This is a genomic window from Corynebacterium endometrii (assembly GCF_004795735.1).
Taxonomy (GTDB): domain Bacteria; phylum Actinomycetota; class Actinomycetes; order Mycobacteriales; family Mycobacteriaceae; genus Corynebacterium; species Corynebacterium endometrii.
Map to the genome: position 1 here is coordinate 57,672 of NZ_CP039247.1, position 57,671 is coordinate 115,342.

A 57,671-nucleotide genomic window follows, 5' to 3' on the forward strand; every position below is an offset into this window, starting at 1 on the left:
ATGGTGAATGCTCATGATGTTGAACTGTTTCTGGACGATCAAAAGAACTAACTGGGCGGTGTTCGGGGCTCTGAAAAACGTGCGGCACGAACAAAAGATTCGAGCGAAGTCTAAGGGGAGATGGCGTTGGCGATTCTCATTGGTCAATTAGTTGCGATAGTCGTGCTTGTGCTTGTCGCTTGGGGAATTACGGTAAGAAGTACCCCCGTGCATCTGAAGGCGATGGCTACCAGATGAACGTCTTGGCGGCGAATGATGCAACGTCCTGCGATGTGGCTTCTGATGTCTTTAACCAGGTCACAGACGGCATGCATCCCGGCGATGATTCCGTGTGGGACAAGTCGGGCAGCTCTGTCAGCGTGCCTGGCCGGGGCACAGGCCAGCCGATGCGCTTCGACTGTGAAGAAGAAGGCAACATTCTTGCCTGCCGAAGCAACGATGGCGGTGCGGTTTTCATGTACCAGCAAGGCCGTTAAATCGGCGCCTCATCGCCTGGAAAAGCTACTCGAAAATTTTTCAAGTAGCTTTCGAGTAGCCCCAAACTCGCAGTTCAACACCCGTGATTCGCGTTTCGAGTATTTTCGAGTACTTTTCGAGTACCCACATATCGCCGTCCAGCACTCACCGCCCTCTACATTACAGCCTGTCGGGAACCGACCACGTAGCCCGTGGATCGCGGGGCGAATTGCCATTCCACAAGATGATCTTTGCATCACGCAGGGCCTGCAACGCTTTTCGTGCCGACGGCACGCTGACGTCAATGCTGTCAGCGACTTGACGGGTGCTCATTGGGATAGCAGATTTTTGCAGTGCTTCCAGCACGGCCTCGGAATGAGCAGGAAGCTCTGAAAGCTGTTCGTTGGACAGTCGTCGGACAGCCTGAAGGGTCAACACAACCGAACCATGAGTCTGTTGGTAGACAGGATCCAGGAAGCCAACCGATCGCATTTCCCGGAAGATACGGCGGATGCCTTCGCCTAGCTCCTGGCCAATGCGTAACTCACAGGCGACGCGGGCAATGTGAGGGTTACGTGCAAAACGCGCAATGGATTCCGGGTTGCGGGGATCCGCCAAACCCGGGAAACGACCGGGGCTACTAATGACAATCTTGTCGGGGAAAATTTCGAACCGGATGTGGTCGCCAGAAATGCTATATGAACGGTGAATTACGGCATTGACTAGGCCCTCCAGCCAGGCGTCGGGAGGAATCATTGTTTCTTCAATGAACTTGCCGTTGTCGCCCAAACGGGTAACCCGGGGAAGCATTGACAGAATCGCAGTTCGGGCAGATTCCAGCTGTTCAGGAAGTGTTCCTTCAAACCTTTTATCGTCGAGCAGCTGCTGGTAGCGGCCTGGTAAGCGGTCAGGTTCAGCAAATTTCAACACACGAATATGGGCATTGGGGAATCGTTGTGGCACTTCCGTGCCAAAGAGTAGGTGGCTGGCGACGGTCGGTGTGCCATTGTGGCTCATGAGTCCGCGGGCCCTTAAAGCGTCGATGCCGGAAGTTGAGCCGATCATATACGCATAACTGTCGACATCCGTGGAATTGAGATCGGCTAAAGAGGTTCCGGCCACTGGCTGTGCGTCAAAGAGCTGTTCGCCCTTTGAATAACGCAATTCTAGGATTTCGTCTGGGCCTAATGAATGCGATTGGTCTCCAACCCGCAGGAAACATTCACCGTCGACGCGGTAGTGCACGCGTTCCGACGCTTGGATGTGGAAGCAATAAAGCTGGGCAGGATTGCCGTTTGCGTGGGTGGTTTCGATGACTGAAACATCGCACCGCACAGTAGGGTCTGTAAATTCGATCGGTGTTTGGCGAAGCTTATTGTCAAGCGTGGCTGATGCCTGACCTTCGACTTTTCGGTCTTTGATGCCGACGACGATCATTCCGCCTTCTGCATTTGCGAACGCGATGATTGCCTTTGCCAGGTCCTTTTGTTGGATGCCAAAGGCTTTTCGCTCAAACCACTGGTCTTCTGGCCGGTTGAGCATTTCTTCCACGCTGAAATCCATGGCGTTATTCTACTCGAAAATTTTTCAAGTAGCTTTCGAGTGCTTTCGAGTAGCCCCAAACCCGCAGTTCAACACGCGTGATTCGCGTTTCGAGTATTTTCGAGTAGCTTTCGAGTACCCGCCAAGCACCCACCAAGCGCCCACCGAACCCCCTCTGCCGCCCCAAGCCCCCGCGCGAAAACCCCGTGATAAGCGATATGACCCCGCGTTGCATTACCCTTGGGACTTATGAGTGAAATGCGCGTGTTCGCTGGCCGCCTGGCCGGCATGGTTGTCCTAGGCCCGGACGGTGAGTTCGTGGGCCGCGTCCGCGACCTTGTCCTTACTATCTATGATGACAAAGCCACGGCGCTGGGTTTGGTCCTCGAACTGGCCACCAAGCGCAAGATTTTCCTGCCGATGGGCCGCATCGCCACCATCAACCCCGGCGAGCTGACCACCACCAGTTCCTCGGTGAACATGCGCCCGTTTAAGGCCCGTTCCGGCGAGCTGTCCCTGATGGATGACCTCATCGGCGCCAAGGTGCACACGGATGACCCGGAGCATGAGGATCTGCACGGCAAGGTCGTGGAGATTGTGGACGTGGAGTTGGAGCGCGGCCGCACCCGCGATTGGCGCGTGCGCCGCGTGGCGGTGGCCCAGCGTGGCCGCCTGGGGCGCAAGACCAAACTGGAGATCATCCACCTCAACCACATCCAGGGCCTGCACGCGTCCGGCACCGGCCAGGTCAATCAGGATGCGGAGCTGCTGGCATCCTTCAAAGAGATGCGCAACGCGGACGTGGCATCCACCTTGCAGGATCTCTCCGACGACCGCCGAAACAAGATCGCCTCGGAGTTGGATGATGAGCGCCTCGCGGACGTCCTGGCGGAGCTGCCGGAGGATGACCAGGCGGACATCTTGAGCCACCTCGATATCGAGCGCGCCGCGGACGTGCTGGAGGAAATGGACCCGGATGACGCGGCGGACGTCCTGGCGGAGCTGCCCGATGATACCTCTGACGTGCTCTTGGATCTGATGGATCCGGAAGAATCCGAGCCGGTTCGCCGTCTGATGAACTTCTCCCCGGATACCGTGGGCGCGCTGATGACCCCGGAGCCAATCATCCTGACCCCGCAGTCCACCGTGGCCGAGGCCCTGGCGCACGCCCGCAACCCGGAGCTGCCCACGTCCCTGGCCTCCATGATCTTCGTGGTCCGCCCGCCACAGGCCACCCCAACGGGTACTTACCTTGGTTGCGTTCACCTGCAGAAACTCCTGCGTGAACCGCCGTCAACCCTGGTGGGCGGCATCCTGGACCTTGAGTTGCCGGCGCTTTACGCCGAGGATTCCCAGGAAACCGCCGCGCGCTACTTCGCCACCTACAATCTGGTCTGCGGGCCGGTGCTGGATGGTGAAAAGCACCTGCTGGGCGCGGTGGCCGTGGATGATCTTTTGGATCACCTGCTGCCGGAGGATTGGCGCCAGCAGGATTGGCGCGTCGACCAGCCGGCCTCGGCTTCGGCCCAGACCCCAGCCCCAGCAGCACGAAAGGAGGCCTAAGCCGTGGCATCGAATTACAAGAAGTCTGAGCTGGATACCCCGGTACAGTCCGTCAAGCGCAAGCGCTTCAACCTGGATGGAGACGCGGTGGGCCGCTACGCGGAGCGCATCGCGCGCTTCCTGGGCACCGGCAAGTACTTGGCGTATCAGACCGTGTTCGTGGTGGTCTGGGTCCTGTTGAACCTGCTCATGGTCAAAAACGCGTGGGATCCGTACCCATTCATCCTGCTGAACCTGGCCTTTTCCACGCAGGCGGCCTATGCGGCACCGCTCATCCTTTTGGCCCAGAACCGCCAGGATGACCGTGACCGCTTGTCCTTGGACTTGGACCGCCAGCGCGCGGCGGAGACCAAGGCGGATACGGAATTCCTGGCGCGCGAACTGGCCGGCGTGCGCATGTCCGTGGGTGAGACCGTGACCCGTGACTACCTGCGCCGCGAGCTTGGTGAACTCACTGAGCTGATTCAGCGCATTGAGGACAAGCTTGAGGACCGCGTATACGATCAGCGCACCCAAGATCTTTCCCAGGAGCCCACCGCGGATAGCGATCCGTCGAAGCCGGCGGGTTAAGGCGGCTTAGTCACCCGCCCACCGGCCTTGAGTTTTTAACCTTCCAACACACGCCGTTGACAGAGCGTGCCGAGACCCTGTGCATCGAAACATTCGCAAAGATGCGCGTGGATTGCGGCGCTTGTCAGCGGCGTTTCTTGCGCCCGCATGTCCATGCCGCCACCTTCCCGCCGTTGCTTATTCCGCATGCGCGGCGGGCCGGGGCGTTCGTGAGCGCTAAGGCCGCGGGGGTAGATGCTTATTGATTAACTATTTCATTAACGCTGGCTGCGAGCCCCTCCGTAACGGGGCGGGGGTGGGCGCTTATTGCTAATGAAAACCATTAGCTATTGTTGTGGCGTCCCGTCCCGCAAGGGAGCCTTCCTGTGGAAACTACATAGCCAATCGCTTACGCCGCGGTGCCCCATGAGCGCCCCTTTAGCGGGACGAGTCCCCACACGCCGTAAGTGAAAGGACCCACACCCGTGAAGCGTTCCGCCATCCGCCCAGCTTCCCCCATCCAGCGCCCACAGGACCCACAGAGCCGCACCCGCATACGCGGTCTCGCCCTGCTGACCACCGCGGCCCTGACCGCGTCCGTCCTGACCCCAGCCGTGGCCCACGCCGGCCCGGACGATGGAAAGGTAGTTGGCACCCAAAAGCACATCGATGCCCCCAAGGCCTACTGGACCGGGGATAATTTCACGCTCAACGCGCTCGCCGATACGCCGCTCGATGACGCCGTGCTGTGGGTAGGCAAGGGCTACAACGGCGGTACGGGGGCCCAGCAGTACCAGTACACGCTGCCAGACAATGATGCGTTCAGCGATGTAGGAACCCCCGGCCAGACCTACTACGCCGCGCCCCGCAACCCGGGCGGGAACCAGGATCCAATCTGGTGGGGCTACGGCGCCGATGCCGGCATTCCCACCGATGACTTCAATCAGGAAGCCGCGTCCATGGACCTGATTGCGGTCGAGGGTCCAGGCGAGGTTGAAATGTTCGCCGACAACGGCGATGTTTCAAGCCTGAAACGCCTGTTGGGCACGGGGGAGAGCTCCCCGAAATCAATCAAGCTCAGCCCAGGGCTGCATACCCATAACACCACCCTGTTTACCAAGCCGGGCCGCTACGTGCTGACCTACCGCTCCACCGCCCGCGGCGAGGACGGCAACTTGATCGCCTCCGAACCGCAGCGCCTCGCGGTGCAGGTCGGCGGCCAGAAGCCGCTCGATGCCCCAACCCAGTCCCTGCAGGAGCGCTATGACGCCGCACCATCCGGGGACGCGGCCGCCGCCGGCTACTCCCTGAGCATCCAGCCAAAGCAGTCCCAGGACAACAGCGGCGATGAACACCTGTCCACCATCGCCTTCAAGGCAGATAAGCCGGTATCCGGCACCCTCACCCTGCTCATTGACGGCTACTTCCTGACCGATCTGCCGGTCGTAGACGGCGAGGCCACCTGGCATGAGTTCTTAGGCCCGCTGGATAGTGACATCCAGGCCGTCTTTACCCCAGAGGCCACCGCCAAGGCCGCCCCGCGCTGGATCTCTGAACCCGTGCATTACCGCGCCGGCGAATCCGTCGGCACCGATTCCACCACGCAGGCCGATTCCTGGGTGGACAACACCGGCACCGAGCGCGCGCTGCAGTCCACCGAAGAGGCGCCGCTCGGCGCGCCGGGAATCACGACCAAGCTGGAGCGCGTCGATGATGAGACGCTTAAGTTTACCGTCGATGCCGAGGACCTGAACTTCAATGGTTTCATCGAGGGCGGTTTCTATGACGCCCCGGAGGTCACGCACGCGACTAAGCCGATTGAGGTCAACGTCCGCAACGGGCACGGCGAGGCGCTGCTGTCTTACAACTCGTGGCTAGAGGGATACACCGTCCGTTACTCCGTCATCCCGCACCCTACATACCGGGCCACCGGGTCCACGGTAACGCTCACGGAATCCTTCGATCCTTTATCGCCGGTGGAAAACACGTCCCAGCTGGCAGCCCTGGGAACCGCCGCCGCGGAGCCACAGCCTGAGGAAACGGCGCCCGATAAGTGCCACGACGCGCTGGTCCTTGACCGCGGGCACATCGATATCAAGGCGACCCTGGACGGGGATCGCTTCCTCACCAGCGTGAAGGATGAGACCGGCATCCATGATTCCGCCAACGTGGATCGCGCCCTGTCCGATGTCCTCATCGCCGTCCGCGACAACGCCCTCAACGAGCGCACCGCCGCAATGTCTGACCCTGAGTTAGACTTCTTGGGCCCGGTGGGGGAGCGCTTCTACCTGCTGCCGCAGGTCCAGAACCGCGACATCATCTGGCCGGGCTACAACACCCAGGGCCTTGACTACAGCAAGTTCAAGGACGAACAGGTAAACCTCAACCTAAAGCCGGTTTCCGTTCCGGACGGCGCTACCTGGGGCATGTTCTTGGACAAAGGCTTGGGCGAATACCAGCAGCTGCTCAACTCCGTGGCAGATGATCACACGGTAGAGACTTCCTTTCCGGCCCACGCCCACGCCAACTGGGCCTTTAGCACGCCGGGTACCTACACCTTTGAGGTCACCTACTCGGCCACCACTACCGAAGGCGAAACCGTCACGTCCGAACCGGAGAACCTGACCTTTGCCGTGGGCAACCTGGCCGTTGGTGACTGCGCCGCGCCCACCGAGCAGCCGGATTCAAACCCGCAGCAGCCCCAGCCCGAGACGCAGCCCGAGACTCAGCCCCAACCGGAGTCCGGCTCCGCGAAGTCCCCGTTCGCCTGGCTGGGCCCGATTCTGGGCGTGGCCGTCATCGGCGCCATCGTGGCCTTCATCAACGCGTCCCAGGGCCCTAACTTCAACCCGGTCGAGGAGCTGCGCCGCCTATTCAACATCCGCTAACCCCGCCCACCGTTTAACCCTCGATTCATAGAAAGCACTCCTCATGGTCTCCCTCGCCCGGTCAAGGTCCCCACGCGCGGCGATCTTGGCAGTCATCGCAACAATCTGTGCGGCTGTAACCCTGACCCTGACCCAGACGCTTGCGCTGAGCCCGGCGCAGGCACAGCAAGTCTTCGATCAGGGGCACGTGGATGCCTTCTATGTCACGGCGGATGACGGGCAGCTGCACCTTAAGCTGAAAGAAGACGTCACGGGCTCCGGCGTCATCCACGCCGGGGGTGACGTGGTGCTCCGCGTCAATCAGTCCGCATGGACGGATACCACGGAAGGCGTGGCCGGCATCGGCGCACCAACCTACTTTTTGCCCCAGACCCAGCGCGCGGACGTGGTGTGGCCGGGCTGGGACACCCAAAACGCCGGCGCCGCGGGCTTTGAGTCCGTGGACTTCCACTTCGAGTCCGTCGACGGGCCGGGCGAGGTCTACATCTTTGAAACCGCCGGCTTTGGGGACATCTACCCCGTGACCAATTCCGGCGCCTTGAGCCTTGGAGCCGGGGAAGTCATCAACCAACCCTATCCGGCCCACCGCCACGTCAACTGGGCCTTTTCCCAGCCCGGCACCTACACCATGACCGTGAGCGCGCATTCTAACGGCCAGGCCTCAGAATCGGTCACCTACACCTGGAGCGTCGGCGACGCCGATGCCCCGGCACCGCAACCGCAAGCCGAAGGCGAAGAGGGCGCGGGCGAGGATAGCCCGGGCCAGGCCGTTTCGCCGCAGGCCCGCGACCGGGGCTCGGCAACCCCATCCGGCTCGGGCCCCACGCCACAGTCCGCGAAGGCGGATAAGTCCGGCCAGCCGCGCGGCGGCAACCAGACCACCAAGGCCCAGGCGCCCAACCAATCGCAGGCGCGGGATGAAGCGCACAGCCCGCAGCAACAACAGGTGGCCGCTACCGGCCACCCCATGCTGACGGTAGGCATCGCGATACTCGGCGTGGGGCTACTAGTCCTGGGCCTGGGCATCGCCCGCTTGGTCGCCTCCCTCACTGAGCGTCGTTGATGCGTACCCACGACCATAGGAAAGCCGCGGGCATCCGGGCGCTCGGCGCGGGACTCGCGGGTATTATCGCCGCGGCCACGCTGAGCGCTTGTGGGAGCGCGGAGCCCGTCAACGAGGAAGAACGCCTGCGCGTGGTGGCCACAACGGGGCTTCTGGCTGACATCGTTGGCAACGTCGCGGGGGAAGACGCGCTTGTCACGGCGCTGATTCCGAACGGCCGGGATCCGCACTCCTTCGAGTCAAGCCTGCGCACCACCCGGGACGTTGCCCATGCCGAGGTCCAATTCGCCAACGGGTTGCTCCTTGAGCCGCACAACCTGCTCGATACCATGCGCGAGGTGGGCCAGAGCCCCGTTATCGAGGTGGCCGATCGGGCCTCCACCGTCGGCGCCGAGCTAATTCCGCTGGTCGAAAACGCGGCCTTAGATGCCGTGTGGTTGGGGCTGCGCGTGACCAACGCGACTAACAGCGAGCCCGTTGACTTCGCGCTTAACCGGGTCGAGGGGCCGGGCGAGGTCAGCGCGTACGTCATGAGCACCTTCGGCGTTCCAACCCCGCTGTTCAACAGCGCGGACGGGGTGGACGCCCAAGACGCCACGTCCCTGCCCGCCAACGCCCACACCCATGTCTCATGGGGCTTTAGCGCGCCGGGCATCTACTCGCTGTACTTCCAGAACCAGGACACGCCGGTCACCATCGCGGTGGGGGTTGCCCCGCCGCCGGGCCGGCAGGTCATTGACTCCGGCCACATCGATATAGCCTCGGACCAGGCCACCGGCGCGGTCCGGCTCGAGGACGGGGAGACGGTGATAGACCCCGCCGAGGCCGTCATCGCCGTGCCATCGACTACCTACCAGCCCATCCCGGCGGACCCGGCGTATCGCTTCCTGGGCGTGCCCGGGCATGAGACTTACCTGCTGCCGCAGGCCGTCCTGGGCAAGCACATCCACGGCGAGGTAGACCCGCACCTGTGGCACAACGTTGCCAATGTCATCGCCTACGTTGACGTCATCGCGGAGGAGCTAGTCAAAGCGGATCCCACCAACGGTGACCGCTACCGGGAGCGGGCGCGCGCCTATCAACAGCGGCTTCGCGAGCTGGACGAGCGCGTGAGAAGGACCATCGAAGGCATCCCGCCCGAGCGCCGGCAGCTGGTCACCACCCACCACGGTTATGCGTACCTGGAGCAGGGCTACGGCATGAAAAGCGCGGGCTTTGTCACGCCCAACCCGGCGGTGGAGCCCAGCCCGCGCGATGTGGTCACGCTCCAACGCACGCTGGAAAACCTGCGGGTCCCCGCGGTGTTTCTAGAGCCCCAGGCCGTGCCCAGCGCCAGCACGCTCACGCAGACCGCCGCCCAACTGGGCGTTGAGGTGTGCACCATCTACGGCGACACGCTCGATGAGCGCGCGCCCACCTACGTCCGGTTCATGGAACACAACGCACGTGAACTAGCCCGGTGCTTAAACCCCACGACCCGATCCCATCCATAATCCGCCACGAGCATAGGAACTAGCAATGAATACACTCACCAAAACTCTTACCGCCGCCTCGACCGCCGCGCTGCTTGCCCTTGCCCCGGCCGCAACGCTTCCCGCACAGGCGGGCGATCTATCGCAGGTGGTCAAGGACGATGAGCGCGTCGCCCCGGAGGGGGAGCGCACCGTCATTGACCAGGGCCACGTTGATTTGGGCTTCGTGCTGACCGAGGACGGACCGCAGCTCCTAGCGCGCGACGATTCCCAGGTACAGCCTGTGTGGCGCAGGCTCGATGACGTGGTCTTCCAGGTCGGCGACTCGGCGCTGCAGGCGCTGCCCGAGAATGACGAATTCGAATTCGTGGGCGCGGGCGCGGGTGACAGCGTCTGGGTAGTCCCGCAGGTGGAGGCGCCGGGCGTGCCGTGGCTGGGATGGAATACCCAATCGCCCACCCTGCAGGATCAGGTGGACCGCGGGGTCACCATGGAAGTCACCGGGCATAGCGGCGACGGTGAGGCCGCCCTGTTCCTCCAGAACGGCGGCCTGGAACCCCCAACCATTCTGTGGTCCACGACCGGCGCCGGCGAGGGCGACTTTTGGGTTGACCTCAACACCCACACCCACGCGAATTGGACCTTCAGCCAGCCGGGCACCCACCTGGTGGAGCTCACCGTGAGCGCCGAACTCGTAGGCGGCGAGACCGTCACCGCCAGCCAGGCGGTCCGTTTCGCCGTGGGGGACTCCGCCTCCACCGATGACGCGTTTGGCGCCTCGCTACCCGCGGACGCCGGGGCGGACTCGGCCGAGCCCGCGTCCGGTGCCCGCCCCGCGCTGTACATCGGCATCGGCGTGGCCGGCCTGGCGCTCCTCGCCCTTGTGCTGTTTCTCACCTTCCGGAGGTCCGGCCGTGACTAGAGCAGTCATCGACGTAGCAAACCTGGGCGTCGCCCTGGCCGGGCGCCGCGTCATAAGCGGCGCGAACCTGACCGTTAACCCCGGGGAGTTCGTGGGGCTTTTAGGTCCCAATGGCGCGGGCAAGACCACGCTCATGCGCGCTGTCCTGGGCCTGGTCCCGTCCACCGGAAACGTGGAGACCCACGGTTACATCGGTTATGTGCCCCAGCGCCATGAGGTTGAGTGGGGCTTTCCCATCAGCGTCCGCGACGCCGTGCTCAATGGGCGCGTGGGGCTTATCGGTTGGCTGCGCCGGCCCAACCGCGGCGATCACGAGGCGGTCGGCCGGGCACTAACCTACGTTGGGCTTTCCGAGCTGGGCAACCGCCCCATCGGCGAACTATCGGGCGGCCAACGCCAGCGCGTGCTCATCGCCCGGGCCCTGGCGACGGAACCTGCCGCATTGCTGCTCGACGAACCATTTACCGGCCTCGACGCCCCGAACGCGGACATCCTGCTGAGGCTTTTCGCCGACCTGGCCGCCGCGGGCACGGCGGTCATCATGTCCACCCACAACCTTTCCGAGGCGGTCCACTCCTGCCCGCGACTCGTTCTAGTCAACGGCGCGCGTGAGGGCGCCATAGTCGCGGACGGCCCCTCCGCGGACCTGCTGGCCGATCCCCAGCCCTGGGTCACGGCGTTTGGGGTTGGCACCGATTCGCCGCTGCTGCGCGCCATAGGCATCCACGAGGGGGCGGCATGCTAGAGGTTTCCTTCCTTCAATTCCTCATGGACCTGGCCAACCCCCAGCTGGTCTTCCTCCTGCGCGCGCTGATTGCCTCCGTCCTGGCGGCCATCGTGTGCGGCGCCGTGGGCTCCTACGTGGTCCTGCGCGGCATGGCCTTTATCGGCGATGCCGTCTCCCACGCGGTCTTTCCCGGCCTGGCCATTGCGTTCGCGCTGCAGGCCTCCGTGCTGCTGGGCGGCGCGGTGGCCGGCGCGGTAGTGGCGGTGCTCATCGCCCTGTTCTCCCAGAAGCGCCACGTGCGCGAGGACTCCATCATCGGCATCTTCTTCGCCGCCGCCTTCGCCCTAGGAATGGTGATGATCTCCCGCGTCGAGGGCTACACCGCGTCCCTGACCAGCTTCCTCTTCGGTTCGCTTACGGGCGTATCGTGGGCCGACCTTGCAACCTCGGTGAGCGTGAGCATCGTAACGCTCATCGCCCTGGCCACGCTGCGCCCGCAGCTTACCGCCGTGTGCCTGGACCGTGAGACCGCCCGCGCCATGGGCCTGCCCATCCTGGCGCTGGACCTTGTCTTATACCTGTGCGTGACCGCCGCCGTTGTCATGTCCGTGGCCACCATTGGAAACGTATTGGTCCTGGCGCTGCTTATCACCCCGGCGGCAACCGCCCGCCTGTTTACCCGCGACCTGCGCACGCTCATGCTGGCCGCGGCGATCCTCGGCGCGGTGGGCAGCTTCCTTGGCATCTACCTTGCCTGGGCCATCGACCTGCCCGCCGGGGCCACCATTGTCCTCACCCTGACGACATTCTTCCTCATCGCGTGGGTCGCCGCGCCCCGCCTCCAACGCCAAAGGATATCCGCATGAAACTCCGTACCATCTCCGCACTGACCGTGGCGCTTGCCTTTGCCCCAATCGCCCCTATGGCTATGGCCCCCGTCGCCGGGGCAACCTGTAGCGCCGTGATCCCCATCTCCGCGGGCCATCAGGACCTAGCCGTCATGGGTGACGCGGCCAGCGTGCGCACCGGCGTCATTGACGATTCAACCGGTTCCAAGCGCACGCTCGATTCCGGCGATGCCGTATTCAGGGTCGCCGATTCCCTGCAGCGGTCCATAACCGCCAGCGGCGATCTGCCCACCAGCGGCTGGGTGCTGCCCCAAATCCAGGACTACTCCGTGCCCTGGGTTGGCTTTTCCACCACCGAGCTAGATCCCAGCCTTCTCTCCGGCCGGCTCGCCAGCCTGACCATGGAGTCCTCAGGCCCGGGCAGGGTAGTGGCCTGGCAGCCCGGCGGCCTTGGCCAGGGGATGACAACCATCTTTGACAGCGACAATCCCTCGCTGACCTGGGAATTGCCCGCCCGTAAACACGCCCACACCGGCTTTATCTTCACCGAACCCGGCGCCTACTGGTTGACGTTTACCTACAGCATTCCGGGCCACGGCTCCCACGATCTCCGCGCGGGGTTCCTGGTCGGCGACGAGACCACGACGGATGAACTGTGCGCCACCGAGTCCGGTTCGCCCGGCGAGTCCACCGGCATTGCGGGAATCGCCACCGAAATTGGGAAATTGGACAAGGCCATCGCCGAGTTGGACAAGGTCGTTGGCGGAACGGCCGTAACCCCAACCAAGCCGTCCGCCGCGCCCGCTAGCCCCCAACCATCCGCGAAGGACGCCAAGGACAACAAAGACACCAAGGACCAGGCGTCCACCCGGGCCCCTAAGCCGTCCAACCCCGGCGGCGAGCCGAAATCCCCAGCCACCGCCCAGCCGGCCCAGGCGCAAGCCCAGGCCCCGGCCGAATCCCGCGGCGCGCTTTCGCAAGCGGCCGGCAATCTATCCTCCGGCGCCCCCGCCTCCACCCCGGGCGCGGCGCCCTCCACCGCCGCCGCGGCAATGCCCCGGCCGGGGCAGGCCGGCGGCATTCGGCCAAGCGATGAGGGCGCGGAATCCGTAGACGTGGAGGCCACCGCGGCCTCGAGTTCCATGGTGAACTTCTGGGGCGGCGTGCTCGCCGGTATCGGCGGCCTGGCCCTGGCGGTGGGCGGCGTCCTGCTAGCCTTCGTCAAGCTCTCCCGGCCCAGCCGTCCGGAGGCAGAGGCCGAGGTCTAGGGCCTCAAGTACGCTGCCCGAGCTAGCCCGGCGCCCGCGCCGCGGCACCAACGCGCCATAACTCCCCCGAATTGGGGTAAATATCGCCGGGTGTCCATCCTTAATCTCTTTCCGGCGGGCCCGCGCACCGGCTTTCAATAACGGGGGCCGGCGGCGCCTTATAGGACGATAAGCTGCGGAAACGCGCTATTCCCATTTCCATTTGTGGGAAGCCCGGACAAATCACCGACGGTTTATAGCCTAGTCAGCGCCGGGATCATAAAAATGATGGCCCCTAGCCCTTGTCGAGGCTTGGAGGGCCTTGCTACATTAGGACGCGTGGAACCCCCACTGCCCACGAACTCAACCCCCCCGAGGTTCGGCGGAGTCCCTCTAGTTCCCCCGAGCTAGAGAGTGACGAGCGGCGGTGGGGTTCCCGTCTTTCTGCCTCAGGCTCGGCCTAGTAATGCCATCAAAGCCCCATTAGTCTCCCGCAGAAACGTGGCGGTACTACGGAGAGGCAACCCAGCTCCAGCGGCCATTCATCTGCATTTTCCCGCGTAGCATGCGGCCGCCCGCGGCCTCCCGGCTTTGATTTACCCGGGGCGGGGCAGCGGGGTTAGACTTGGTGAAATATCCGCGCACGAGCATGTAGGGGAGCGGCATGAGCCAGCCCGATTGGATCCATCCTGACCGTGAAAACTTGACGTGGGAAACCTTTGGCGAGGCCTCCCGCTACCTATCCCAAGCCGTGGTGGACTCCGGCTGGTTCCCGGACCTCATCGTGGGCGTGGCGCGCGGCGGCCTCATCCCGGCCGGTGCCATTGGTTACGCCATCGGGGTTAAGGAAATGGGCGCCATCAATGTGGAGTTCTACACGGACATTGGCGCGACGCTCCCCGAACCGATCATCTTGAACCCGCAGCTGGACGTGGCCTCCCTGGAGGGCAAGAAGGTCCTGGTGGTCGATGACGTGGCTGATTCCGGCAAGACCCTGGATTTGGTGGTCAACCTGTTAAAGGAGACCGCGGCAGAGGTTAAGTCCGCCGTGATTTACACCAAGCCATCCACCATCTTTGAGCCGGACTTTTCCTGGAAGAAGACGGACCAGTGGATTAACTTCGCCTGGTCCGTGCTGCCGGTCATCACCGCCGATGGCTCCTTCAAGGAAGGCGCGTAAAGCCCCTAGAAGAAGCCCACCACGGTGGTGCCCAAAACGACAAGCCCGAAGGCAATGACAATGGCGTTTGTCCACTGGCGCAGCGGCGCCAGGCGCGCGACGGCGTAGATGGTGACCATCGGCAGGATGAACTGGAACAGGGTGATCAGTAATCCGCCGGCCACGGAGATCATGTCAATAATCGCCGGCTCCCAGATGGCCACGGGCCAGGCGATGAGGAAGATGACCAGGTAGGCCACGGCGTGCTTGAGCACCGGCGTGGCGCCGCCGGTGGAGTTTTCGGCGCGGCCCGCGGCGAGGGCGAACATGTGCTGAAGGCCCTCACGGGCGCCGAGGGCCACGCCAATGTAGCTGGAGAAAATCGCGCAGATGGCGATGATTGGGCTGGCGATGGCAAGCAGCGGCGTATCGGTGATGTTGGCGAAGTAGGACAGGATGGGCAGGTTGGCCTCGGCCGCGGCCCGCATCCCGTCCGCGCCCAGGGCCAGCGCGCAGGACCACACGAACAACATGGTGAAGATGGTCAGCAGCGCGGTGGTCAGCATGATGATGGAGCGCTGCTTGCCCTCCGCCTCGGTGGACCCGCGTCCGTAATTGGCCTGCATGGACGCGGCGAACTGGCTGGCGGAACCGATGAAGGTAAAGGAAAAGACCAAAACCGGAAGGATCAGAATCAGGGAGCCCACGAAACCGGATTCCGGTTTGACCTCCATGAACGCGGAGAAATCCCACTGCGGAATGAGGTAGAGGGAAAACGCCGCAAGCGTGATGAGCAGCGGAACCACCGTGACCTGCGCGGCCGCGAGCATGGCCTTCTCACCCAGCGCCAAGGCCAGGGTGGGCAGTCCGATGCACAGGGCGGCCAGCGCCCAGCGCGGGAGTTCAGGCCCGCCCAACTGATTGACGATAAAGCTGCCCACGGTATTGGTGATGGACACCGCGTAGACAAGCAGCACCGGAAAGAGCATCACCAGGTACGCCACGGCGAGGAACGCGCCGGTGCCCCGGCCAAAGTAGCTAGACAGCGCGGCCAGCAGGTCTGAGGACCTCGATGGCGCATGTGTGATGACCCGCACGTACGCCAGGTGGGACAGGTAAGTAATGGGGCCGATGAGCAGAGTAGAAATCAGCAGCGGCCAAAAGCCAAACGCCCCGGCCTGCAGCGGGAGGAACAAAATGCCCGCGCCCACCGCGGTGCCAAACAGTGTGGCGGCCCAGGCAAAGTTGCCGCCGCCCGTCCTTCCCTTGCCGGGCTGGGCTGCGTTGCCTACGGGCTGGTTGGCGGGTGCGGCGTTGGCGGGGGTGCTCATGGTGCGGGCCTCCTAAGCTGTGCGTGGCTCCTATGGCTTGGGATAACTTTCCCACACCGCGGCTTTTCCGCGGGAGTATAACGGGAGTTTTATTCAACAAGCCACAGGCGGTTTCCGCACCCAGCAATGCCGGGGCGGGGGAGCGGACCCGGCGCAAGCCGCACGCGCCTGCCGCCGCGCGGCTACCTATAGACGATTATCTCTAGCCCGTATTTTCGCTTTTGCCCAGCGCGTGTCTGGTTCGCAGTGCATACTGGGCGCATGAAAAAGAAATTCCTTTCCCTATCCGCGGCCTGCATGCTTGCCGCCTCCACGGTAACTTCCCCCGCGATGGCCCAGACCCCTGCGCCCGCGGGCACGACCGTCACCGAAGAAACCCAAGACCCCGCCGGTTCTTCCGACGCTGAGATCGCCGGCCTTGTCATCGGCTCCGTTGCTCTGACCCTGGCCGCCGCTGGCGGTGCCGCCTACTTCGCCATCCAGCAGGGGCTCATCCAGAATCCGTTGCCGGGTATTATCCCGGGCCCGGCTAAGCCAAAGCCGGCGCCGCGCCCGGCACCGCGCTATGGGGCGGCGTGTACCGCAGCGCAGGCCCTGTTGCCCGCCCGCGGTGCCGACGGCAAGTGGCTGACCTGCGTCAACATGGGCCAGGGTGAGTTGCGTTGGGTCTATGGCCCAACGCCGCAGGGGGTGGGCACCGCAACCCCGGGCGGGTACTGCAGCCCGGGTGAGCAGGGTGGCCAGGACTCCCGCGGCCGCCTTATGATGTGCATCAATGAGGCGTGGGTCTACGGGCCATAAAAGTCCTCCATTTCCACGTGGGGGATACTCCCCATAGTCACCGTCCGTGACCTGCGGCAGCGGGATAATTGAGGCAACCCCGTACAACTCCGGATCCCCTAAGGAGCCCCAATGTCCCGCATTCGCCGCGCGCTTATCGCCACAATGACCGCCGCCACCGCTATGACGCTGACCGTGGCGCCGGCCACCGCGCAGAATTCCAACCCGCAGCAGGCTATCACCCGCAACGTCAACGCGGCCGCTGCGGATATTAACCGCCAGGTACAGCAGGTTGCGGCGCTTTCATCGCTGCTAATTCTGGCAGCCGCCAATTCGAACACCGGTGCCCAGCAAAGCACCGCCTCCGACCAGACGGCGGTGCTCAACCGGATCAATGAGTACCGACGCTCCAAGGGGCTTAAGCCATGCACCCCTAGCGCCAAGCTGAACGCCGATTCCACCCGGTGGGCCCAGACCATGAACCGCACCCAACGCTTTGAGCATTCCGGATACCCGGGCGTGGGCGAAAACATCGCCTTTGGCGCATCACCAAGCCGCGCGTTTGATCAGTGGCGCAATTCCCCGGGCCACAACCGCAACATGCTCGATTCCCGCATGCGAACCTGCGGCGTGGGCTTTGCCAAGGGCACCTACCAGGGACACAGTGGCACCTACTCCGTATTCCAGTTCACCATCTAGCCAATAGGGGTGCGGCACCGTGGCGCGCCCATTCAATAAAACCGGCGCCCTTGTTTGCTCTACCTCGACCGCACTGATGCCCTTGCTCAGGCGGGATAGGCGCAGCAGACAAGGGCATCCTTGATTGCCGCTGGCCAAATCATGATCACCATTGACGGAACTCGCGTTTGCGAATCTTAATTACATAGCAGCATAAGGAATATCTACTCTAATTGAAGGCAGTCCCGGTCCTGGCAGGAAACCCAATGCGCTGAAGGAGCATTGAGGGGCTTGAAGTGCAGGAAAGCGCCGAATTCTGAGGCGCGTGTGTGCGAAAATCACCTTGAGAAGTTTGCGGTAGAACTAGTCCCAGGGTTGTGTAAGAAGGGTAAGCGCATTGGAATTCTGGAGTAAAGAATTTTGGGCTTTGATTGTGACTGCCTTGTCTGCTCTTTGGGGGTTCCGAATCTCGTTATACATACGCCGACGAGAATTTGAAGACATTTATATCCAGCGGTATTGGGAAATCTTGAACCGAATCGGGCCTAGGCTCCGAGTGCAGCTGATGATGGGTGAGGATCATATTCTCGATCGCGAAAAAGACGGGGTTGCGTCCGCTAGCGTGGTGTATCTGTAGCCCGCGGTAGGCCTTGTGCCGGTGCACAATGAGGCGACCATCGCGGGTACCTTTCGAATCAACTCTTACCTATCCTCGAAAGGAAGTACCCTGCGATGGCCGCTGACCCCAATCATATCGATCCGACCGCGTATGTCGAAGAGCTACTGACTCAAGCCTCCCCAGACCTGATGCGCCAAATGCTCACTGACTTCATCAACCAGATTCTCTCCGCCCAGGCAGACACCGTCTGCGGGGCAGATTATGCAACAGTCTCGCCGGATCGTACAAACACCCGCAATGGTTACCGTCACCGACAGCTAGATACCCGCGTCGGCAGTATTGATGTGGCAATCCCGAAGCTACGCACCGGCTCATTTTTCCCCGACTGGCTGCTAGAGCGCCGCAGCCGCACCGAACGCGCCCTGACCACAGTTATCGCCACCTGCTACCTCAAGGGGGTCTCCACCCGCAGGATGAACGACCTAGTCGCCACACTCGGTATCAACAACCTATCGAAATCACAGGTCAGCGAGATGGCCAAAGAGCTTGACACGATGGTCGAACAATTCCGTACCAGACCATTGGACCAGGGCCCGTATTACTACCTCTCCTGTGACGCGTTGACGATGAAAGTGCGGGAAGGCGGCCGAGTCGTCAAAGCCAGCGTGCTACTGGCCACAGGTGTCAACGCTGACGGCTACCGCGAACTGCTTGGCATGCAGGTTGCCACCGCGGAATCTACCGCGTCGTGGACGGGTTTCTTCCGCGACCTCATCGCCCGTGGCCTCACCGGGGTATTCCTGGTCACCAGTGATGCCCATCTTGGTATTCAAGCAGCCGTGGGTGATTGCCTGCCGCAGGCTAGTTGGCAGCGGTGCCGCACCCACTTCGCGAAGAACCTATCAGCCAAGGTACCGAAGACCCAGTGGCCGACCCTATCAGCAATGTTTCACACGATCTTCCAGCAACCCGATGCCACCAGCGTGTGGATCCAGGCCAGGGATGTGGTGGAGTTCTGCCAGCACAAGTTCCCGAACGTGGCAGGCTACCTCGAGGAGTGTCTCGACGAGCTGTTGGCGTTTACCGCTGCGCCGAAAGCGGTGTGGAGCAAAATCTGGTCGAATAACCCCACTGAACGGCTCAATAGGGAGATCCGCCGGCGTAGCGATGTCGTAGGAATCTTCCCAAACCGAGACGCTGTTGTGCGCCTTGTTGGGGCGGTTTTGGCCGAACAGCACGATGACTGGATCCAACAGAAGCGTTATATGTCACTGGCCAGCCTGACACAGACCAAAGACATCATCGCCGCTGGGGTCATCGACGAGGACCGCGACAACAACCAGGAAAACGCCGCATGAATACCCTCACCCCACATCCCCGAGACGGCCCCTAAACCACCGCCATGAAACTAACCCCAGATTCGAAATACAGATACACCACTACCCAGGACTTGACCAAAGACGGGGTGAGTGATGAAGAGCTAAAGGCTCTTTGGGACTATCTCCTCTTATGTGAGGACGAAATAGATCTTCGGGCTCAGGGAAATGTCACGGACGAAACGTGGGCGGTATGGAGCAGCTCCATCTGTGATAGCGTCCGCCGCTTTCCTCACCGACCTATGTTTCTTTACATCGAGAAGCAATTTGATGAGCACCCGATTGCAACTAAGCCGGAAGAGCGGCCGTTTCAGCAGCTGCGGAAGGTCTACGCAAATGAGAGCTCAATAGAAGACCCTTGGGCTGAAAGCGGAAGGTGGCGCAACGCTTTTACCAGCTGGTTATCGGGCCGAAGGTACGCGCTGCCTTGGGTCAAAATCAAGGTGTGATTTTACCGGCTTTTAGCTTGGCCTCTTTATTCTGAGTGAAGCGAAAAGGCATGTAGACCGCATCCAGATGCGGTGTCTCGTGGGCGCCCAGAATGACTTTAGCTGCGGTTTGGATTCCACTCGAAGGACTTCAAGAATGTCCTTAAGGCATGGCCTAAAGCGGTGGCCACCGGTTGGGAAATGAAAATCTGACACCAGGGAAACGCGTCCCAAGTAAGTTTTGATGTCTTTGTCCTTTGAATCCCTTATTTTCCTGCTGAAACCGAGTAGATGTGAGAACTCATCTCGGTGTGCGTGAACGTGAAACTGGGAACAAGACCAAGAACGGTATGACCTTCGGCCTTTAGTGGAATAAAGCCTGGGGCGTTGTCTTCTTGCTCAAGTCGAATTGAAACGTAATCGCTAACCTCCGTGTATGCGAAAGTGGGGGAGGTGTTAGTGAACGCCCTGATTGACAGTGATAACTCTTGGTTGAATTCGTCGATGAGCGAAATTAGCTCATTCTCGTGGAGATTAGTCACGGTTCAGAAGCCAGCGAAGCTCGGCGATACGCTCCCAAATGCCCATTTCCTTGGGAGAAAGCTCATAACTGATAGCGCGACGCTCGAATTCCAAAATGTCACCGTCAACGCGGCTTTCGAGGCGTTCAAGTTCTCGCCGGGCTTCTTCTGGTGAATAGCGATGAAGCACAGGTGCGGTCATTGCCTTCTCCTTTCGTATAGGACTATTGTGCAACAGACTTTTGCACTTTTCTAGGACATTTGAGCTATAGGTTACCCCGATTTAGAATACGTGTTCTATTTTTGATAGGACTCCTACTTAGGGATTGGGCCTCTTAGATCCAGCAGCCTTGAAGTCACTTATCCTAAAATAAGACTTTTCCGGATTCTGATTCTCCGGTCCTTCTAGTTGCTAGTTTCGCTTTCCTCATCGCATGTCAGATTAGGAATGCGTTTTGAGCCTGCGAAAAGGAATTCCTTTCCCTGTCTGCGGTCTGTATGCTTGCCGTCTCCACGGCAACTTCCCCCGCGATGGCCCAGCTCTCTGACCCCGCGGGCGAAATGCAGCGCCCCATTGTGTGGAGCAATGCGACCAAGGGTACGGCGGTGGTGGAATAAATAATAGCCTTTTAATTGGCAAGGATGTCTAAGCTTTCAATCCAAGAAGAACCTTTAACTCCAAATCCGGAAATTTTTACTAGATAATTCTGGATATACACGACCTTTCACCCACGCTCAGTCCAAGGCTGCAATGTGACTAAATTGTAACCGGATCAAGATAGATAGATTGCTTCCCGATGCCTATATTTATCTATAAACCATTAGATAATCTTTGGTGCTGGACTAAGAATTCGTCCCGCGAGACTAATGGTTCCACGCACCAATTTCATAACCCCTTTCCTATCTTCACTTCGTTAGGGAGTAACTATGTCGCAGCAGGAACTAAATAAGAGTTTGGGTTACTTCCCGTTGATTGCGCTCGGCGTCTCGGGCGTCGTGGGCTCCGGTTGGATTTACACCAACGGTAGTTTCTTTGCCGATTACGGTGCGGGCGGCATGATCTTCGGCCTGGCTCTGGGGTCCATTTTGGCGGCTTTCGTGGCTCTGGCTTACGCCCAGCTGACGTCGTTGTTCCCGCGTGCTGGCGGTGAGGTAGTCTTTGGCTACACGTTGATGGGCAGGCGCTGGGGATTCTGGGCGGGCTGGCTAATAATTGGCGCCTATGTGTCTTCCCTTGCCTTCTACTTCACCGCATTCGGAAACTTAATGGACCGCGTTTTGCCGTTCATGCATCTAATTCCACTCTACGAAATCGCCGGTGAGCCGGTCACGCTTCCCGTACTGATTTCCGGTGTGATTTTGACGCTGCTTTTCCTAGGGTTGAACTACTTTGGCGTGTCCTTGGGCGGACAATTGCAAGTCCTTTTATTCGCGGCATTGCTGTTTATCGGCTTTTGCCTTGTAGTCGTCGGCTTCACTCAGGGTAGCGTTGATAACTTCTGGCCGGCCTTCACAGATGACCAGAATCCCGTCACTAATATAATCCGTTTCATCGTGCCGGGAATGACTTACATGGCAGGCTTCGGTTTAGTGGCCACCCTGGCAGAAGATGCCAACCTACCGCCCAAGAAGATAGGAAACCTAGTGGTTCTCACCGTCCTGTTGGCCGGCTCCTTTTACTGCATTGTTCTGATGTCATCTGCATGGATTCTGCCGTGGGAGGAAGTTGCTGGCATGGATCAAGGTACTATCTCGGCGTTTACCGAGGCTGGCTTCCCATTGTTGGGTTGGGGCGCATTCGCCATTGCTATTCTTGGTTTGCTGACCTCCTTTCTCGGACTGTACATGGCTACTTCTCGCGTTATCGTGGCAATGGCACGAGTGGAACTGCTGCCTCGCTCTTTAGCCAAGCTGGATCCCAAGCGTGGTACCCCGAAGAACGCGCTGCTCTGCGTGTCCGCGATAACTGTGGCGCTCGGATGGCTAGGGCCGGGTGCGATAGGGTGGTTTTTAGATACCGGCGGTATTTACCTCGGTTTGGTATGGGTCATTGTGGTTCTCGCTCAGGCTCGATTGTTTAAGGTTTTCCCTCACTTGGCGAAGAAAACGCGTGCGGGTTCCCGCTTGTTGCCAACCATTGGTGCGGTGGGCGCGGTCCTGGTCATCCTCTTTGCTCTCTTTCCGGGCTCGCCGAAGTCCCTAATTTGGCCAGCGGAGTACGTGATTTTAGTTTTGTGGTTTGCGCTTGGCATCTTTTTCTACGCCGTCTCTTCAAAGAGAGCCACTATTACCGAGGATCAGGCCTTATATGACCTGCTAGGCGAGTACAAGGACACACTGGAAGAAGTAAAAGTTAATCCTGCTGCGACGGATACCAACTTCTCCACGGGCGACATTAAACCGGACGTATCATGAGGGTCCCTAGTCCGTGGCTGCAGCCCCTCGATTATGATGCGGTCCGCCCGCTTGTGCCTACAGATCTGCCTGCGCTGCCTAAACCGCCGGATGACGGGTTGTTGGCGCGCAAGCCTGTTGCAGAATGTGGGGATTCATTACTATGCCTTCCCGACGACTTGCAGCGTCGCCACGCATATCTAGAGTTGCGGTCACCGCGCATGCCAAAACAGATGTATTCGCGCGGGCAGGTAATTGAGCGCCTACGTGCTGCGGAAGAGACATTACCGGAGCCCTTTCACTTGCTAATCCTCGATACGTGGCGCACGGTGGATGCGCAGCGTGAGCTAACCCGGATTTATTCGAATTATACTTCAGATCTCTGTGCAAGTTACGTGGCAGACGCGGATAATCCTCAGGTTCCCGCACCTCACACTACGGGAGCAGCGGTGGATCTGACGCTTTCCATCGATGGCAAGGGTCTGCCCATGGGTGCTGATTTCGATGAGTTTGGCCCAGCGGCCCATTTCCTTCAATTAGAAGATTTAGCTGCAGACGCGGATCCGTCCCTAGTCCTTGCTCGCGACCTGCGCCGTTTATTAGCGCACACTATGCTGGCGCAAGGGTTTGCTCCTATATTTAGCGAATGGTGGCACTTTTCTTACGGCGATCAACGCTGGGCTGTTTTCTACGATGAGCCCCATGCTAGATACGACATTGTTAATGTCGACAATTAATTCTGCAACCTTGAATTTCGGTGGAGGTCGTTTAGTTGCCAACCGAAAATTGAAGCGTCCTGGGTTTAGTTCCTACCTCAGCTAAGGAAGGATTGAACTATGCCTAGAAAGTATTCCGTCGAGTTCAAGGAGAAGGCGGTCCATCAGATCATCGAAATGGTCCGCCTGGAGTCGTGCTCACGGCGACGCGCTTACGAGGAAGTCGGTGAGCTTCTTAGCGTGTCTCACCATACGTTGCGCGCTTGGTACCGTGACAGCGCTTCAGTACGCGATAATTCTGATGCTTCAGGCGGCGAAACAATGGAAGAAGAACTCAGGCGTCTGCGGCGGGAAAACCGCGAGTTTAAACGAGCCAACGGAATCCTCAAAACTGCCTCGGCTTTTTTCGCGGCGGAACTCGACCGACCCACGACCAAATGATCTCCTACATCGACGCGTACAAGGATCAGTTTGGGGCCCGTGGCCATCTGCCGAGTCCTTAAACAAGCAGATCGTGGATTCATTACTTCACGCGGCTACCGCAAAGCCACCACACGTGTTCCCAGCGCAAGGGCTTTAAGCGATAGCCTGCTCATCCCAGAGATACAGCGTGTGCATGCGCAGAATTTCTCGGTCTACGGCATCCGCACAATGTGGCACGCGATGAACCATGAAGGCTTTCATATCGGCCGCGACAAGACCGCACGTCTGATGAAACTCGCTGGCGTTTCTGGCCGCAGACGTGGGCGAACACCACTAACAACGATCAGCCCGAAGACACCGGATCATCGCCGGGGACCTTGTGCGCCGAAACTTCCGTGCGCAGGCACCAGGCAGGCTTTGGGTTGCCGACATTACCTACGTTCGCACCCTGTCAGGATTCGCCTATACCGCGTTTGTCGTGGATGTATTTAGCCGAAAAATTGTTGGTGTCGCTACACGCTCGACGATGCGCACCGACGCGCTGTCGATGGAGGCTTTGGAGCATGCGTTAACGACTGCAGGACGAATCCATGGAAACCAGCTAATTCACCACAGCGATCGGGACAGCCAGTATGTGTCACTGAAGTATTCCACTGCGCTAGCTGAGTCAAAAATCCGCCCGAGTGTGGGAACAGTCGGCGATTGTTACGACAATGCACTAGCCGAAACAGTCAACGGTCTCTACAAGGCGGAACTGATTCATGCCCAGGGCCCGTGGACGTCGGTCGGAGAAGTTGAATTGGCGACCTTGCGGTGGGTGCATTGGTGGAACACTAAGCGAATTCATCAAGCATTGGACTACGCCACCCCACAGGAAATAGAAACCGAGCCCATCAACACAGGGCCGTAAAAGAAGCGGAACTAAACCCAGGACGCTTCAGCTATTGTTTCAGATGGCAGTACAAAGGAAACCGTGCGTATTGCGGGATACGAAGATGGTCAGGGGATTCAGATTGGTGACAGTGTGAATAGACTTCCGGAGCCGGACGAGTTTGGCGCGGAATATTCTTTTTAGAGAGAAGTCACTTCAGCTCTCAAGGTGCCTAGAGCTTGTGTGGATCCGTCGCCGCGCGGGTCTTTTCAAGTGCCTCGCTCAGGTCGGTAAACATCAGCTGGGCTACTCTGGCAAAGATGATGTCCGCAATGACGAACTGAGCCATGCGGCTTGCAAGGGCTGCGGCTCGTAACTCCACTTCGTGGGCGTGGATTTTGAGGGTGATGTCGGCAGAGGCGGCAGCGGGGGAGTCGCCACTGCCGGTTATGGCCACGGAGACTGCACCGTTAGTTTTGGCCAAGCGTAAGCCCTCGATGACTTCCTGTGTGTGACCACTAAACGATAGGCCAATCACAGCGGTTTTTGGATATGCCATTGCTGCATTGACTAGCTGCATGTGGGTGTCCGGATTGTAAATGCAGTCCACGCCAATGCGCTGCAATTTCTGTACTAAATCGTTGGCCACAAGCCCACTAGCACCCACGCCCATGAGCACGAGTCGGCGATGCTTGGCTATCGCTTGGGCAACAGTATCCAAGGCTTCAAGGTCAAGACTCCGGGCGGTTTGCTCAATAGAGCGGGCTTCATGGAAGGCAATTTTTCCAGCCAGGTCAGCTAGTGTGTCTTCCTCCGTAATGCCACCTGTGGCTATGCCTGATGTTAGTCCAGTGGCGCGCATATCCGCTTCGCGCACTGAGGTTGCCTTAATGAGTCCGCGCTTGAAACTCGCAAAGTTTGAAAAGCCCAAGGACTTGGACAGTCGGGTAATCGTTGCAGTTGACGATTGGGCTTTTTGGGCCAATTCAACTGAAGTTGCATGGGCTGCCCATAGCGGATCGCTGATAACCGCTTTCGCAACACGCGCCTCAGATTTAGGCATGGAGCTTAGCTGTTCGTGGAGGCGCGATAGAAGATCTGAATTGTTCGGGCTCACGGTGATGATTATGCCAAAAGCGGAGTGCTTCTGAAACTGAAATCTGAAAATCCCTTACGGAACTATATAGGGTTTGGTAATTTCTTTCATGAGGGCTATCTAGTTGATAGGAGTTTCCATGAACGGCCAAACCATCACCGTAGGAACAACTGAGCAGAGAAATCCAGCATCACGCAATCTCGATGAACTTGATGCGCTTGGCATCGTCACCCTTATGAACAGGGCGGACCATGAAGTGCCGGAAGCAATTGAAAAAGTCCTTCCCGTTATCGCGCAAGCGGTGGACGTTATTGTGGGCAAGCTAGAACAGGGGGGCCGGCTGATTTATATGGGAGCGGGAACCTCGGGCAGATTAGGCGTGCTGGACGCCGCCGAATGCCCACCGACATTTCGCACGGACCCATCCATGGTTGTAGGCCTGCTAGCTGGCGGCCACGGAGCGATGTTCAAAGCCGTAGAGGGCGCCGAGGATTCCGCGGAACTAGGTGAAAAAGACTTAGCTGAAATAGAACTCAGCGAAAAAGACGTGGTGGTGGGAATCGCCGCGTCCGGCCGTACGCCGTACGTAATTGGTGGATTGAAATACGCTAAGCGGGTTCGGGCTGCAACCATCGCCGTCGCCTGCAATGAAGGCTCAAAGATTGGCGCTGAGGCGGATCTCGCCATCGAAGTGGTAGCGGGACCAGAAGTGCTTACTGGTTCCAGCCGTCTGAAGGCTGGAACTAGTCAAAAGCTGGTCCTCAACATGCTGTCTACTGCCACGATGGTGCGCCTAGGCAAGGTGTACCAGAACCTCATGGTGGATGTTGCGCCCACGAACTCCAAACTCATTGACCGTGCAGCACGCATAGTCATGGAGGCAACCGGTGTGGAACGCCAACCGGCTGAAAAAGCACTGGAAGCATCTGATTACCACGCGAAAACCGCCATAGTCATGATTCTTGGCGATATGGACGCGGACAGTGCCCGTAAACGACTAGAAGAAACCGGCGGCTTTGTCCGTACGGCCATCGAACCCACGGATAAGTAACGAAGGTAAGGAACCGTCATGAACTACGCAGAACTAGGGCAAGAGATTCAGTCCCTAGTGGGTGGATCCAATAATGTGGATTCATTCACTAACTGTATGACCCGCCTGCGTCTCAATCTGAAAGATCCGTCGCTAGCGGATGCCGAAGCCATCAAACAGCTTGATGGTGTCATGGGTGTTGTCGAAGGTGAACAGCTCCAAGTCGTTGTGGGCGTGGGGCACGCAGAGCGCCTGCGCCAGGAATACGAAAAGATTCATGGCAATGATGGTGGGGGTGCTGCTGGCGGGGCTGGTGCTGCTGTTGAGTCGCGGGATATTGCTGCGGATACTCGCAAGAACGTCAAATCGAAGCAGACGACCAAGATCCAGCGCATGTTCCAGCACGTCGGCAACATCTTTGTGCCGGTCATTCCGGGCTTTATCTCTTGCGGCATCATCCTGGCGATCGCCAACCTGCTGAAGATGGTGAATCCTGACATTGCCACGCACCCATGGTTCGGCGTGCTGGCCGGCATTGGTGGCATCTTCATTGGTGCGCTGCACTTTATCGTCGGCCACAACACTGCCAAGGAATTCGGCGGCACCCCAGTGCTGGGCTTTATCGCCGGTGGCCTGCCATACATGACCGCGCTGGCCGGAATCCCTGCCGCTGACGGCGTCGACGCGCAGCCGGTGTCCATTCCAATCTTCGGCGACCTGGCGCCCGGCCTGGGCGGCATCATCGGTGTGCTCATTACCGCATGGTTCTTCACCGTCATCGAAAAGCGCGTCCGCAAGGTCACGCCAGCAGCGCTGGACCTGTTCATTGTTCCAGTCGTGACCCTAGCGATTGGCGCAGCATTCTGCCTGTTTATCATCATGCCGATTTCGTCCCTGCTGATGAAGGGCCTGACCTGGCTGCTGGTCGACTTCGCCCTGCAGACCGGCGGCGTCATCGGAGGCTTCATCATGGCGACATTCTTCCTCCCAATGGTGATGCTGGGCATCCACCAGGGCCTGACCCCAATTCACGCGCAGCTGATTTCCGACCACGGTTTTACCGAACTGCTGCCAATCCTGGCCATGGGCGGCGCCGCCCAGGTCGGCATGGCAATCGCCGTGTTCCTGCGCACCGATAATCCAAAGCTGAAGACCGCGATTAAGTCCGCATTCCCAATCGGCGTGCTGGGTATTGGTGAGCCTTTGATTTACGGTGTGTCCCTGCCAATGTTCCGCCCATTCATCACCGCATGTATCGGTGGTGGCTTTGGCGGCGCCTTCATCGCGTGGGGCATGCAGCAAGCTGGTCTATTCGGCGCGGGCACGTTCGGCCTGTCCGGCCTGCTGATGATTCCAGTGATTACCGCTGGCCAGTGGCTGTGGTACCTGGGCGGCTGGGCAATCGCCGTGGTCGCCGGTGCGCTCATCACCTACTTCTTTGGCTACCGCAAGGAAGACGCCGACCGCGTCTACGGAACCCCGGAAGAGCAGGCAGCTGAGGCTACTGCCGCCGGTGACTCCGCCGCGGAAGCGTTGGCGAAGGGGAAGGCGTAGGTTCTTCTAGTGCGCTTTAGCGCTTTATTTGGTGGTTTGGGGTGAATCCCCGGTGTATCGACTTGATTCGAGTTGATGCGCCGGGGATTTCCCGTGCGATGGTGGACTTAGTGGCCGAACAGTTCCTTATGCGTGTGCAGGCGGATGTCGGCTACGTGGAGGGGCGGCCGCGCCAGAAGGAGCGCTCATTAGAGCGGCCGATGGTCTTGGGCGTGGTGAGCAGGTAGAGGACTCGGATGTGGAGTGCGCCGGTGTGGCGGAAGCATCCGGATGTGGATGCGTGGGAATGCCAGGTGGCAGAAGTAGCGGCCGGCGGGGCGGCCGCGGAGAAAGTTGCGCTCGCCCGGGGCCTGGCGCCGTTCGTCAATGAAGGTCGCTACATCGAAATTGATCTGCCGGGGTTGACGTTGGCGAACCTGTACCTGCCCAAGGGCGGGCTGCCGGCGGAGCTGCAGATTCCCGGGCGCATGCGCGACAAGCCGGACGGCGGGGCGAAGTATGAACGCAAACAGAAGTTCTTGGCGTCGTTTGCGCGGCAGTTGGCTCGGACGCGGAAGGCGGCGAAGTCAAAGGGCAATGAGTTCCTGCTCATGGGCGACTTAAACGTCGCGCACCAGAACTTTGATGTGACGAACTGGCGGTCCAACGGGAAGACGGATGGCTTCCTGCCGGAAGAACGGGAGTGGTTCGGGGAGCAGGTCAGTCCGCGCACGCTGGTGGACGTGGTCCGCCGGTTGCATGGCGATAAGCCGGGGCCGAACTCCTGGTGGTCGTGGGCGGGGCAAGCCTATAGCAAGGACGTCGGCTGGCGCATCGACTACCACCTGGCCTCGCCGGGGTTGGCGCGGGCGGCGCGCAGTTACCGCGTGGATTCTGAGTGGGACGTGGACGGCGTAGCCACGCGCATGAGCGATCATGCGGCGGTGGTTGTGGAGTATGCTGTGTAGCCGGTGGGGAGGGGCGGTGGCTTGATGCGAGCCGGCGATAAATGACAAGTTTCGTTTCAAACGGTGCCTAGGCGTGCCGGAAAAGATTTAGCTAAAAGCCCGTTGTTCCGGTCGGCCGACTGTTATGTTGTGACATGCAACATATTTTCACCACATTAGTCGCTTGCTTCACATTTATCGACGTGTGAAGTTTCTCGCGGCCTATGGATGAGGCAGGAAGGCGGGACATGAAAGCTAAGAACGCAACTACAACGATCATCGTGGTAATTGCTGTGGTGCTGACGCTATGTACGCTGTGGATTTCGATTGCGAACGACAGGCAGGCGGCGGCTAGGTCGAGCCTGACTTTTATCGCCGGTGCGGCCACCGGTGGCGGCTGGGATACAACGGCCCGTTCCATCCAGGAGGTCGCGCGCGGGCAAGGAATAGTCAATAACGTCCAGGTGGTTAACATTCCGGGCGCGGGAGGAACCATCGCCCTCGAAGGCCTGGCTCAGAAGGCCGGAAGCGAAAATACACTGCTGGTTATCGGTGGCGGGATGATCGCGTCGTCTGAAATCGCACAGCCCGGTGTTTCGATTACGGACGTGACGCCCATCGCCCGCATGACGGAGGAATACTCAGTCATTGCGGTCCCGCAGGATTCGGAGTTTCAGACTCTGCAGGATTTCATCGATGCGTGGTTGGCGGACCCCCAGTCCGTCACCATTGGCGGCGCAGCAATCGGCAACACTGACCACCTGCTCATCAGCCGCGCTGCCATGACCCTCGGCATGGATCCTAAGGCCATGAAGTACATCCCGTTTGAGGGCGGCGGTGAAATGCTCAACGCTATGCTTTCCGATTCCATTGACGTGGGGGTTACCGGCTATCCGGACATCCGGGACCAGGTGGAGGCTGGAAACCTCCGGGTGCTGGGGATGTCCTCCCCGGAGCGGGTCGAGGGAATGGATTTCCCAACGTTTAGCGAGCAGGGGCTTGACCTTGTGGCGACCAACTGGAGGGGCATAGCCGCGCCACCTGGCCTTGAGCCTGAGGAGCGGCAGGAACTCATCGACATTCTTACCGAGGTCAATGACACGGAAGAGTGGAAAGAAATTACCGATAGAAACAATTGGCAGCGCGTATTCTTGGCCGGTGACGAGTTTGAAAAATTCGTAGCCCAAGAACGCGAGGATGCCCTAGACACCGTGGAGGCATTGGGGCTATGAGTACCGCGATAAATAACAATTCTCAGCGGGATAACGCGCCTACAACGCAAAGGCGTAGCGGTGGGTTCTCAGAGTTCATCATCGTTGCGATCCTCGCCGTGGTTGGTGCGGTACTGCTATCCGGCAACGCAACCGTGGAGGTCATTGGTGATACCACCCCAGGCCCGCTGTTCATGCCGAACATCGTGGGCGTGCTGACCATCATTGTTGCCGTGGTCTTAGCCATCGACATTGTGGCTAAGCCTAAAAAGGGCCATGACCTAATCCATTCCGAGGACCCGGACATCTCCCCCGACCTGCTCGAAGACCTGGGCGCGATTGACGAGCATCCAAGTGATGCCCCGACGCCGGGCCTGGCCGATTGGAAGACCACCGCGGCGGCCATCGTGGGGTTTGCAGCCCTCATCTTGGCGCTGCCGTACCTGGGTTGGGTGATTACTGCCGGGTTGATGTTCTTTATGGTCAGCGCGATGCTCGGCGGGCGAAACCACGTCCGTGATTTGGCCATCGGCTTCATCGTGAGTTCCTTGACCTACCTGGCCTTTTCTGTGGGGCTCGGTTTGAACCTTCCCTCGGGCCTGATTGGAGGGATTTTCTGATGAACAATCTGTCGTTGCTTCTTGAGGGGTTCGGGGCGGCGCTTACGCCCTACAACCTGTTCTTCCTGGTTCTTGGCGCCGTGCTTGGCACGGCGGTGGGCGTTCTGCCCGGGCTTGGATCTTCCATGGCGGTGGCGCTGCTGCTGCCCATCACCTTTTCCATTGACCCAACGGCGGCGTTCATCATGTTCGCCGCGGTCTACTTCGGCGGGCTTTTCGGCGATTCCACGGCCGGCATTTTGCTCAATACCCCGGGCCAGGCTTCGGCGATTGCGTCCTCCCTGGAGGGCCACCGGATGGCGGTAAACGGTAGGGCCGCCACCGCATTGGCGACCGCCGCCTTCGGCGCCTTTATCGGCGGACTGATTTCGACGGTCATCGTTGTGTTTTTCTCTCCTTACCTGGTGGTGCTAGCCACGAAGTTTGGTCCGGCGGAGTACTTTGCCCTGGCGGTATTCGCGTTCGTTGCCATTTCTTCCGTGGTCTCCGAATCGATCATTCGCGGCCTAGGCGCGTTGGCGATGGGCGTTGCGATTTCCCTCATCGGCATCGACGCCCCGTCCGGGACCGAGCGTTTTACGTTTGGTGTGCCGCAGCTGTTCGATGGAGTGGATATCGTCGTGGTGACCGTGGGCATGCTGGCGGTGGGAGAAATCCTTCACCACATCGCGACCCGCAAGCTGGAGGTTGACAAGACGGAGGTGGAGGCCAAGAATGCGCGCATGTCCCTGGCCGATTTCAAACGCGCCTTTCCGTCATACATCAGGGGAACCATCGCGGGCGCCCCGTTCGGCATGATTCCGGCCGGTGGCTCGGAGGTGCCAACCTTCCTCTCCTACGGCAATGAAAAGCGGTTGGCTAAGAAACGTGGCCAGACCGATTTTGGCACCACGGGTTCCATCAATGGCCTGGCCGCACCGGAAGCCGCGGGCAATGCCACGGCCGGTACGGCCATGGGCACGTTGCTGGCCATTGGCCTTCCCACCTCCGCGACCGCCGCGATCCTGTTGGCGGCGTTCCAACAGTTTGGTTTGCAGCCTGGGCCCCTCCTCTTTGAACGCTCTGGCGATATGGTGTGGACGCTTCTGGCGTCCCTGTTCCTGGCGCTCGTTGTTCTCTTGGCCCTGAACCTGACGCTGGCCCCGGTCTGGGCGAAACTGTTGCACATACCGAATAATTACCTCTACGCGGGCATCGCAGTCCTAGCGACCCTGGGCGTTTACGCGGTTGGGGCTTCCGTGGTGGATCTGCTCATCATGCTGGGGCTGGGCGTCCTTGGCTTCTTGATGCGCATGTATTCGATGCCACTGGCCCCTCTTCTCATTGGCGTCATCCTTGGCCCACTGGCCGAGGTTGAGCTTCGCCGAGCGCTCACCATTTCCGGTGGGGATCCGGCGGCGCTGGTAGATAGCCCAATCACCATTGGCGTCTACATCTTCTTGGCCCTAGCGATAGCGGTTTCGGTGGTGCAGCACCTGCGAAACATCAAGAAAGACACCTCGGGTAGGGCGCCTGCGATTGCGAAGACGGAAGGTACGGAAGGCGCCGTGGTTGAGGGGGAGCGTTAGGCGTCATCGTCGTAGAGCCGTGCTCGGTAGGGCCCTGTGCGCCCTGTAAGCCAGGGGCTTACGGTTATTAAAGGCCCACATCTTCCAATCGGGACCGGTGGGAAGATGTGGGCTCTACTGTGTTCGGACCCGGATTACTGCATCCGCGCGTTGACCAGCTCGGTGATAGAGGAGGCGGAGTCCGCCTCAAGCAAGTCCCGGCGGAAGTCATCCTTCATCAGGCCGCGGGCCAGCTTGGAAAGCAGTTTGAGGTGCTCCTTTCCGGAGTCCTCGGGCACCGCGATGAGGAACGCCAGGCGGGTTGGTTCCTCGCCATCGGCCCAGGTAACGCCCGGTTCGGGTAGGCGGGCGAAGGCCAGGACGGGTTCGGTGACACCGGCGGTGCGGGCGTGCGGGATGGCCACGCCGTTGCCCACGCCGGTGGAGCGCTGTTCCTCGCGGGCCAGCGCGGCGGCGACCACTTTGTCCGGATCCGTGACGCGTCCGGTGGAGGCGGCCGCGCGGGTCAGGGCGGAAATGACTTGTTCGCGGGTGCGCGCCGGGGTGCTAAGAACCACGGCTCCGGGCGTGAGCAATTTGGTGGCTACGGCGGGGTTGCCGGTGGGGCGTGGGGTAGGGGCGGTATCGGCGGGTAGGGGCTCCTTAGCCCTTGGCTGCGGCGCGGCGTGGGCCGCGGGGGTGGCGCGATTGGACAGGCCGACGAGCAGAAGAATCAGGCCCGCGGTGACGGTCACGCCCACGATGAGCGCGATGAAGAAGCCCAACACATTGTCTACCGCGCCCAGGACGGCGACGATGGGGCCGCCGTGCATGACATTGTCCTCCACGCTCAGCATGCCGGCCACGGCACCGGCGGTCGCGCCACCGATGACGTTCGCCGGGATGACCTGCAACGGGCGGGCAGCGGCCAGCGGGATGGCGCCCTCCGTGATGCCGAAGAAGCCCATGAACAGGGCGGCGATGCCGGCATCCCGCTCGGCCTTGTTGAACCATGCGCGCCTGATGAGCGTGGCCACGCCAACGGCCAGCGGGGGAACCGCAATCGCCACGGCGGCCATGCCCATTGGGCCGGCGTTGCCGGCGGCGATGAGGCCGCCGCCGAAGAGGAAGGCCGTTTTATTGAACGGGCCGCCCATATCGAAGGCGATCATCGCGCCGATGATAGCGCCAAGGACTACGGCCGACGCCCCGTCCATGCCGGCCAGCCAAGCCGTCAGCGCCTCGAATAGTGAGGCCAACGGATGGCCGATGATGTAGATAAACAGCAGCCCCACGATGAGGGTGGTGAGAATCGGAATCACAATGATCGGCCAGATGGGGGCCACAAACTTGTGGACCGGTATCTTCTTGATGGCCAGGGCCACGTAGCCGGACAGGATACCGGTGACAATGCCGCCGATAAATCCCGCGCCGGCCTCCGAGCCATAGAGCGAGCCGGTGGTGGCGATAAGGCCCGTGATGAAACCGGGCGCGAGGCCCGGACGGTCCGCAATCCCCATGGCTATGTAGCCGGAAAGCACCGGTACCAGCAGGGAGAAGGCCAGGGCGCCGAGTTCGTTGATGGTAGACCAGAAGGAGCCCTCGGGAATCGCCAGGCCCTCGGGCGTGGGGGTGCCGCCGATGGATAGTGCCACCGCGATGAGGAGGCCGCCGGTGACGACGAACGGGATCATGTGGGACACGCCGTTCATCAGGGCCTTGAACATGGTCTGGCCCACGCCCTTGAGCCCGGTCGGGGCGTCATCCCCCCGCGCGCCGGGCGCGGATGATTGCTCAGCATCCGCCGTTATGGCTGCTTTTTCCAGCTTCGGCGCCTGGAGCGCGCGTTCAATGAGCTCCTGGGGGCGCTTGATGCCCTGGTCCACGTCCGTGGCTATGACGCGCTTGCCTACGAAGCGGTCCTTGGGGATGACGGTATCCGCGGCGATGATGACCGCGCTGGCGCCCTCAATGTCGGCCCGCGTGAAGTGGCCTTCAACGCCGATGGAACCGTGGGTTTCAATCTTGATATCTACGCCAAGCTCATCGGCCGCGGCCTGCAGATTCTCTGCCGCCATATATGTGTGCGCGATGCCGGTGGGGCATGCGGTGATCGCCAGGATGAGCGGCCTGGTGACCTCCGTGCCGTGGGCGTGTCTTATATTGGTGGTCATAACCACTTAGTGTACGGCCATGGCCCGCGAAACGGTGGGCAGGCAGCGGTCCTTGGCTTTTAAAAGGTATCAACCCGTGTGCCCCTCGGCGAGGCAGTCCCAGAGGAAATCCATGAGCGCGGTGGCGTCATCGGTAGCAAAAAGCGCGCCGAGGGCCAGGTGGAATTCCAGGCGGCGGGCGTTGGGGATGTTTAGCGCCGGGCGGGTGACAAAAGACCTCTGAGGCTGGGTCCGTGATGTTGCGATGAACGCAATAGAATTTGATGCGCGACATTAAAACTATCCGCCCACTGGGGCGGGCATTTCCTAAGAAAGGACAGGGCAATGACCAGCGTGAATGAGCTGCTGGCCCCCGGCGCGGTGGCGCTAGGGGCCCGTGCGGGCGACTGGCGTGAAGCGATTACCCTCGGCGGGCGGCTCCTCGAGGGCAGTGGCGCGATTACCTCCGCGTACACGGACGCCATGATCGCAAGTGTCGAGGACAACGGCCCCTACATCGTGGTGGCGCCGGGGTTTGCGTTCGCGCACGCGCGGCCGTCGGAGGCGGTCAAGCGCACCGCGATTTCCTGGGTGCGGCTTGCAGAACCGGTGGAATTCGGCCACGGGTCCCATGACCCCGTTGACCTTGTTGTGGCGCTGGCCGCAAAGGATTCCCGCGAGCACACCGCCGCGATGAAGCAGCTGGCCGGGATCATCGGCGACCCAGACAAGCGCGCGGCGCTAGACCGGGTCGGCACGGAAGAGGAGCTGCGCGCGGTGCTGGAGCCGGAGGAAAGGGCACCAAAGGCGGCCTCGGAATACAAGGCGGCGGGGGCCACGCGGGCAACCAGTGCCGATAGCGTTGAATCCAAGGGCAAAATCCTGACCGTCTGCGGCAACGGCCTGGGCACCTCCCTGTTTTTAAAGAACACCCTGGACAAGGTGCTCGACGCCTGGGGCTGGGACCCCTACGTGAGCGTGGAGGCCACGGACACCATCTCCGCGAAGGGCCGCGCCAAGGAGGCGGATTTCATCATGACCTCCGGGGAGATTGCGCGCACGCTCGGCGACGTGGGCGTGCCGGTGCGGGTAATTGAAAACTTCACCTCCATGGGTGAAATCGACTCGGCTCTTCGCGAGCTGTATGACGTTTAAGGGGTAAAAGAACAATGGACGTTCTCATTTCCATCGCGCAATTTATCGTTGATGAAATCCTGTCCGTGCCGGCGTTCCTGGTGGGCATCATCACCGCCGTGGGCCTCGCCGCCATGCGCAAGGGCGCGGGGCAGGTCCTGGGCGGGGCGCTCAAGGCCGTGCTGGGCTTCCTGCTCATCGACGCCGGCGCCGGCCTGGTCACCGCCTCCCTGGATCCGCTGGGCGTGATGATTCAGAGTGCCACCGGCGCCCAGGGCGTGGTGCCCACCAACGAGGCGATCGTCGGAATCGCCCAGGAGCAGTTCGGCAGCCAGGTGGCGTGGCTGATGATCCTGGGATTTGCCGTATCCCTGATCCTGGCGCGCTTTACGCCAATGAGCTACGTGTTCCTGACCGGCCACCACGTGCTGTTTATGGCGACCATGCTGACCATGGTGCTGGCCACGGCCGGCTTTGATGGCTGGATTGTTGTGGGCGTGGGCGCCATCCTGCTGGGCATTTTGATGGTGGCGCTGCCGGCTATCGCGCACCCGTGGACCCGCCGCATCACCGGCGATGATTCCATCGCCATTGGCCACTTCGGCACCGCCGGATACGTGGCCGCCGGCGCCGTGGGCAAGCTGGTGGGCGGCAAGGGCGCAAAGCAGTCCCGCTCCACCGAGGAGCTCAAGTTGCCCGAGGGCCTGCGCTTCCTCCGCGATTCCATGGTCGCCACCGCCTTGTCCATGGCGCTGATGTACATTGTCCTGGCCATCTTGTTCATGGCCCGCGCCGGGACCGAGGAAGCGTTTACCGCATTCGAGGGCGGCGCCACCTCCGTGGGTAACTACCTGATGCAGGCGTTTACCCAGGGTCTCCAGTTCGGTGTCTCCGTGGCCATCATCCTCTTTGGCGTGCGCACCATCCTGGGCGAGCTGGTTCCCGCCTTCCAGGGCATTGCCGCCAAGGTGGTGCCGGGCGCCATTCCTGCGCTGGACGCACCAATCGTGTTCCCGTACGCGCAAAACGCCGTGCTCATTGGCTTTATCAGCTCGTTTGTCGGTGGCCTGGTTGGCCTGTTCGTGCTTTCCGCCTGGCTCAACCCGGCCTTTGGCATTGCGCTCATCCTGCCGGGCCTGGTGCCGCACTTCTTCACCGGTGGCGCGGCCGGCGTCTACGGCAACGCCACCGGCGGCCGACGCGGCGCCGCGCTCGGCGCCTTCGCCAACGGCCTGCTCATCACGTTCCTGCCGGCCTTCCTGCTGGGCGTGCTGGGCAGCTTCGGCGAAGCGAACACCACCTTCGGCGATGCGGACTTTGGCTGGTTCGGCATGCTCATCGGCTGGGCGGCCCAGGCCGGCGGCGCCCTTGGCCTCATCCTGGTCGCCCTCGTTGGGCTGGCGGTCTTTGCCCTGGGCTGGTGGTCCCAGGTCAAGCTGGTTGACGGCAACTGGGACCCGGCGCCGCACCGTGGCGGCGTAAAGGCTGGCTCCGCAGAAGCCGCGTCCGAGGGCGGCTCGCAGGCGGGCCACCCTGACGGCAAGGCCCTAGCGCCCGGCCTGACCGAGGCCTCCCGCAAGTACCCCAAGGTCCTCCCGCCCGCCGGCGCCCCGGTTCCGCCGGAGCCCATTAGGTAGGTCAACTTATGCGTCAACGCCCGGCATCGGAAGCCGCATGCTCCGGGGCCGGGCATTGGCAACTTTTAGTGCTCCTTGGGCAGTGCTTCTTGGGCAGAAATTGGGCGAAGGGCGCTTGGCAGGAACCTTGACACGGCCGCGAACGCGACGAGCTGGGCCCGTTTATTTTCGCCATGGGACGCAGCCACAGCCTTTGATGATGGAAAACAGTAATGCGTAGAACCGCGAATCCGTCGACGAAGGGATGAAGACGCTGAGCATTCAAACCTAAATCTCTGGCGATGAGTCTCCGGGTGGGTCCAGAGGCGCCGGCATGTCGGAGCCCGCAAGCGGGCCACGACCGATCTCCGTAGAATAAGTAAGCATTAATGAAAACCGCTTGGCGGCCGAACCGGAAAGAGTGGGCCCTTCTCATGGACTCGATGAACACCTCGGATAAGAGCGCGCAGGTCAACCCCGGCGTGCATTCGGAAGTCGGCCGCCTGCATGAGGTCATGGTGTGCCGCCCGGGGCTGGCGCATGAGCGGCTGACGCCGGAAAACTGCAAAGAGCTGCTGTTTGATGACGTGCTGTGGGTCGATGACGCTAAGCGGCACCATGAAGAGTTTGTCTTCAACCTGCGCTCGCGCGGCGTCGGCGTGTGGGACATGCACACGCTGCTGGAGGAGACCCTGGCAACGGAGGAGGGCCGCGAGTTCATTCTGGACCGCCGCCACCTGGCGAAGAACACCGGCGTGGGCGTGGGCAGCGAGTTGCGCGAATGGTTCGATGGGATTGATGACGGCACCACCGCGGAACTGCTCATTGGTGGCGTGGCCTTCAGCGAAATCCCCACGGGCCTGGGCGGAGTGGTTGATGGGCTGCGCGACGTGTTTGCCCCGCATGACTTCGCGCTGTTGCCGTTGCCGAATACGCAGTTCGCGCGGGATACCTCGGCGTGGCTCTACGGCGGGGTATCGCTCAACCCGATGCGGCTACCGGCCCGTCACCAGGAAACGCGGCTGCTGCGCGGCATTTACAAGTATCATCCGCGCTTTGCGGGCGCCGAGTTTGAATTCTGGTACGGCGATACCGATGAAGACCAGGCCCTGACCGCGCTCGAGGGCGGGGACATGATGCCCGTCGGCAACGGCGTGGTGCTCATCGGTATGGGTGAGCGCACCACGTGGCAGGGCATCAGCCAGCTGGCGCGCAACCTGTTTGAGCGCGAGGCCGTGGAGACCATCGTTGTTGCGGACATGCCGCCGGAGCGCGCGTCGATGCACCTGGACACGGTTTTTACCTTCGTGGACCGCGATAAGGTCACGGCGTATCCGCCGGGCATTGAATCAATAAAGCCAATCATCCTGCGCCCGGGCGGTGGCTCCGAATCCCGGATACCTTTTTCCATCGAGGTGGCCAAAAAGCCATTCGTCGACGTGGTTGCCGACGTGCTGGGCTTGGATGGCCTGCAGGTCATCGAGACCGGCGGCGATGTCTACACCGCGCAGCGCGAGCAGTGGGATGACGCCAACAACGTGGTGGCCCTTGAGCCCGGCGTGGTGGTGGCTTATGACCGAAACAGCCATACCAATGACAAGCTGCGCAAGGCCGGCGTGGAGGTCATTGAAATCAACTCCGCCGAACTGGGCCGCGGGCGCGGCGGCGGGCACTGCATGACGTGTCCCATCGTGCGTGACGGCGTGGACTACTAGCTGGGCTTGTTTCGTTCGATCTGCGCAGCGTTAGTTTGTTGCAGCTGAACAACAGATTATGCAATCCCCCATACCTATCGTTAGATTGATTTAAGTATCTACTGCAGGAGCCTCGGTAGATCTTGCTCGATACGGATAAGAGGGATGGATATGAACTTACGTCCAACGCAGGAGTCTGCCGAAGCGCACGCGTTGGCATCGGAAGCTCGTGCTGTGGCCGATGGGCGCTACGGGAAGAAGGCCGTGTCTGCGGCAGCGCTTGGTTATGGCCTTGACGGATTCGACCTGTTGATTTTGAGCTTTGCGTTGGGCGGCATCATGACGTCGTTCAATGTAGAACAGACCCAGGCGGGTTGGCTCACTACGTTTACCTTGTTTGGCGCCGTGCTGGGTGGCCTGCTTTTTGGTGTGCTTAGTGACAAGTTCGGTCGCGTCAGGACGCTGACGTGGTCAATCGTATTGTTTGCCGTGTTTACAGGCCTGTGCGCCCTGGCGTGGAACTTCTGGTCGCTGGCGGTTTTCCGCTTTTTGGCGGGTATTGGTATCGGCGGTGAGTTTGGGATTGGCATGACGTTGGCGGCGGAGGCCGTGTCGGCGAAGAAACGCGCGCGTGCTACTTCGTGGGTGGCCGTAGGATTTCAGATCGGTGTGCTATGCGCGGCGTTGGCCTCGGCGCCGATCATTAACGCGTGGGGCTGGCGGGGATTGTTCCTCGTGGGTGCATTCCCGGCGATTGTTGCCGCTTTATTCCGCCACAGCGTTGACGAGCCGCCAAAGTTTGAGAAAGCTAGGGCAGAGGGTGCGCTGGAAAATAACAACTCTATTGGGCTGCTGTTTATTGATGGACCTGACCCCTTGATGGTGGACACGCTGAAACCAGCATTTCGCTGGGGAAGTGAGGTACCTTTCTACTATGCCACGCAAGACCTACACCGAGCAGTTCAAGCGTGACGCAGTCTCGTTGTACGAGTCGACCCCCGGAGCCACGCTCAACGCCATTGCCTCCGACCTCGGGGTCAACCGCAACTCTCTGCGCACCTGGCTCGACGCCTTCGGCACCGGCACCAAAACCAACGCCAACGGCGTAAAAGTCGCCAGCCCCATCGCCGCAACCAACAGCGAACGCACTCCTGCTGAAGGACTCTCCGATGCCGAGCGCATCCGCGTGCTGGAACGCGAGAACGCCAAGCTCCGGGAAGAACGAGAGATCCTGCGCAAGGCGGCCAAGTATTTCGCTTAAAGAGACGAACTGGTGAACCGCTTCCGATTCGTTGACGACCACCGAGGCCTCTATCAGGTCAAGTGGTTATGTGAGGTCCTAAAGATCAACCGGTCCTCGTACTACAAATGGAAATCTGCTGCTCCCCGTCGTCGGCGACGCCTTGTCGCCGACGCGGTGCTGGGAGCGAGGATCAAGGCCGTGTTCACGGCCGAGAACGGCTGTTACGGGGCGAAACGCGTGACTGCGGCCATCAACGCCAGCGACGATAACTCCGTCGGCGGCGTTGCTGCGCAGCGGGTTAATCACAAGCGCACGGCCCGGTTGATGCGGCAGATGGGTCTGTTCGGCTACACGAAAAGACGCCGGGTGAAGACCACCGTGTCTGCGAAACGGGTTCCGAAGTTCCCAGACCTGCTTCGGCGTCGGTTCACCGCAGCCAAGCCGAATTCGGTCTACGTCGGCGATATCACGTACCTGCCGATTGCGGACGGGTCGAATATGTACTTGGCCACCGTCATCGACTGTTATTCGCGGCAGTTGACCGGTTTCGCGATCGCCGACCACATGCGCACGGAGTTGGTCGAAGAAGCCCTCACGATGGCCCGGAAGGTGCGAGGCAACCTTGATGGAGCGATTTTCCACTCGGACCACGGCAGCGTCTATACCTCTGAGCAATACCGGAAGCTGTGCGAACGGTTCGGTGTCACCCAATCGATGGGAGCAATCGGGACGAGCGCGGACAACTCGCTGGCGGAGTCGTTCAACGCCACACTGAAACGGGAAGTCCTGAAGGGCGAGCCTGTTTTCGCCAGCCAACTGGTGTGTCGCCGGGACGTGTTCCGATGGTGCACGCGCTACAACACCAAGCGCTTGCACTCTTGGTGCGGATATCGCTCGCCGAACGCCTTCGAGGCCGCAGGATTAGCTACACTGACTATTGCATCTTGATTACATCCCCGTGTCCACTTTCCGGGGGTCAGGCCCGATGCCCGCACGTCGCGGACTACCATCGCGCTGATAATTATGGCGACGATCCAGAACTTTGGTTATTTCGGCATCATCACGTGGCTGCCAAACTACCTGTCCAGTGAGTTGGGCTTGGGTGTGAATAAAGGCGCCTTGTGGACCGCAGTGACGGTGTCAGGAATGATGCTTGGCATCATTATCTTCGGTCAACTCTGTGACCGCATTGGCCGCCGCTATTCTTTTTGGATATATCAGCTCGGTGCGGCGCTGTCAGTGCTGGCGTATAGCCAGATGACGGGCCCAACCGCCCTGCTGGTTGGCGGGTTCGTCATGGGTGTGTTTGCTAATGGCATGCTGGGTGGCCTAGGCGCATTGATGGCTGAGCATTATCCCACTGAGGCCCGTGCGACCGCCCAAAACGTCATCTTTAACATTGGCCGCGGTTTGGGCGGCTTTGCTCCGGTGGTGATCGCTTACCTGGCAACAAGCGGTGGCTTTGCCTACGCACTGGGGCTACTGCCTATCATTTACGCCATTCAGTTCGTAGCCGTGGCTACGTTGCCTGAAATGAAGGGCAGGGAGCTGAACTAGAGAGGGGCATTACCTGTGAATCCACGTCACTGATGCTGCCTTGAGCCCTGCTTGAGCGGTGATGCGCGGGGCTGCTATCTATTCTTGGTTAACGGGAACCACGGCGCCGTTGAACTCCTCGCGGATCCAATCGGCGGTTTCCTTGGACTGCAGGGCCTCAAGTAGGGCCTGGACCTGGGGGGAGTCATCCGCGCCGGGTTGGCCCACGACGATGTTGACGTAGGGGTTGCCCTCGGGTTCCTCGGAGATGACGGCGTCCTCGGTTGGGTTGTAGCCGGCCTGCATCGCGAAGTTTGAGGACGCCACGGCGCCAGCGACCTGGGGATCGGTGACGGACTGGATGGCGATCTGGTCCTCGACGGGCAGGAATTCCAGCTTCTTGGGATTATCCACGATGGACGCCTCGGTGATTTGGGTGACCTGGGTGGGGTCCAGTTCCTCGTCCAGGCTCAGCAGGCCGTGATGTTCTAGAAGTAGTAGCGCGCGGGCGAAATCCGAGGTGGAACGGGGCACGGCAATCGTAGAACCATCCGGAATCTCATCGATGGAGGAGTACTTCTCGGAGTACATTGCCATCGGTTCAATGTGGATTCCGGCGAAGCTTTCCAGGTTGTTGCCGGTTTCCTTATTCCAATCCTGCAGGTACGGCGTGTGTTGATAGTAATTGAGGTCGGCGCTGCCGTCAGCGGTAGACATGTTAACCTCTGGGCCGCCGGGGATGACTTTGACATCCAATTCGAACTCGTCGTGCTGTTCGTCGACCCACTCGAGGATCTCGGTGTGTGGCGTGGCCGAGGCCAGGATGACGATTGGGCCCTCGGCCGCGTCCTCCGAGGCTTCCGACCCGCACGCCGCCAAAGCCATAGCCGCGGTGGTTGCGGTTGTGGCGGTTAGTAACTTGCGCGAGAAAAGGTTCATGGTTGTACCCCCAGGACGGTTGGGAAGGATTCGTGAGAAACGGGTAACAGTGTAGGCCCGGGGATGAAAGCGTGGGCAAGCATGCTTACTCGCGGGCGTTTGCGCAGTTCATAGATGGGTTGAGAATGAATAAAACTGGGCATCGCCTGCCGGCACTGTGGCCCCGCTGGGCCGCTGATGGCGCGCCGGTTGCTAGGCTGAGAGGGGAAAGAAGTCCCCTTTTCATTAAGGAGTAAACATGGGTACTTACGTAGTGACCGGTTCGGCATCGGGCATGGGCTTTGCGGCGGCGGAGAAGCTGCGCGCGGAGGGCCACAAGGTCATCGGCATCGACCTGCGCGAGGGCGATGTTGTTGCCGATCTGTCCGACGCCGAGCAGCGCCAGCGCGCCGCCAAGGAAGCGCTGGAGCTGGCCGGAGACGCCCTGGACGGCGCGGTCCTAGCCGCCGGCGTTGGCCCCATTCCGGGCCCGGACAAGGCCCCCCTGATCCTGCAGGTCAACTTCTTCGGCGTCATCGAGCTGCTTGAGGCCCTGCGCCCAGCGTTCGCCAAGAACGGCAACGCCAAGGTCGTTGTGGTTGGTTCCAACTCCACCACCACCATGCCAATGATCCCCGAGCCTGCGATTGCGGCCCTGATTGACCGCGACCTGGATACCGCGGTGCAGGTCGTGGGCCAGTTCGGCGAGGCAAGCTCCAACATGGCGTACGGCTCCTCCAAGGTTGCCGTCCACCGCTGGGTGCGCGACGCTGCCGTCAAGCGCGAGTGGGCGGGCGAGGGCATCCGCCTCAACGTGATCGCGCCGGGAGCTATCTTGACCCCGTTGCTGGAAAAGCAGCTGTCCACGCCGGAGGAGGCGAAGGCCATTGAGTCCTTCCCGGTTCCAATCGGTGGCTACGGCAAGCCGGAGGACGTTGCCGCGTGGATCTACTTCATGCTGCAGGACACCGCGAACTTCCTGGTTGGCTCCGTGGTCACCCTGGACGGCGGTTCCGATGCATGGTTCCGCGCGCACGATTGGCCTAAGGCTATGCCGCAGGAGGATTTGCAGAAGTTCTCCGCGCGCATGCAGGAGTTCACTCCTTACAACAAGTAGCGCGCAACGTGTAGCAAGCAAATACCCGGGCCCAAGTCTTCCTCATTGGTTGGCTTGGGCCCGTGCCGTCTTTTTGTTTCCCGGCCGCGGGCGGTGCCGGGCTTAGGCGCCGCGTTAAGGTAGATGGCATGAATGCAGGCACCAATCCCCAGGAATTTCGCGAGCTCATCGAGCGTTTCGCCGAGTTGACCGATCCGGCGGCGGGGGCCGGCGTCAATCGCCTCGCGTACACGCCTCTGGAGCGCGACGCGCACCGGCTCTTCGCCACCTTCATGGAGGGCCTGGGTCTGCGCGTGTGGACCGATGCGGTAGGCAACACCTACGCGGAGAAAGCCGGCGGCGAGGCCTTGCCGGCGCTGGCCACCGGGTCCCACCTGGACTCGGTGCCCGCCGCGGGAAGGTTTGACGGCATCGCCGGTGTGGTCACCGCGATGCTAACGGCGAAGTGGCTGGTAGAAGAGAAAATCTCGCACCGCCACCCGGTGCGTTTCGTGGTCTTTGCCAATGAGGAGGGGGCGCGGTTCGGGCGGGCGTGCATCGGTAGCCGGTTTGCCGCGGGGCGCTTCGATGGGGCGGAGCTAGATTCCCTTCGCGATGCCAATGGTGTGAGCCTCGCCCAGGCCATGACCGCGCTGGGCTTTGACGCCACCCGTTACGCTGAAGCCGCCTGGAATCCCAGGGACTGGGCGGCGTTCGTGGAGCTGCACATCGAGCAGGGACCGTACTTGGAGGACCGGGGCGCCCAGGTGGGCATCGTGGATTGCATCTCGGGGTCCAGCCGGTTTGAGCTGCGCTTTTCCGGCCGGGCCTCGCATTCCGGCGGCACCCCAATGCACCTGCGGTCCGATTCCGCCATGGCCGCCGCCCAGCTTATGCTCCTCGCCGAGCAGCTGGCGCTGGATAAGGACCATGACACCACGCGGATTACCTTTGGCAGGATTGCGGTAGAACCCGGGTCAATCAGCACCATCCCGGGCGAGTGCGTAATAAGCGTCGATGTTCGCGATACGCTGCCGGAGCGCCAGAAGGCGGTGGCGGATTGGGTGGTGCGGGAGGCGGAATCGGTAGCGCACAAGCGCGGTTGCGCCGTGACCGTGCATCCGCTGGCGGTGACCGATCCGGTACGGCTGCCGGACCTCGTGCCGGACGCGGTGGCTAAGGCGGCGGCGAATCAGGGGGTGAGCGCGGAAATAATGGCCTCCGGCGCCAGCCATGATAGTCAACTGGTCAACGAGGTATGCCCGGCGGGCATGGTCTTTGTGCCGAGCCTCAACGGCGGGGTGAGCCATTCACCGGAGGAATTATCCCGCTTCGAGGACCTGGCCCGCGGCTGTGACGTGGTCAAGGGTGTGATCCTAGAGCTCGATAGCACAATGTGAACGTTGCTATTGACGATGGTTCTCAACACCCATACTATGTGCTCATGACTACCGCACAGGGCACTGAACCGGAGGACAAACCCGGCCGAAGGCTTATCCAGTACTGGCCGTACCTGGCCCTGGCGGTTGCGCTGCTAGTCATCCCGTGGCTGGCGGGTAACACCGCGGCGGCCGTGCCCGTTGCCCTGACGTGCATCCTGCTTGGGCCGTTGGCGCTGGGCTATGTCGACGCGCGCCAATTCCGCTACACCTTAAGTTTTCCGATTCTGGCCGGCGTGGTGTTTATGGTCTCCAGGGCCTTGTACTACCAGGGCGCGGCGTGGATCTACGTGGTGCCGGTGGTCGCGCTGGCCTGGTTGGGTACGCGTTTAGGGGACCGTCATGGCGCTTGAGGTGTGGGCCCTCGAGCACCCGAATCTAGGGCGCATCGAGCTCCAGCTGGGCTATGACCAGGACTTTATTGACGCCGCCCGGGACGGCAGCGAGCCGGAAGCCAAATACTGGCCGGAGGAGGGCCAGGAATACCGGCCGCTTGAGGTGGGCGACTCACTGGTGGTGCGGGCGCGCAAGCGGATGGCTAATCCGCCGCTGCGGGCGCAGATCGTGGTTGATGGGAGGCTGCACCGCAGGCTAAGCGAGCTGCCGGACATGAAGATTCCGCTCTCAAAGCGGCTGTCTGACCGGATTTATGAACTAAGCACCGTCGGCGGCCCGGTGAAGAAGGGCGAGCCGTTTCTCAAGGTGCAAAGAAACGTGGTGGGTGAGGTGCAGCTTGTCACGTTGCATAACGGCCCGCAGGTCGTGGAGTTTGACCCGCCCGCAGGCTCCCGCGGCGAGGACTATCACCAGGCCATGGAGACCTCCGCCGTCAAGCGGGTGGCCTTCCCGCTGCTCGCCGGCCTCGGCAAGGGTGGATGGGCGCTGTTTATCATCCTCTTCGGCAGCGTCTTTAGCCGGATCGTGGACTGGCTGCTATCCCTTTTACCGGATTGGGACCTGCCGGACTGGCAGCTGCCGCAGCCGCCGAACATTGCACTGCCGGTGCCCCACCCGCCGAAAATCAACCTTCCGGTGATTGACTGGCCGGAGTGGAACCTTCCGGACCTGCCTGAAATCCCGGCGTGGCTGGAGTTCCTCATGAGCTACACCAAAGTCTGGGTGCCGGTTCTCATTGGCATAGTCATTGGCGTCGTCGCCATGCGCAACCACAAAAAGTCCGAGGCCAGCAAGCTTGAGTGGCAGGCCCAACTCCAAGAGTGCGAGCCCCGAGAGTCCGGCGAGCCCCCGGAGCGCGCATCCTCCCCCGAACGCCCGGGGAGCCTATAGCGGCTAATTCGCCGGCGGGTCAAGCGGCAGGTTCATGAATCGCCGAACGAGGCGGCGGTAACCGGCCACCGTCAGCGCGAGATCCTCCAGATGCAGGTGCTCGTCGTGGGCGTGGAGCTGGGAGTTGGCCTCGGCCATGTCGCGGGCCTTGGCGTGGAGGGCAAAGCCGTAACCCACGCCGCCGCCGCGGCGCCCAAAGCGCAGGTCAGATCCGCCCGTGGCGTGGACCGGGACCACGTCCGCGTCCGGGAAGAACTCCTTGGCGGTGGCGGTGATGGCCTCCCAGAGTGGGCCGGCGGCCGGCGAGTGCGTGGCGTCCTCGGTGATGAGGTGTTCAATCTCAACCTCACCAGCCATATCTCCCAGTGCCTCCACCAGAAACGCGTCCAGGTCCTCCTGGCTCTGGCCGGGGAACGGGCGGATGTCCATCTCAAGGTAGGCATGGGAGGGCAGCACGTTGATGGCGCCGCCGGCGCGCAGCACGGTCTGGGAGATGGTGGTGTGGGAAAAGGCGTGGGCGTAGGCGGTCAGCGGGCCAAACGCGGTGTACTGCTCATTGGTGGCTGAGCCGTCAATGAGCGCGGCTTCGGTGGCCTCATCGAAGCGGAAGGCGCGGACAAAACCCTCCCAGGTTTCATTGGACACCGCCGGCGGCTGGGCGGCGGCGATGCGGCGGGCCACCTCGCCAATTTTCACAATCGCAAAGTCCTTGCCAAATGGCGTGGAACCATGCCCCGGATCGCCGTGGACGTGCAGGCGGCGCTGGCCCGCGCCCTTTTCGCCCACGTTGAAACCCAGGGCGTCGGAACCGTCCAGCGCGGGGAGGTGGGAGCCGCCGGTCTCCGATAGGCAGTTCTTCCAGCTCAGCGCGTCACGCTTGTTATTCCAGATCCAGCCGGCGCCCAGGCCGCCGCGGGCCTCCTCGTCCGCCATGCCGGCAAAGGTCAGGGTGCCGGCCGGCGGGTTGCCGCGCTGGGCCTCGCGCGCAACCTCACGCGTTACGGCCGCCATGGTCGCGGTGATAAACAGCATGTCCACGGAGCCGCGGCCGTAGAGCCTGCCGTCCTCGATATGGGCGTCAAACGGCGGGCGCGTCCACTTGGGCTCATCCACCGGCACCACGTCCGTGTGCCCCAGCAGCGTCAGCGGCTCGGCCTCCGGGTCGGCGCCCGGGACGGTGACGATGATGGACACCCTGCCCGGGTGCGGTTCGATGCGCTGAATCTGCGCGCCGGAACCGGCGAAGAACTCCTCTAGGGTGTCCGCGTTGCGCACTTCCTGGCCGGAATCCGCGGTGAGATCATTGACGCAGGCGTTGCGGATCATCGTGGTGAGCAGCTCAAGGGTGTCCTGGTAGAGCTGGCCGGTATCTGGGCTAAGGGGAGTGGTCATAACGCCCCAGTCTAATAGCCCACGCCGCTGGCCCAATAGCGCGGGCTGGGAGTACGGTGTTACCCGGAAGGAAAGGGGTGTTGATGGAACAGCGCGTGAGCAAGCGTTTTGCGGCGGCGGTGCTGCCGGGTCCTGCGCTGAATCCAATTAACACCACGATGATTTCCGTGGCCCTGGTTCCCATATCCATGCAGACCGGCGTCAGCGCCGCCACGGCCGTGTGGCTGGTCGCGGGCCTCTACCTGGTCAGCGCGGTGTTCATGCCCACTTTCGGCACGTTCGCGGACATCTTTGGCCCGCGCAAGGTGTATGTCTTTGGCCTTATCGTGACCGCGGTGTGCGGGGTTATTCCCACGCTGTTTCCCACGTTTGCCGGCGCGCTGATTGCCCGGTTGGGCATCGGCGTGGGCACCTCCGCGGCGTACCCGGCGGTGATGGTGCTCATCCGTGACGATGCCACCCGGCACGGCCGCGAAACCCCCAAGGGTTTGCTATCCGCCGTGTCCTTTTCCTCCTTGGCCACGGCCACGGTGGGCCCGGTGCTGGGCGGTGTGCTGGTGGACGCGTTTGGCTGGGAGGCAATTTTCCTGGTCAACATCCCATTCGCGCTGATAACCCTGGGCCTCGCCCTCGCATACCTGCCGCCCGATTCCGCCCGCCCCGCCGCCTCCACCACCCCGCGCGGGTTGAAGGATATTGACTGGCTGGGCATCGCCTTGTTCGCAGGCTCCATGGTGGCGCTGCTGCTGTTTCTGCTCGACGTGCGCGGCGGGGCCTGGTGGCTGGTGGTGCTGGGAGTGGCCGCCGGCGTGGTATTCGTGCTGTGGGAGAAGAACTACAAGGACCCGTTCGTCGACGTGGTGATGGTGGCGCACAATGGGCCGCTCACGCGCACGTTCCTGCGCTTCTTCTTAACGCTCCTGTGCATGTACCTGGTGACGTACGGGTTTGTGCAGTGGGCGCAGGGGGTGCAGGGCTATTCCAGCTCGATGGCCGGGTTTATCCAGCTGCCCACCATGATCCTGGGCGCGGCGGCCACCATCTGGGCGGGCAAGAACTCCAAGCTGTTCTTCCAGCTCATGCTCACCGCCGGCATGCTGCTGGTGGGCGGGGTCATGCTGGTGTTGCTGGGGGCGGACTCCCCGCTGTGGTGGCTGCTTTTGGCCATGGCCGCCTTTGGCATCCCGCATGGCGTGTGTTCCGTGGCCAACCAGGCCGCGCTCTACGTCCAGGCCCCGGCCAACGCCATGGGTTCCGCCTCGGGGCTGTCCCGGACGTTTACCAACATCGGCGCGATGGTCGCCTCCGCGGTCATCTCAATCGTCTTCGGCGAGGAGCCAACCACCAGCGGCATGCGGATCATTGCGGTTATTCTGCTGTGCGCGGCCGGGGCCCTGTTTGTCCTGACGGTGACGGATAAAAACCTCAAAGCAAACTAATGCTAGATGGCAGGAAGCCAAGATCGATGACCTGGCGGTGGACGCGCTCGTCAAGCGCGGTGAAGGCCCGGGAATAGTCGGCGAGCCAGGACTGGGGCGCGTGGGGCAGGCGCTGGCGGAAGCCGGCGTCGGCCACGCAGTGTGGGGTTAGTGAGACCAGCTGGTCCAGGAGGGCTAGAACCCGCCGGGCCTCCTCGGACAGGGTGCGCCCGGCCAGCCACCGGGCCACGAACGTTTCACCCTGCCAGAAGAATTCATTGTGCACATCCAGTGCGTGACCCGCATATTTGACGCCGCGCAGCCCCGATTGCTGAGAGCCGGAGCGCGAACACAGCGCGTAGACTACGCAATCGCTGACAAAATCCCGGGGCAGGCGGCCGGGAGCCTGGTAGGTGTCATGGCCGGTCATCCACTGGAGCGCGGGCGGCGGGACAGTGGCCTTGCGGGCGGCGAAGACCACGCATGCGCGCTCGAAGTTGGCCGGGGTGACCGGGACGCCGTTGGCGGAGCCAAAGGCGGTGGAATACAGCCCCACGTACTTGGCGGAATGCTCCACGGAATCGGAGTTATTATGCAGGTAGCCGAAGGCGTCCTGGGTCAAAAAGCCGCGCGGGTTGGCCGAGGTATTCACCCGCGTCGCGCCGGACAGCCGCACGTACGGTTCCGCTTTGCGAGGCGCGCGGGAGGTGGCCTCCTTCAACCAAGCGGACAGCGGGCGCTCTACGGGGTGGATGTTCTTGGTCCCCAAGGCCCGGCCGTCCGGTGCGCGCAGCTCGAGGCGCATCGTGGGGGCAGGAACGTGCGCGCTGTCCCACACCGTCCATGCGATTGCCCAGGTGTTGGCCACGTCCTCGAAGGCGGAGGCGTTGAAATAAAAGCCGTCCACGAAACCGAAGCGCTCGGAGAACCGGCCCATGAACTTTGGCCAGCCCATGAACCTGGCCGAGGAAAACATGCCTATCGCCACCCGCGACCAGCCGTATTCTTCCTGTAGCTGCATGATGCGGAAGAGGAACTGGGTGTAGAGCTGCTGGGCGGCCGGGCCCAGGCCCCGCATGGCCCTGCCGGTGGCGTTAATGGTGGCGCCGGCCTTGTGGCTGGAATCCTGGTTGGCGGAGGAGGCGTACGGCGGGTTCATGAGGAATAACACGGGGCGGCCCTCGCGCGCGGCGGCCTTTAACTCCGCGTCCACCGGGGCCGGGACCGGATCGCCGGATAAAAAGTCATACTGCGCGGCCGCTTTCGCGCCGGGCGCGGAGGCCAGGTCGGCGGCGTCGAGCGTGCTGAGCAAAAGGCGGGGGGCCTCGAGGTTTTGTACCAGATTGCCCGTCCCGCAGGCAGGGTCCCAGACGGTCCATTCGCGCCAGCCCGGCAGCGCCCGGTCAAGGTGCGCATGCGCCTGGGCCGCCCAGAACGGCGGCGTGTAGAACGCGCCGGTTGCACGGCGCTGGGCTGATGGCGGCATACCTATACTTAAGCACATGAGCTTTTCGGATTCCGCCATCAATCACGCGCACGCCTCCGCGCTGCGTTCCATTGCGCGCGTGGTGGAGGAGACCACGGAGCCCACCCCGCCGGACCGGGCGCTTGCGGGCGTGCTGGCCATGCTGCGGGAGCGCCCCGCCCTGGTGCTCACCGGTGCGGGCGTGTCCACGGATTCGGGGGTGCCGGATTACCGCGGCCCGCAGGGATCGCTGAACAAGCACCGGCCGATGACGTATCAGGAGTTTCGCCATGACCGCCGGGCGCTGCACCGCTACTGGGCGCGCAGCTTCGTGGGGTGGCGCGTGATGAACGGGGCCAAGCCGAACCGCACGCATTACGCCCTGGTGGAGCTGGAGCGGGCGGGGTTTATCACGGGCGTGCTCACCCAGAACGTCGACGGGCTGCACGCGGAGGCCGGCCAGGGCACGGTGCTGCCGCTGCATGGGGACTTAGCCCAGGTGGTGTGCCTGAATTGCGGGCATGTGGAGGACCGCGCGCACTTTGACGCCCGCGCGTCCGAGGCCAACCCCGGCTACCTCGAATCCATCCACGTCGATAGCGTCAACCCGGACGGCGACGTGGCGCTGCCGGATGAGGTGGTGGCGCGCTTTAGGCTCATCGGGTGTGAGGATTGCGGATCGGAGCTACTAAAACCTGACGTGGTCTACTTCGGCGAACCGGTCCCGGCGCGGCGCAAGGACGCCGCCTACGCGATGCTGGATGCGGCGGATTCCCTGCTGGTTGCCGGCAGCTCCCTGGCCGTGATGAGCGGGTTCCGCTTCGTGCTGGACGCCAAGAAGGCCGGCAAACCCGTGGCGGTCATCAACGGCGGGCCGGGGCGGGGCGATGACCGGGTGGACATCCTTTGGCGCACGCAGGTGGGCCCGGCCTTTGATTCCATCCTGGACGGGCTGGGCCTCTAGCGCCGGGGGCTACAGCTGTTCCAGGATGGTGGTGATGATGGCTATCACGCGCTTGTCCATAGGCAGGTCCTGGTGGAGGACCACGGCCAGGCGGTCGAAGTCTTGGACGTAGATGTTGCGGACGGTGCCCTCGGGCGCGGAGGTGGCGTCCAGGAAGCAGGATTCCGGTGGTACCACCACCGTGTCCGCGCGCGTGGCGATGCAGGTGTAGCGCACCCCCGGTTCCAGGTCCCCGCCGGCCGCCATTTCCTCCAGCAGCGGGCTGCCCACAATCTGTTGGGCGCCGGCCGCGCCGAAGAACGCCTCGATGACGGACGCCATGACCTCTTCGCCGCGGCGCGTGGTCACCAGCGGGGAGATGATGCCGCCCTGGGTGGTGCCGTGGTTCGGCGAACCCACGCAGAACACGTGCCGGACTAGGTGCGCCGTGCCGTACGTGCGCATCCAGTACCGGGCCAGCAGGCCGCCCTGCGAGTGGCCCACGAGGATGACCTGCTCCGCGCCGGTGACCTGCAGGACCGCCTCGATGTAGGCGCCGATCTGGCGGGCGGAGTCCTCCAGGACGCCCGTGGCGCGGTTGCCAAAGTCCGGGGCGAATGCCGCCCAGCCGGCCTTGCGCAGGGCCTCGCCCAGCTGCTGCCAATTGCCCTTGCTCTCGCACGTGCCGTGGATCATGATGACCGGCCACGGGCGCTTCTCGGTGGGGCGGGCGGTCCAGTCATCCTCGAAGATGCCGCGCGGCTTGAGCCGGGCGCCCAAGGCCAGGGAGCCAATCGCCGCGCCGAGTTTGTTGGCGGCGTCCTCGCCGGTGCCGGCTTCGGTATCCGTACCGTCTTCAGTAAATTCCCCGCGCTTGGTCGCCCGCAGCTTGGCCGCGATTTCCGCCGCCACCTCTTCGCGTAGGGCGTTCGCGCTGGCTAAATCCTGCGCCGAGGAGGAGGTTCGCGGCCAGTATTTTTTGAGGCGGGTGGAGATGGTACTGCGGATATCGGGAAGCGAAGCGGGACTCATGGCCCCCAGGGTAGGCAATTTTTTTAAAGAGGGGGTTGACACTTATCCACAATGGGGTAAAGTAAGCCTTGCCTAACTTACAGGTGGCGGTTGTGCTCCACTTGCTCCTCGCACCATCACCTGAAGGCACTTGTCATGGGGAGAAGGACCCGCTGGTTGCGCTTGGCCAGCGGGTCCTTCCATATCCGGCGGGGTTACTGCGCTATCCGGCGGGGTACCGCGCGGCCCGCTAGGCTGGTGGCCATGAGCAAATTGCAGCACTGCAAGGACGTGGACCAAGCCATAGTTCGCCTAAAAGACCACTATGAGGCCTCCTGCGAGTTGGCCCGGGCCACGCTGGCCGCCGGGAACTTTGAGGATTACCGCCATGTCACCTACCCCAAGCTCATGGTGGACATCCGGGAATGGCGGCCAATTGACCGCTCCGAACCCTTTGGCTACGTGGATGAGGCCGGCCGCTACAGTGCCACCATCTCCAAGCCGCACATTATCGAGGCCTACCTGCGGGAAATGCTTGAACGCCTGACCGGCAACTACCCGTGCGATATTTATGTGGGCGCCTCCAAGGTGCAGATCCCGCCGGAGTACATCGCGGATGCCGGGGCCATCCCGGAGCGCCGCGGTGACATCCCACGGCCCACGCTGGATGACGTCAATGACGCCATCGTTGACGGTGATTGGCGCGCGTTCCACGGCAAGGAAAAGCCGCTCTTCCTCTTTGGGGCGCAGCGCTTTGATATCGCCTGCGCGCGCATCGAGCACTACACCGGAATCAAGGTGGATTCGCTGCAAAAGTACATCCTGTTTACCAACTATGACATGCACACCGGAGAGTTTGTCCGCTTCGGCCTGGGAGCCTTGGCCGATGAAGCCTCCCGTTACGAGGCGCTGCTGCTGCCCAACGGGGAATCCATCCACCCCAACGAGGCGGTGGATATAGATGCGGATTCTCTGGGGCTAAGCTCGCGCTTCCAGATGCCGCGCTTCGATCTGGTGACGCGGGAGGGGGATGGCATCACCATGATCAACATCGGCGTGGGACCCTCCAACGCGAAGACCATCACTGACTGCCTCGCCGTCCTGCGGCCCGAGGCGTGGATAATGATTGGTCACTGCGCCGGGCTCGATGGCCGCATGCGCATCGGGGACCTCATCCTGGGCAACGCCTACCAGCGTGAGGACCACATCCTCGATCACCGTCTGGGCGCCAATAGCCCAATCCCGGCCGTGCCGGAGGTCCAGCGCGCGCTGGAGAAGGCGGTGGAAAGCGTCTACGGCGAGGACAACGTGCTCATGCGCACCGGCACCGTGCTCTCCACGGATGACCGCAACTGGGAATGGCGCACCAACCGCGAACTCTGGGAGTGGCTGCGCGGTTCCACCGCCGTGGCCGTGGACATGGAGTCCTGCACGCTGGCGGCCAACGGCTACCGCTACCGAGTCCCGTACGGCACTCTGCTCAGCGTCTCTGACCTGCCGCTTCACGCCGTGCCCAAGCTCCCCGCCCAGGCGCAGGCCTTCTACTCCAACTCTAAGGAGGCGCACGTCATCTGCGCCGTTCGGGCAATGGAGGCGCTGGCCGCCAACCCGCAGCGGCTGCGCACCCGCAAGCTGCGCCGCACCATCGGCGAGGTGCCGTTCCGCTAGGCCGCGAGGGTAGCGGGTAACGGGCTAGAGGACGCCAACCGTCCGAAGCAGCGACTTGGCGGCCTTATCCGTCTCCTGCAGCATGAGCGGATCCGTGCCGGGCATCGGGGAGATGGTGGTATCCGGGAGCTGCGCATGGGTGGGAATACCCACGATGTGCAGCCTGACGTCCGGCTCGCCGCCCCCGCCCACCGCGCGGCGGGTTGCGGGATCGACCTCGGGCGAGGCGGAGGCACGGCCGTCCCGAAATGGGCGCACGCGCCCGGCCTGGATCAACGAATCGAACAGGCCCCCGGCCTCCGGGTTGGTGATGTCCGGCGCGTGCATCCAGGCGTCCACCAGCGCGCCCGAACTGGCCGAGCGCCCGCCCGAGGTCACGGTGAATTCCTCCCCGAGGCTGAGCGCCGGGCGCGGGCCCAGGAATGCGACGAGGCCGGAGTCGGTCAGCGCAAGCAACTGGCGGATGCGAAACAGCGGCGGGCCGGATCCGGCCATCTGGCCGGTGGCGACGAATTGGGCGTAGGCACCGTCGCGGGAGGCGCGGGTAAAGCGTCCCTCGGAGCCCAAGATGGAGGAGGGTTTGCGCGCCGCGGACACCGCCCACAGCCCGGCCTTGACGGGGCTGTCCCATGCGGATACCGCCTCGCGGATGTCCCGCGCCATGCCCTCGCCGATAAGCGCCGTGAGCTCCCCGACGGATCCCGCGAACCCCGCCAGCGGATCCATCCAATAGGCCAGGTCAAAGGGCTCCTCGCTAACCCCATCCAGCGCCGCGTTTAGCGCCCTGACCGCGCCGAATGCCTCTTCCGCCGAGGCCGCGCCCTCCAGGTCCGCCCCGTCAATGAGCGCCAGGACCTCGGGCAAGGGGAGGCGGAGGGTACCGGGTGCAACCCGCGCCTGGGTGCGGTAATACTCCGAGTAGGCGTCACGGACAATCGCCGGCCACACCTCCACGCCAAAATCAATTGCTCGCGAACCGGCCGGGGTGTCCCCAAGGGCCGCGCAGACTTTAGAGAGCCGCTCCAGGTTCGCCGCCGGCGGCAGCGATTTGTACTCACTCTTGGGCAGGTACGGGTAGCCGCGGCCGGAGGTGACCACCAGGTGTGGCTCGCGCCCGGACGGCTCATAGCGCAGCCCGGAGCGTGCGCCCGCGTCCTCAACGAACAATCCTCCGCGGTCAATAGTCAGCAGCGCCATCAGATCGAAAAAGCCCATCCCCAGGCCGCGCACCAGCACCGGGCCGCCTTCCGGCAGTACGTCGACGGGCTGGTCCAGCGGGTTATCCGGGCGGATCCACGTCATCCCGGAGTCCGCCAGCGCCTCCTCCTGCCGGGACGGTCCATTGGCCGTCCAGCCGGTGGCCAGCACGGTGGCATCGGCCAACACCTCGGTCCCGTCGGCAAACCGCAGCGCGTCCCGCGGCCCCCGCGCCTCGAGTGCTACCACCCGCGAGCGATGCTCCACCAACGTCACCCCATCCGGCAGCTGCGCCGCCGCGACCCGGTAGAACCAGTGGATATACGCGCCATAGAGCGCGCGGGACGGGTTGGACTCCGGCCGGGTGGCCGCGATTTCCTCGGCGAAGCCCCGCATGACCGAGTCCTCGGGCGAAAACTCGTCAAAGACGGCAGCCTTGGCTGGTGCGATGCCCTCGCGTTCGCCGCGCAGCAGCCGGATCCACTCATAGAGGATAGGCCCCTCAAACACGGGCGCCTCGACGGTGGCGCCCGGCTCCGTGAACAGCGTCACCGCGCCGGCCAGCGTGTTCATGCACAGCGTGCGGGGCTGGTCCGTGGCCCAGACTCGCCCCGCGCCGGGCTGCGCGTCATCGATGACGTGGATGGTCAGATCGGCACCGTCGGGCGAGCGCTTGAGGTACGCGGCGATGCGCTCAATGATGGACGCCCCGCGCGGGCCCGCGCCCACGATGGCGATTGCCCGTGCCGTTTCCGCGTTTCCCATTTTGTGTTTCTCCACTCCCGTCGCACACCAGCCCTCCCGTCGCACGCCGGGGCGTAAGGCCCCCTCAATCCCATGGACCCCACCCAACCTTGGCGCCCTACGCCGGGGCCTGCCGGATTAGCAATCGGGGGCGCGGGGTTTAAGCTGCTATCCGTGAACAAGTTTAATCAGACCGCTGAGGCGGAGCCACAGGCGCCAACCGGCGTGGCAGATAGCTTCCGCTTCGCTTTTTCCTCGCCGGCGCGGCTGCGCAAGGAGATCTTCGGTGGCCTGGCGGTGGCGCTGGCTCTGATTCCAGAGGTCCTGTCCTTTTCGATCCTGGCGGGCATGGACCCCAAGGTGGGCCTGTTTGCCTCGGTGATCATGTGCATTGCCATCGCGTTCACCGGTGGCCGCCCGGCGATGATCTCCGCGGCGGCGGGCGCGGTGGCGCTGGTCATCGCGCCGCTATCCCATGAATACGGCGCCGATTACGTGATTGCGGCGGTGCTGCTAGCCGGCATCCTGCAGCTCGTCCTGTCGGCCCTGGGCGTGGCCAGGCTGATGCGCTTTATTCCGCGCTCCGTGATGCTGGGGTTCGTCAACGGGCTGGGCATTATGATGTTCACCGCCCAGCTTCCGCACCTGACCAACGTGCCGTGGCAGGTCTACGCGCTAGTGTGCATCGGCCTGTCCATCATGATTGTCTGGCCGCGGATCACCACCGTCATCCCGGCGCCGCTCATCGCCATCGTGGTGGTTACCGCCATCGCGCTGGCCACAGGCTGGCGGGTGCCGGACGTGGGGGACCAGGGGGAGCTGCCCACGTCCCTGCCTGGGCTGTTCATCCCGGACGTGCCGTTTACGCTTGAGACCTTGACCATCCTGGCGCCCTACGTGGTGGGCGTGGCCCTCGTCGGCCTGATGGAATCCCTGCTCACGGCGAAGCTGGTGGATGATATTACGGAGGTGCACTCTGACAAGACGCGGGAATCCTATGGGCAGGGCATCGGCAACATCGCCTCCGCTCTGATTGGTGGCATGGGCGTGTGCGCCATGATCGGCCAGACCATGATCAACGTCAAGGATGCCCAGGCGCGCACCCGCCTATCCACGCTGTTGACCGGCGTATTCCTGCTGATCCTCATCATGGTCCTCGG

General features: G+C 62.1%; 45 protein-coding genes and 2 pseudogenes (1 of these 47 only partly in view). 37 read left to right on the forward strand and 10 right to left on the reverse strand.

Annotation, left to right across the window (positions count from 1 at the left end; all coding sequences use genetic code 11):
* The first annotated feature begins 233 nt into the window (after window positions 1–233).
* A complete protein-coding gene (locus tag CENDO_RS00265) occupies window positions 234–476 on the forward strand; it encodes a hypothetical protein (protein WP_136140254.1) in 243 nt (80 codons plus the stop codon).
* Window positions 477–636: 160 nt separating this feature from the next.
* On the opposite strand, the gene CENDO_RS00270 is transcribed toward CENDO_RS00265, so the two are convergent.
* A complete protein-coding gene (locus CENDO_RS00270; protein WP_136140255.1) occupies window positions 637–2,019 on the reverse strand; it encodes an RNA-binding domain-containing protein in 1,383 nt (460 codons plus the stop codon).
* Window positions 2,020–2,247: 228 nt separating this feature from the next.
* Between CENDO_RS00270 and CENDO_RS00275 the strand changes: the two genes are divergently transcribed.
* The 10 genes from CENDO_RS00275 to CENDO_RS00320 all read left to right on the forward strand — a co-directional run bounded on the left by CENDO_RS00275 (window position 2,248) and on the right by CENDO_RS00320 (window position 14,457).
* Window positions 2,248–3,561 carry a magnesium transporter MgtE N-terminal domain-containing protein gene (locus CENDO_RS00275; protein WP_136140256.1) on the forward strand — a complete coding sequence of 438 codons (1,314 nt, stop codon included), beginning with the start codon at window positions 2,248–2,250 and terminating at the stop codon, window positions 3,559–3,561.
* A 3-nt stretch (window positions 3,562–3,564) separates the two neighbouring features.
* The gene (locus CENDO_RS00280; protein WP_136140257.1) at window positions 3,565–4,131 is read left to right on the forward strand and encodes a DUF1003 domain-containing protein; all 567 of its coding nucleotides are present in this window, start codon (window positions 3,565–3,567) and stop codon (window positions 4,129–4,131) included.
* Window positions 4,132–4,595: 464 nt separating this feature from the next.
* Window positions 4,596–6,998: a choice-of-anchor M domain-containing protein gene (locus tag CENDO_RS00285; RefSeq protein ID WP_136140258.1), complete on the forward strand. Its 2,403-nt coding sequence runs from the start codon at window positions 4,596–4,598 to the stop codon at window positions 6,996–6,998.
* A 43-nt stretch (window positions 6,999–7,041) separates the two neighbouring features.
* Window positions 7,042–8,061, forward strand: coding sequence for a choice-of-anchor M domain-containing protein (locus tag CENDO_RS00290; RefSeq protein WP_136140259.1), 1,020 nt, complete (start codon window positions 7,042–7,044; stop codon window positions 8,059–8,061).
* Entirely contained in the window at window positions 8,061–9,554 is a 1,494-nt protein-coding gene (locus CENDO_RS00295; RefSeq protein WP_136140260.1) for an anchored repeat ABC transporter, substrate-binding protein, read from the forward strand. Before CENDO_RS00290 ends, CENDO_RS00295 begins: the two co-directional genes overlap by 1 nt.
* Window positions 9,555–9,579: 25 nt before the next feature.
* Window positions 9,580–10,455 (forward strand): choice-of-anchor M domain-containing protein, encoded by an 876-nt coding sequence (locus CENDO_RS00300; RefSeq protein WP_136140261.1) that lies wholly within the window; start codon window positions 9,580–9,582, stop codon window positions 10,453–10,455.
* Complete coding sequence (locus tag CENDO_RS00305) at window positions 10,448–11,200, forward strand: anchored repeat-type ABC transporter ATP-binding subunit (RefSeq protein WP_136140262.1); 753 nt, start codon at window positions 10,448–10,450, stop codon at window positions 11,198–11,200. Before CENDO_RS00300 ends, CENDO_RS00305 begins: the two co-directional genes overlap by 8 nt.
* Window positions 11,194–12,048, forward strand: coding sequence for an anchored repeat-type ABC transporter permease subunit (locus CENDO_RS00310; RefSeq protein ID WP_136140263.1), 855 nt, complete (start codon window positions 11,194–11,196; stop codon window positions 12,046–12,048). The genes CENDO_RS00305 and CENDO_RS00310 overlap by 7 nt, the downstream gene beginning before the upstream one ends.
* Window positions 12,045–13,298 (forward strand): choice-of-anchor M domain-containing protein, encoded by a 1,254-nt coding sequence (locus CENDO_RS00315; protein WP_136140264.1) that lies wholly within the window; start codon window positions 12,045–12,047, stop codon window positions 13,296–13,298. The genes CENDO_RS00310 and CENDO_RS00315 overlap by 4 nt, the downstream gene beginning before the upstream one ends.
* Window positions 13,299–13,941: 643 nt before the next feature.
* Window positions 13,942–14,457 carry a phosphoribosyltransferase gene (locus CENDO_RS00320; RefSeq protein WP_136140265.1) on the forward strand — a complete coding sequence of 172 codons (516 nt, stop codon included), beginning with the start codon at window positions 13,942–13,944 and terminating at the stop codon, window positions 14,455–14,457.
* A gap of 5 nt (window positions 14,458–14,462) precedes the next feature.
* On the opposite strand, the gene CENDO_RS00325 is transcribed toward CENDO_RS00320, so the two are convergent.
* Window positions 14,463–15,767 carry an amino acid permease gene (locus tag CENDO_RS00325; RefSeq protein WP_136140266.1) on the reverse strand — a complete coding sequence of 435 codons (1,305 nt, stop codon included), beginning with the start codon at window positions 15,765–15,767 and terminating at the stop codon, window positions 14,463–14,465.
* A gap of 261 nt (window positions 15,768–16,028) precedes the next feature.
* On the opposite strand from CENDO_RS00325, the gene CENDO_RS00330 reads away from it, so the two are divergent.
* From CENDO_RS00330 to CENDO_RS00340, 3 genes are all read left to right on the forward strand, one after another.
* Window positions 16,029–16,568, forward strand: coding sequence for a hypothetical protein (locus CENDO_RS00330; RefSeq protein ID WP_136140267.1), 540 nt, complete (start codon window positions 16,029–16,031; stop codon window positions 16,566–16,568).
* A gap of 111 nt (window positions 16,569–16,679) precedes the next feature.
* Complete coding sequence (locus CENDO_RS00335; protein WP_136140268.1) at window positions 16,680–17,246, forward strand: CAP domain-containing protein; 567 nt, start codon at window positions 16,680–16,682, stop codon at window positions 17,244–17,246.
* Between the two features lie 711 nt (window positions 17,247–17,957).
* Window positions 17,958–19,202, forward strand: a complete 1,245-nt coding sequence (locus CENDO_RS00340) for an IS256 family transposase (RefSeq protein WP_136140269.1) — start codon at window positions 17,958–17,960, stop codon at window positions 19,200–19,202.
* A 980-nt stretch (window positions 19,203–20,182) separates the two neighbouring features.
* Here CENDO_RS00340 and CENDO_RS00345 read toward each other — a convergent pair.
* On the reverse strand, window positions 20,183–20,371 hold the full coding sequence (locus CENDO_RS00345) for a hypothetical protein (protein WP_136140270.1): 189 nt from the start codon (window positions 20,369–20,371) through the stop codon (window positions 20,183–20,185).
* 725 nt (window positions 20,372–21,096) lie between these two features.
* Here CENDO_RS00345 and CENDO_RS00350 point away from each other — a divergent pair.
* From CENDO_RS00350 to CENDO_RS00360, 3 genes and pseudogenes are all read left to right on the forward strand, one after another.
* On the forward strand, window positions 21,097–22,584 hold the full coding sequence (locus tag CENDO_RS00350; RefSeq protein WP_136140271.1) for an APC family permease: 1,488 nt from the start codon (window positions 21,097–21,099) through the stop codon (window positions 22,582–22,584).
* A gap of 200 nt (window positions 22,585–22,784) precedes the next feature.
* Complete coding sequence (locus CENDO_RS00355; RefSeq protein WP_168707145.1) at window positions 22,785–23,300, forward strand: M15 family metallopeptidase; 516 nt, start codon at window positions 22,785–22,787, stop codon at window positions 23,298–23,300.
* A gap of 99 nt (window positions 23,301–23,399) precedes the next feature.
* Window positions 23,400–24,612 (forward strand): annotated as a pseudogene (locus tag CENDO_RS00360) (IS3 family transposase).
* A gap of 193 nt (window positions 24,613–24,805) precedes the next feature.
* On the opposite strand, the gene CENDO_RS00365 reads toward CENDO_RS00360, so the two are convergent.
* Window positions 24,806–25,690 carry a MurR/RpiR family transcriptional regulator gene (locus CENDO_RS00365; RefSeq protein ID WP_136140273.1) on the reverse strand — a complete coding sequence of 295 codons (885 nt, stop codon included), beginning with the start codon at window positions 25,688–25,690 and terminating at the stop codon, window positions 24,806–24,808.
* A gap of 118 nt (window positions 25,691–25,808) precedes the next feature.
* On the opposite strand from CENDO_RS00365, the gene murQ reads away from it, so the two are divergent.
* The 6 genes from murQ to CENDO_RS00395 all read left to right on the forward strand — a co-directional run bounded on the left by murQ (window position 25,809) and on the right by CENDO_RS00395 (window position 32,578).
* Window positions 25,809–26,720 carry an N-acetylmuramic acid 6-phosphate etherase gene (murQ, locus tag CENDO_RS00370; RefSeq protein ID WP_136140274.1) on the forward strand — a complete coding sequence of 304 codons (912 nt, stop codon included), beginning with the start codon at window positions 25,809–25,811 and terminating at the stop codon, window positions 26,718–26,720.
* 18 nt (window positions 26,721–26,738) lie between these two features.
* Window positions 26,739–28,253, forward strand: coding sequence for a PTS transporter subunit EIIC (locus tag CENDO_RS00375; protein ID WP_136140275.1), 1,515 nt, complete (start codon window positions 26,739–26,741; stop codon window positions 28,251–28,253).
* Between the two features lie 251 nt (window positions 28,254–28,504).
* Window positions 28,505–29,200: an exodeoxyribonuclease III gene (locus CENDO_RS00380; protein ID WP_425456185.1), complete on the forward strand. Its 696-nt coding sequence runs from the start codon at window positions 28,505–28,507 to the stop codon at window positions 29,198–29,200.
* A gap of 227 nt (window positions 29,201–29,427) precedes the next feature.
* Window positions 29,428–30,411 carry a Bug family tripartite tricarboxylate transporter substrate binding protein gene (locus CENDO_RS00385; RefSeq protein ID WP_168707146.1) on the forward strand — a complete coding sequence of 328 codons (984 nt, stop codon included), beginning with the start codon at window positions 29,428–29,430 and terminating at the stop codon, window positions 30,409–30,411.
* Complete coding sequence (locus CENDO_RS00390) at window positions 30,408–31,010, forward strand: tripartite tricarboxylate transporter TctB family protein (protein ID WP_136140278.1); 603 nt, start codon at window positions 30,408–30,410, stop codon at window positions 31,008–31,010. Before CENDO_RS00385 ends, CENDO_RS00390 begins: the two co-directional genes overlap by 4 nt.
* Window positions 31,010–32,578, forward strand: coding sequence for a tripartite tricarboxylate transporter permease (locus CENDO_RS00395; protein ID WP_136140279.1), 1,569 nt, complete (start codon window positions 31,010–31,012; stop codon window positions 32,576–32,578). Before CENDO_RS00390 ends, CENDO_RS00395 begins: the two co-directional genes overlap by 1 nt.
* 134 nt (window positions 32,579–32,712) lie before the next feature.
* Here CENDO_RS00395 and CENDO_RS00400 read toward each other — a convergent pair whose 3' ends face one another.
* Window positions 32,713–34,731 carry a fructose-specific PTS transporter subunit EIIC gene (locus tag CENDO_RS00400; RefSeq protein ID WP_136140280.1) on the reverse strand — a complete coding sequence of 673 codons (2,019 nt, stop codon included), beginning with the start codon at window positions 34,729–34,731 and terminating at the stop codon, window positions 32,713–32,715.
* A gap of 324 nt (window positions 34,732–35,055) precedes the next feature.
* Here CENDO_RS00400 and CENDO_RS00405 point away from each other — a divergent pair, with 324 nt between their 5' ends.
* From CENDO_RS00405 to CENDO_RS00430, 6 genes and pseudogenes are all read left to right on the forward strand, one after another.
* Window positions 35,056–35,865, forward strand: a complete 810-nt coding sequence (locus tag CENDO_RS00405; protein ID WP_136140281.1) for a PTS sugar transporter subunit IIAB — start codon at window positions 35,056–35,058, stop codon at window positions 35,863–35,865.
* Window positions 35,866–35,879: 14 nt separating this feature from the next.
* The gene (gene ulaA / locus CENDO_RS00410; protein ID WP_136140282.1) at window positions 35,880–37,481 is read left to right on the forward strand and encodes a PTS ascorbate transporter subunit IIC; all 1,602 of its coding nucleotides are present in this window, start codon (window positions 35,880–35,882) and stop codon (window positions 37,479–37,481) included.
* 422 nt (window positions 37,482–37,903) lie between these two features.
* On the forward strand, window positions 37,904–39,175 hold the full coding sequence (locus CENDO_RS00415; protein WP_136142069.1) for an arginine deiminase: 1,272 nt from the start codon (window positions 37,904–37,906) through the stop codon (window positions 39,173–39,175).
* A 144-nt stretch (window positions 39,176–39,319) separates the two neighbouring features.
* Window positions 39,320–40,126 (forward strand): MFS transporter, encoded by an 807-nt coding sequence (locus tag CENDO_RS00420; RefSeq protein ID WP_210726544.1) that lies wholly within the window; start codon window positions 39,320–39,322, stop codon window positions 40,124–40,126.
* Window positions 40,089–41,345 (forward strand): annotated as a pseudogene (locus CENDO_RS00425) (IS3 family transposase). The gene CENDO_RS00420 and the pseudogene CENDO_RS00425 overlap by 38 nt, the downstream one beginning before the upstream one ends.
* A gap of 60 nt (window positions 41,346–41,405) precedes the next feature.
* Window positions 41,406–41,954: an MFS transporter gene (locus CENDO_RS00430; protein ID WP_281276169.1), complete on the forward strand. Its 549-nt coding sequence runs from the start codon at window positions 41,406–41,408 to the stop codon at window positions 41,952–41,954.
* A 78-nt stretch (window positions 41,955–42,032) separates the two neighbouring features.
* On the opposite strand, the gene CENDO_RS00435 is transcribed toward CENDO_RS00430, so the two are convergent.
* Window positions 42,033–42,872 carry a MetQ/NlpA family ABC transporter substrate-binding protein gene (locus tag CENDO_RS00435; RefSeq protein ID WP_136140284.1) on the reverse strand — a complete coding sequence of 280 codons (840 nt, stop codon included), beginning with the start codon at window positions 42,870–42,872 and terminating at the stop codon, window positions 42,033–42,035.
* Between the two features lie 238 nt (window positions 42,873–43,110).
* On the opposite strand from CENDO_RS00435, the gene CENDO_RS00440 reads away from it, so the two are divergent.
* The 4 genes from CENDO_RS00440 to CENDO_RS00455 all read left to right on the forward strand — a co-directional run bounded on the left by CENDO_RS00440 (window position 43,111) and on the right by CENDO_RS00455 (window position 46,673).
* Window positions 43,111–43,968: an SDR family oxidoreductase gene (locus CENDO_RS00440; RefSeq protein ID WP_136140285.1), complete on the forward strand. Its 858-nt coding sequence runs from the start codon at window positions 43,111–43,113 to the stop codon at window positions 43,966–43,968.
* 128 nt (window positions 43,969–44,096) lie between these two features.
* Window positions 44,097–45,347: a Zn-dependent hydrolase gene (locus tag CENDO_RS00445; RefSeq protein ID WP_136140286.1), complete on the forward strand. Its 1,251-nt coding sequence runs from the start codon at window positions 44,097–44,099 to the stop codon at window positions 45,345–45,347.
* A gap of 44 nt (window positions 45,348–45,391) precedes the next feature.
* Window positions 45,392–45,739, forward strand: coding sequence for a hypothetical protein (locus CENDO_RS00450; RefSeq protein ID WP_136140287.1), 348 nt, complete (start codon window positions 45,392–45,394; stop codon window positions 45,737–45,739).
* Window positions 45,729–46,673 (forward strand): hypothetical protein, encoded by a 945-nt coding sequence (locus tag CENDO_RS00455; RefSeq protein ID WP_136140288.1) that lies wholly within the window; start codon window positions 45,729–45,731, stop codon window positions 46,671–46,673. The genes CENDO_RS00450 and CENDO_RS00455 overlap by 11 nt, the downstream gene beginning before the upstream one ends.
* Before the next feature lie 3 nt (window positions 46,674–46,676).
* Here CENDO_RS00455 and CENDO_RS00460 read toward each other — a convergent pair whose 3' ends face one another.
* Window positions 46,677–48,065, reverse strand: coding sequence for a M20/M25/M40 family metallo-hydrolase (locus tag CENDO_RS00460; RefSeq protein WP_136140289.1), 1,389 nt, complete (start codon window positions 48,063–48,065; stop codon window positions 46,677–46,679).
* A gap of 95 nt (window positions 48,066–48,160) precedes the next feature.
* Here CENDO_RS00460 and CENDO_RS00465 point away from each other — a divergent pair, with 95 nt between their 5' ends.
* Window positions 48,161–49,504, forward strand: a complete 1,344-nt coding sequence (locus CENDO_RS00465; protein WP_168707147.1) for an MFS transporter — start codon at window positions 48,161–48,163, stop codon at window positions 49,502–49,504.
* Here CENDO_RS00465 and CENDO_RS00470 read toward each other — a convergent pair.
* A complete protein-coding gene (locus tag CENDO_RS00470) occupies window positions 49,491–50,969 on the reverse strand; it encodes a hypothetical protein (RefSeq protein WP_136140291.1) in 1,479 nt (492 codons plus the stop codon). The genes CENDO_RS00465 and CENDO_RS00470 overlap by 14 nt on opposite strands.
* Before the next feature lie 16 nt (window positions 50,970–50,985).
* Between CENDO_RS00470 and CENDO_RS00475 the strand changes: the two genes are divergently transcribed.
* Window positions 50,986–51,912: a Sir2 family NAD-dependent protein deacetylase gene (locus tag CENDO_RS00475; protein ID WP_136140292.1), complete on the forward strand. Its 927-nt coding sequence runs from the start codon at window positions 50,986–50,988 to the stop codon at window positions 51,910–51,912.
* A 9-nt stretch (window positions 51,913–51,921) separates the two neighbouring features.
* Here the strand turns inward: CENDO_RS00475 and CENDO_RS00480 are convergent, their stop codons facing one another.
* Complete coding sequence (locus tag CENDO_RS00480) at window positions 51,922–52,923, reverse strand: esterase/lipase family protein (protein ID WP_210726545.1); 1,002 nt, start codon at window positions 52,921–52,923, stop codon at window positions 51,922–51,924.
* Between the two features lie 243 nt (window positions 52,924–53,166).
* Between CENDO_RS00480 and amn the strand changes: the two genes are divergently transcribed.
* Complete coding sequence (amn, locus tag CENDO_RS00485) at window positions 53,167–54,570, forward strand: AMP nucleosidase (RefSeq protein WP_136140293.1); 1,404 nt, start codon at window positions 53,167–53,169, stop codon at window positions 54,568–54,570.
* 24 nt (window positions 54,571–54,594) lie between these two features.
* Here amn and CENDO_RS00490 read toward each other — a convergent pair whose 3' ends face one another.
* On the reverse strand, window positions 54,595–56,532 hold the full coding sequence (locus CENDO_RS00490) for an FAD/NAD(P)-binding protein (protein ID WP_136140294.1): 1,938 nt from the start codon (window positions 56,530–56,532) through the stop codon (window positions 54,595–54,597).
* Between the two features lie 72 nt (window positions 56,533–56,604).
* Here CENDO_RS00490 and CENDO_RS00495 point away from each other — a divergent pair, with 72 nt between their 5' ends.
* A protein-coding gene (locus CENDO_RS00495; protein ID WP_136140295.1) for a SulP family inorganic anion transporter crosses the window boundary here: on the forward strand, window positions 56,605–57,671 show its 5' portion. Its footprint extends 508 nt past the window's final position; 1,067 of the gene's 1,575 nt are visible here — the first part of the coding sequence; its start codon is at window positions 56,605–56,607; the stop codon falls past the right edge of the window.

Bases quoted from the DNA above. Each gene is read 5' to 3' on its own strand.
- CENDO_RS00435 (WP_136140284.1), bottom strand. From the start codon at position 42,872: ATGAACCTTTTCTCGCGCAAGTTACTAACCGCCACAACCGCAACCACC.
- CENDO_RS00335 (WP_136140268.1), top strand. From the start codon at position 16,680: ATGTCCCGCATTCGCCGCGCGCTTATCGCCACAATGACCGCCGCCACC.
- CENDO_RS00375 (WP_136140275.1), top strand. From the start codon at position 26,739: ATGAACTACGCAGAACTAGGGCAAGAGATTCAGTCCCTAGTGGGTGGA.
- CENDO_RS00320 (WP_136140265.1), top strand. From the start codon at position 13,942: ATGAGCCAGCCCGATTGGATCCATCCTGACCGTGAAAACTTGACGTGG.
- CENDO_RS00315 (WP_136140264.1), top strand. From the start codon at position 12,045: ATGAAACTCCGTACCATCTCCGCACTGACCGTGGCGCTTGCCTTTGCC.
- CENDO_RS00265 (WP_136140254.1), top strand. From the start codon at position 234: ATGAACGTCTTGGCGGCGAATGATGCAACGTCCTGCGATGTGGCTTCT.
- CENDO_RS00415 (WP_136142069.1), top strand. From the start codon at position 37,904: ATGAACACCTCGGATAAGAGCGCGCAGGTCAACCCCGGCGTGCATTCG.
- CENDO_RS00450 (WP_136140287.1), top strand. From the start codon at position 45,392: ATGACTACCGCACAGGGCACTGAACCGGAGGACAAACCCGGCCGAAGG.
- CENDO_RS00310 (WP_136140263.1), top strand. From the start codon at position 11,194: ATGCTAGAGGTTTCCTTCCTTCAATTCCTCATGGACCTGGCCAACCCC.
- CENDO_RS00470 (WP_136140291.1), bottom strand. From the start codon at position 50,969: ATGCCGCCATCAGCCCAGCGCCGTGCAACCGGCGCGTTCTACACGCCG.
- CENDO_RS00490 (WP_136140294.1), bottom strand. From the start codon at position 56,532: ATGGGAAACGCGGAAACGGCACGGGCAATCGCCATCGTGGGCGCGGGC.
- CENDO_RS00395 (WP_136140279.1), top strand. From the start codon at position 31,010: ATGAACAATCTGTCGTTGCTTCTTGAGGGGTTCGGGGCGGCGCTTACG.
- CENDO_RS00350 (WP_136140271.1), top strand. From the start codon at position 21,097: ATGTCGCAGCAGGAACTAAATAAGAGTTTGGGTTACTTCCCGTTGATT.
- CENDO_RS00420 (WP_210726544.1), top strand. From the start codon at position 39,320: ATGGATATGAACTTACGTCCAACGCAGGAGTCTGCCGAAGCGCACGCG.
- CENDO_RS00405 (WP_136140281.1), top strand. From the start codon at position 35,056: ATGACCAGCGTGAATGAGCTGCTGGCCCCCGGCGCGGTGGCGCTAGGG.
- CENDO_RS00290 (WP_136140259.1), top strand. From the start codon at position 7,042: ATGGTCTCCCTCGCCCGGTCAAGGTCCCCACGCGCGGCGATCTTGGCA.
- CENDO_RS00355 (WP_168707145.1), top strand. From the start codon at position 22,785: ATGCCAAAACAGATGTATTCGCGCGGGCAGGTAATTGAGCGCCTACGT.
- CENDO_RS00440 (WP_136140285.1), top strand. From the start codon at position 43,111: ATGGGTACTTACGTAGTGACCGGTTCGGCATCGGGCATGGGCTTTGCG.
- CENDO_RS00445 (WP_136140286.1), top strand. From the start codon at position 44,097: ATGAATGCAGGCACCAATCCCCAGGAATTTCGCGAGCTCATCGAGCGT.
- CENDO_RS00340 (WP_136140269.1), top strand. From the start codon at position 17,958: ATGGCCGCTGACCCCAATCATATCGATCCGACCGCGTATGTCGAAGAG.
- CENDO_RS00325 (WP_136140266.1), bottom strand. From the start codon at position 15,767: ATGAGCACCCCCGCCAACGCCGCACCCGCCAACCAGCCCGTAGGCAAC.
- CENDO_RS00295 (WP_136140260.1), top strand. From the start codon at position 8,061: ATGCGTACCCACGACCATAGGAAAGCCGCGGGCATCCGGGCGCTCGGC.
- CENDO_RS00270 (WP_136140255.1), bottom strand. From the start codon at position 2,019: ATGGATTTCAGCGTGGAAGAAATGCTCAACCGGCCAGAAGACCAGTGG.
- CENDO_RS00385 (WP_168707146.1), top strand. From the start codon at position 29,428: ATGAAAGCTAAGAACGCAACTACAACGATCATCGTGGTAATTGCTGTG.
- CENDO_RS00460 (WP_136140289.1), bottom strand. From the start codon at position 48,065: ATGACCACTCCCCTTAGCCCAGATACCGGCCAGCTCTACCAGGACACC.
- ulaA (WP_136140282.1), top strand. From the start codon at position 35,880: ATGGACGTTCTCATTTCCATCGCGCAATTTATCGTTGATGAAATCCTG.
- amn (WP_136140293.1), top strand. From the start codon at position 53,167: ATGAGCAAATTGCAGCACTGCAAGGACGTGGACCAAGCCATAGTTCGC.
- CENDO_RS00345 (WP_136140270.1), bottom strand. From the start codon at position 20,371: ATGACCGCACCTGTGCTTCATCGCTATTCACCAGAAGAAGCCCGGCGA.
- CENDO_RS00400 (WP_136140280.1), bottom strand. From the start codon at position 34,731: ATGACCACCAATATAAGACACGCCCACGGCACGGAGGTCACCAGGCCG.
- murQ (WP_136140274.1), top strand. From the start codon at position 25,809: ATGAACGGCCAAACCATCACCGTAGGAACAACTGAGCAGAGAAATCCA.
- CENDO_RS00275 (WP_136140256.1), top strand. From the start codon at position 2,248: ATGAGTGAAATGCGCGTGTTCGCTGGCCGCCTGGCCGGCATGGTTGTC.
- CENDO_RS00300 (WP_136140261.1), top strand. From the start codon at position 9,580: ATGAATACACTCACCAAAACTCTTACCGCCGCCTCGACCGCCGCGCTG.
- CENDO_RS00475 (WP_136140292.1), top strand. From the start codon at position 50,986: ATGAGCTTTTCGGATTCCGCCATCAATCACGCGCACGCCTCCGCGCTG.
- CENDO_RS00390 (WP_136140278.1), top strand. From the start codon at position 30,408: ATGAGTACCGCGATAAATAACAATTCTCAGCGGGATAACGCGCCTACA.
- CENDO_RS00480 (WP_210726545.1), bottom strand. From the start codon at position 52,923: ATGAGTCCCGCTTCGCTTCCCGATATCCGCAGTACCATCTCCACCCGC.
- CENDO_RS00330 (WP_136140267.1), top strand. From the start codon at position 16,029: ATGAAAAAGAAATTCCTTTCCCTATCCGCGGCCTGCATGCTTGCCGCC.
- CENDO_RS00455 (WP_136140288.1), top strand. From the start codon at position 45,729: ATGGCGCTTGAGGTGTGGGCCCTCGAGCACCCGAATCTAGGGCGCATC.